Genomic DNA, 46543 nt, shown 5'->3' with positions numbered 1-46543 from the left:
TGGTTCTTGCCGCCTTTGGGTTTTTTGCGGGGGTTCGCCGGCGGACCCGGTGCCGGCGCGGGGACACTGCTGGTCTGCGCCGCCGATGTGGGCGGCGTCGTCGGCGTGGTGCTCGGCGGTGGCGGCGCGGGCGTGGTGGTGGTGACCGGCGATGACGGTGGTGCCGAGGACGGCTTGCCGACCGCAATCAGGATCGCTGCCAGCAGCAAGGTCGCGACGAGCGCCACCGCCCACCACCTGCGTCTGCCGAGGCTCGGTTGAGGCGGCGGACCCACATAGGAGTAGGTGCCGGAACTCGGAAGTGGTGCCGTCATCGCTCTCGTAGGCGGGGGAGACGTCCGCGGAGGAAGCGATACGAACGCCGGACCGGTACCGGTCAGCGCGGCACGCATCGCTGCGGCTTCTTCGAACCTCTCGGCGGGATCACGCGCCATCGACCGCTCGATCACGGCCGCAAGGCGGTGGGGAGCATCGGGTCGCAGCGACGACAGTGGCGCCGGCGAATCGTGCAGGATCGCCCGAGCCAGGGCACCGAGATTCGTCTGCGGGAACGGTCGGCGTCCGGTCAGGGCCTCGTAGCCAACCACGCCGACGGCATACAAGTCGTCTGCGGGTGTGGCCGGTTTGCCGGTCAACCGGTCTGGGCTCAGGTAAGCCATGCTGCCCAGGATCTCGCCAGTCATCGTGTGGGCCCCGCCGTTGGTCTTGGCGATTCCGAAGTCCCCCAGCTTCGCCTCCCCGGTGGCGGTGAACAACACGTTGCCCGGCTTGACGTCGCGGTGCAGCACCCCGGCGTCATGAGCGACGATCAACGCGGCGAGGATGCTGTCGAGAACGGACCGTACGAAGGCCGGCTCCAGTGGGCCTCGCGCGATGTGGTCGGCAAGCGACACGCCCGGCAGCCGCTCCATCACGATGAAGGGCAACCCCTCATGCTCGCCGACATCATGGACGACCACGATGTGCGGGCTGGTCTGTGCCGCGGCGACGCGCGCCTCAGTCTCGAACCGCACCCGATCTTGGGCCCGACCGCCTTCGGAGTGCAACAGTTTGATCGCCACCGGCCGGCCGAGCTTCAGATCGCGACCTTCGCGAACCTCCGCCATGCCACCACGACCCAGGACCGGCCCGAGTTGATAGCGACCGCACAGCGTAGCCCTCGGTTCCAATGCTGTTGAGGCACTGCCAGTTTGAAGGGGGGCGGAGCTCGGAGGATGCGTTCTCATTCTGGTCGGTGCCCCTCGTGCCGCTATCGACGGACGCATACTTGGTCCCGCGCAATTTCGCACACGTGGATTAGCCGGAATCGGAGAAATTGAAACCTGGGCGCGGGTGCATACTGTTCGAGTCGCAAGCTGACTGGAAAAGGAACACCAAAATGACACGGACAGCAGGCGGCCCGGTGGTGTCCAAGGTGCTCGCCCAAGCTCGGGGGATGCGCAACCTGGTGCAGGCCGAGGCCGCGGCATCCGAGCAGCTGCGCACCATGACCGACGCCATCGTCGACGAGATGTGGGACAGCGGGCTGATGACGTCGCTGAGTCCCCCCGAGGCCGGCGGGATCGAGCCCTCGCTGGCCGAGATGATCGAGACGTGGATCGAAATGGCTTGGCAGGACGGCTCTTTCGGTTGGATCGGAATCGCCAACCTGCCGTCCAGGTTCGCCGCCGCCACCTATCTGCCCGACGACGGGTTCGCCGAAGTGTTCACCGCCCACGACAACCACGTCACGATGGGCGGACAGTTCTTTCCCAACGGGCAGGGTGCCGTCGTCGACGGCGGCTACCGACTCACCGGGTCGTGGAGCTTCGGCTCCGGCACCGGCCACTCGCAGTACGTCGCAGCGGGCTTCTTCCCGATGGACAACGGCGAGATGCGCTGGATCAGCGAAGGCGTTCCCGACATGCAGGTGGCCGTCATCCCGCGCGAGGAGATCCAGTTCAACGACGGCTGGCATGTGCAGGGCCTCAAGGGAACCGGGTCCTACGACTACAGCGCGCAGGACGTGTTCGTGCCGGCCCGGCGCACATTCGGGCTGTTCGACCGCCAGCCGCGGCGCGGAACCTCGCCGGCAGCGCGGATGGGTCTGATGCCGGTGACTGCCGCCGGGCACGCGTCCTGGGCGCTCGGAGTCGCCAAGAGCATGCTCGACGACGTCGCCGAACTGGCCGCGACGAAGTTCCGGATGAGCGACATGGCGTCGCTGGCCAGCCGTCCGACGTTCCAGAAAGGGTTGGCACACCACGTTTCGGCGTGGCGTGCGGCCCGGCTGTTGGTTCTCGACGCGTTCGGTGCCGCCGAATCCGCCGTCGCCGCCGGTGCCGATCTGAGCCCGACCCTGCGTGCGGACATGCGCGCCGCCGCCGTCTACGCCACCGACACCGCCCGCGAGTGTGCCGAGTGGTCGCACCTGGTGGCCGGCACCAGCTCGATCCGCGAAGGGAGCCGTCTCGAACGCGCGTTCCGCGACATCTACACCGGCACCCAGCACGCGTTCATCAGCGAGAAGGTGGCCATCGACTCGGCACAGATCTGGCTGGGTGTCATCGAGGACCAGTTCGGGCTTTGAGTAGGTGGGTAAGTCGGTTAATATAGCCAACATTTCCCCCATCCCGCTGAGGTAGCCGCTTGCATGAATGACCATGACCTGGCCGCGCAACTGGCCACCCAGGCGGGCACGTTACTGCTCACCGTCCGCGAGGAGTTCGCCAGCGCCGACGCGAAGGAGCGAAAAGCCGCTGGGGACAAGCGCTCTCACGCTTTCCTGATGGACGCACTGAGCAACGAGCGCCCGGGGGACGCGGTGCTTTCGGAGGAAGGCGCCGACGACCCGGTCCGGTTGCGTTCGGAGCGGGTCTGGATCGTCGACCCGCTGGACGGCACCCGCGAATTCTCCGAGCTCGAGCGTGCCGACTGGGCGGTGCACGTCGCGCTGTGGCAGGCCGGCGAGCTGGTGGCCGGCGCCGTGGCGCTGCCGGCGCAGGGGATCACCCTGGCGACACCGAATGTCGTGTCCCCGCCGGCCGGGGCCGGGAAGCCCCGCATCGTGGTGTCGCGCACCCGCCCACCCGCGATCGCGCTGGCGGTGCGCGATGCGCTGGACGGCACGTTGGTCGAAATGGGTTCTGCCGGAGCCAAAGTGGCCTCGATCGTGCAGGGCGTGTCCGATGTCTACGTCCATGCCGGGGGACAGTTCGAATGGGACTCGGCCGCGCCGGTAGCCGTCGCCCGGGCCGCCGGCCTGCATACCTCACGCATCGACGGGTCGGCGTTGGCTTACAACCAGCCCGATCCCAAACTGCCGGACCTGGTGGTGTGCCGGCCCGAGTTGGCCGAGGCGGTACTCGCCGTCACCCGCGGCTCGTGACGCTCGTCCTGTCGACGAACCGTTCGACATACGGCGCGAACCGTCGTCTCAGCTCGTTCCTGTCCAGGCCGAGGTCCTCGGGGTGGTACTCGACCCGGCCCAGCCGGCCGCGGCGGTGCCCGGCCAGATAGTCGGCGACCGCGGTGCGTGACTCGGGGGAGGGCGCGTAGCGCGCGACGTCCCAAACGCGTTGCACCATGGCCAGATCGTCGGCCATGAACTCGTCGAAGCGGACGTCGATGGTGCGCTCGGCCGGCAACTTGTCGTGGTCGCGAAGGCATGCGCTGAGCAACTCGTCGATGCGGGTGATCCAGTAGTCGGCGACGGTGTGCACGTCGACCTGATCCACCGACATGCGCATGGTGTAGGTCATCATCGTGGCCATCGAGATCGAGACGTCGACCGGGTCGCGGTGGGTGATGACGAACGTCGCGTCGGGAAAGACGTTCAGGATCGGGACGAACTGCTCGAGATGCTGCGGCGACTTGAGCACCCAGCGCCGGTCGTAGCCGTCCTGGTGCTGCAGCACCTGCAACATCATCCGCAGAAATTGGTAGCCCGGCGTCTGATCGTTGTCGCGCAGATAATCCGACCATCTCGGCAGATGAGTGAGCGTGGTGAAGAACCCGCTGGAGAAGTCCTGAACCATCAGCCCGATGTCCTCGTGGATGTGGTCGATCGTCATCTCGTGCATCAACGTGAAATACGGCATCAACGTGTTCGAGATGTTCAGCGCGTCGCCGGTGCGCAGGCGGCGCGGCTCGATGGTGCCCTCCTCGCCCGGCGCGGGCAGCGGCTCCTGAGCCTCCCAGTACGGCAGCGACCGCAGCGCCGGATCGGCCGCGAGCAGGCTGTGCAGGTGCGTGGTACCGGTGCGTGGCAACCCCGCGATCACCAGCGGCGCCTCGATCTCGACGTCGAAGATCTCCGGGTGTCGCTTGAGGTGGTCGATGACGCGCAGCCGACCCTTGAGGAAGGTCAGCATCAATGAGAACGCGTAGGTGCGGCCGAACGCGGTGAAGTGGGGCAATTCGCCAAAGGCCTGCAGCAGCACCGCCATTCGTTCGCGGTAGTCCTGGTCGCCGAAGTCGGTCAGACCGCTCTGTGCGGACGCTTGTTCGTGCAGACCGTCCACGGTGAGTGGGCAGTACTCGGCCATGGCGGCCATGCCGTCGATGATCGCCTGCGCTTCGGGCGTGAAAGTCGGTCTGGCGAGGTCGGTGATGTGCACGACGTCGGTCACCGTCGGACCATACTCCCAGCGGTGCAGATTTTACAACATCGGCGCTGGTGTAACTTGATCGGATGGTTGCACCCGAAAGTTCGGCGGCGTGGCGCGAACTTCTCAGCGCCTTCGCTGATTTCGACAAACTCTTCCTCGAGGGCGCCAAGGCGGTACGCGGCGAGGCCGCCGTCGCCGAGGGATATCGATTTCTGGCCACCATGCTCGGGATGGCCTTCGACGTGAACGTCTTCGGGGACCCGGTGGCACCCCGTTTCGCCGATCTGTTGACGCCGTTTCGCCACGACCGTCGCTGGGGCGGTGACAACACCGACGCTTACTACAGCTATGCCGTCGTCGACCCGCGCCGCACCTACCGCGTCAGTGGCGCGCCGAACGGCAGCGCGATGTATTCGATCGCCGTCTACAACGAACCCGAGCCCGGTGCCTGGCCCAATCGCACGGTCGGCGTGCTGTGCGACCAGGACATGCCCCTGGACGCCGAAGGACGGTTCGCCTGTGTGTTGGGCCCGGCGCGGCCGCCGGGTTACGACGGGCCGTTCATCGAGCTGGGCGGCGACGCACGCGGCGTGTTGACCCGGGATTACCACCTGGATCCCGCGCGTACCCGTCGGGTGGACTGGACGATCGATGTCGTCGACCATGGCGGACAACCCGCTGTCCCACTGAAAAGCGATGCGGCAGTGGCACAGTCGTTACGGGCGGCGTTGCGCTGCGCGCAGGACATGTTCGCCATCGTGCCGCTGGTATTCCCGGGACAGAGCGAGTTCAGCAACGCCTTTGCCCCGCCCTACCGTGCCGGCGCCGCCACGCACGGCTACTCGATGCAGAATGCGGTCTACTCGTTGGGCACCTATGCTCTGGAGCCCGACGAGGCACTGGTGATCACCTCGGTTCATCCGCCGTGCCGGTTCTGGAATCTGACGCTGTGGAATCAGTACATGGCCGCGCCGGATCTGGAATACGGCCGCGGTGGGATCAACTGCGGCTCCGCGGTACCCAACAGCGACGGCACCGTCACCATCGTGATCGCCCGGCGCCAACTCGAGCATCCCAACGCGATCTCGACCAAGGACCATCCGGAAGGGCTGCTGTCGTTCCGCTGGTTTCACGCCGACGAACTGCCGGCACAGCCCGTCACCGCCGTGATGCCGACCTCCCAAGCCCCACGGACGGTCACCTAACGTTGCGCGAGCAGACGCAAAAGCCCCTCAAACGGGACGTTTTCGGGGGCTTTTGCGTCTGCTCGGCAGGGAACGGGGCGGGGTCAGCACCACCGGGCCGATCCAGTGGCGCAGCACCTTACGCAACTGCGCCGCCGAGCGCGGTGGGTCCGGGGGCGCCAGCACCATGGACTGCACCAGCCGTAGCAGGTACTCGACCAGGTCGTCGAAGTCCTTTCCCCGGTATCCCAATGTGGCCCAATCGATTCCGGTATGTTCCAGCAGAAGTCGCGACCGCTTCAGTGCCGTTCCGACGACCATCTGCCGGCTGGTCAGCTTGGCCCGTTCGGCGTCCAGGAGCATCATCAGCAACGGTTCACCGGGTAGTTGCTCGACGAGATAGGCGACCGTTTCGACGAGCAGGTCGACGGGATCGCTGATACCGGAGGCGAGGTCGGCGATCCGCCCGGTCCATCCACCCAGGGCGACTTCGCCGGCCGCCGTGACCAGGTCGTCGATCGTCGGGAAATACCGGTAGACGGTAGGTCGGGTGACGCCCAGGTCGTCAGCGATGACCGAGATGCTCGTCTGTCGTGGGCCGCGCTGCTCCAGGCTGCGGATAGCCGCGTCGACAATGCGCTTGCGCGCCTCCTCGTCGTCCGCGGGCGGCGCTCCGCCCCAACCCTTTCGGCCCACGGTGAGTAATCATACGGTGAGGGTGCGGCTGTCAAATCCGGTCAGGCGGCAACTTCGCCAGGACGCCCGAGATCGCGCCGCCGACCACGATCAGCACGACGCCGACGACGGTGTCGATGGACGCGGTCGCCAGGCCGGCGATCCCGGTCACGATGATGAACGTAGGCAGCCAGTCCAGGATCTGCAGGATCGAGGGGACCTGCGCCGGCTCTCCGTTGTCGAGTGCGGACATGGCCGAGGCGTAGTCGGGGTAGAACTCGGTGAACGCGACCGCCAAGAAGATCGCGCCAAGCTGCAGGATCCAGCCGGTCCAGAAGTTGCCCGGGTCGCCCAGCACGTAGTCGCCGACGAAGCCGACGCCCGCCGCGAACGTGAACGCGCCGACCCACACCGCCGAGATCACCTTGTTGATCTGTTTGAACAACGGGCTACCCCAATGCTCTTGCGGTGTGGTGTCTTTGGCGTAGGCCATGGTGAAGGGCTTGCGGATGAGCACGGAGAACCAGGCGAACATCGCCAGTGAGATGTTGGTGATCTCGCCGGCCCACACTTCCAGAAAGCGGATCACGTCGTGCGTGGCGAACAAGCCGACGATTGCCATCGCACCGAAGAACGCCGCGCCGAACATCTCCAGCGAGTGAATCTTGATGTTGCGGACAAGACCAATCAGCATCACCAGGACCGAGAAACCCAGCGCCGCAACGACTGCGACCTCGAAGCGGCCGGGTTGGGACAGGACCGACAACAGCGCCCAGGGCGCGATGCCGCAAAAGGGCGACTTGAGGAATCCGTCGAGCATGCTGCCGGCACTGCGGCGCTCGGACCGCTGCCGGTCGCGGTTGGCGAAGAGGACTGTCTGGGTCATGAGCTGTTCTCCAAAACGTTTCTAAACTGACATGTCGATAATGACCTATCAGTAGTGACATGTCAATACCGGATGGTTAGGATGGGCGGGTGAGCCTACGACATGCCGCGCTCGGGTTGCTGTCCCAGGAACCCGGCAGTGGGTACGACCTGCTGAAACGGTTCAAAGAGTCGATGGACAACATGTGGCCGGCAACCCAGAGCCAGCTCTACGGCGAGCTCAACAAGCTCGCCGCCGAGAAGCTGATCGAGGTCTCCGACCGCGGCCCGCGGGGCCGCAAGGAGTACGCGATCACCGATGCCGGCCGGGCCGAACTGCATCGCTGGATGTTGGCGCCGCAGGAGGATCCACCGATCCGCAACGCCGCGATGCTGCGCGTCTTTCTGCTCGGGCAGCTGCCGCCCGAACGGGCGCGGGAATATCTGGAATCCCTGCAGACCGTGGCCAGGCAGGAACACGCCCACTATCGCAAGATCCTCGACTCCTACGACTGGTCGGAAGACCACGACGCGTTCTTCGCCCGCGCCGTGCTCGAGCAGGGATTGCGCTGGACGCAACACGAGATGGACTGGGCCGAGTGGGTCATCGAGCGGCTCGACAAGCGGGCGTGAGGTGCCCGCTAGCGTTCGCGCAACGCTCGTCCCATGCGCGAGACCGCCTCAGTCAGAATGGTTTTCGAGGTGGCAAAGTTGAGGCGGACGTGTCCGGCGCCTCCGGTGCCGAACACATGTCCCGAGCTGAGCGCGACGCGGGCGTGGTCGCGAAACCAGCGGGCCGGTCCGGACAGGTCGGAGACAACTTTGATGCCGTCGCCGGCCTGGTCGTCGATGCCGAGTTCGCGGCAGTCCAGCCAAGCCAGGTAGGTCCCTTCAGGGCGCAGCAGCCGCACGCCCGGAAGGTGTTCGGCAACCAGATCGCCTAGCAACGTACGGTTTTCGTCCAAGCCGGCCAGGAGTGCATCCAGCCAGGTGCCGGCGGCGGTGAATGCTGCCGTGTGCGCGATCAAGCCCAGATGGCTGGCCCCGTGGCCGACTTCCTCGGGCATCCGGCGGAGTTCGGGGGCCGACTCGGGGCCGGCCACGGCGATGGCCGCTTTGATACCCGCGAGGTTCCAGGCCTTGGAGGCCGATGTCAGCGCCAGGGCATTCTCGGCGCCGGGCACGCTGAGATACGGGGTGAACCGCGCCCCGGACAGGATCAGCGGCGCGTGAATTTCGTCGGAGACCACCCGAATATCGAAGCGGCGAGCCAGTTCGGCGACGGTGCGCAGTTCGTCGGCGGTGTGCACCGCTCCGGTCGGGTTGTGCGGATTGCACAGCAGGTAGGCAACTTTGCCGCCGGGGCCGGCCGAGCGGCGACCACGCGCGAACGCATCCTGCAACGCGTCCAGGTTGATTCGGCCGTCGGTACCCAACGGCGCCTCGACCACCACGCGCCCGTCGTGCGCGACGAAGGCGTAAAAGGGCGCGTAGACAGGTGAATTGACGATGACGGTGTCGCCGCGGTCGGTCACCAGCCGCAGCATTTCGACGATTCCCAGCATGACGTCGGGAACGACGCGGGTCCGGCCCACCGCCATGTCCCACTGCCAGCGCTGCGCGGCGAATTCGCCGACCGCCTTGGCGTAGTCCTTGCCGTGCGGGTATCCGGTGTCGCCGGAATCGACGGCCCGATGGATGGCTTCGGCCACTGCCGGCGCCAGGTTGACATCCATCTCGGCGACCCACAACGGCAGCACATCGGCTGCGTGCGCCCGCCATTTCATACTGCTGCGCCGGCGTAGCTGGTCGAGCGTCAACTCCTCGAGGGGGTTAGCCGTCACCCGAGGATTTTAGCCCGCGCCCGTTCTCCCGCGCCCGCGCCCGTTCTTCCGCACCCGCGCCCGTTCTCCCGCGAGCAGACGCAGAATCGCACTGAAATCGCTCGATTTGTGCGATTCTGCGTCTGCTCGCGGGGAGGGTCAGCGGCATGGTGGATTGAACAAACATTAGGTTAGGGTGCGAGAGTGTTCACCCTCCGGTTCGACATGCGCGCGCCCAGTTGGGCCGGGTCGGCCGCCGACCTCTACGGCGCGGCTGTCGACATGTGCGCCTGGGCGGAGACGCGCAGAGCGGTGCTGGTCATCTTGTCCGAGCACCATGGCGCCGACGACGGCCACCTGCCGGCGCCGCTGATGTTGGCCTCGGCCATCGCTTCGCGCACCAAGCACTTGGCGATTCTGGTTGCGGCGGTACCGATCCCGATGTGGGACCCGGTCCGACTGGCCGAGGAGATCGCCGTACTGGACCTGATCAGCCGGGGACGGGTGTCCTACGCGTTGGGTGTGGGGCATCGCGCCGAAGAGTACGAGCACTTCGGCATCGACATGACGACGCGCGGCCGGGTGGCCGACGAGATCGTCAGTGTGCTCGCTCCGTTGGTGCGCGGCGAGACCGTGCAATACCGCGCCCGTCAGGTCCGGGTCACCCCGCGGTGCGCCACCGCCGACGGCCCGCTGATGCTGATCGCCGGGGGCAGCAAGGCCGCGGCCCGGCGGGCGGGTCGCCACGGGCTCGGCTTCATCTCCCAGACCGACTCGCCGGGTCTGCGGGAGTATTACGAATCCCAGTGTCGCGCAAACGGATACGAGCCGGGACCCTACCAAGGCCCGGTGCCCGGCACGCCGACCACGGTGTTCGTCGCCGACGATGTCGACAAAGCCTGGCGGGAACTGGGTCCCCACCTTCTGCACGACGCGAAGATGGCGGCGTCCTACCGGCCGCACGACGACACGGTCGCCAGCATCACCCGCGCCGACACCGTGGCTGCGCTCCGGGAAGAGGGCGGCCCGTACCGCATCCTCACCGTGCAGCAAGCCGTCGAGTACGTCGGTAGCGGACGGCCGCTGCCGTTGCATCCGCTGTGCGGTGGCGTGTCGCCGGACGTGGCGTGGCCCTACCTGGAATTCGCCGCCGCAGCGGTTCAGACGTGAAGGAGACTGCGATGCGCGTTGTCGTGTGGGCGACCGGGGGAGTGGGGTCCATTGCTATCGACGCCATCCGGCGCCGGCCGGACCTGGAATTGGTTGGCGTGTGGGTACATTCGCCGGACAAAGTCGGCAGGGACGCGGGTGAGCTGGGCGGCGGGGCGCCGCTGGGATTGGCGGCGACCGACGACGCCGACGCGCTGCTGGCCTTGCGGCCCGACTGCGTGGTCTATGCCGCCAGCGGTCCCGAGCGCGACGCCGGCGCGGTGCCCGACTACCTGCGGTTGCTGTCGGCGGGCATCAACGTGGTGTCGACGTCGTCGACCAGTCTGGTCCATCCGCCGTCCTACTTCGCGCCGGACTGGCGCGGCCAACTCGAGGCGGCCGCCCGCGCCGGCGGGGCTTCGTTCTACGTGTCTGGGATCTTTCCCGGTTTCGCCTCCGACGAGTTGGCCCTGCTGATGACCACCCAATCCAAGAGCATCCGCCGCATCACTGTCAGCGAGGTGGCGCTCAATGATCACTATCCGGTGGCCGACGTGATGATGGACGGCATGGGATTCGGCCGTCCGCTGGATTTCGAGCCGATGCTCAAGACGCCTGGTTTCATCGAAATGGCATGGAAGGCACCGCTTTACCTGATTGCCGACGGGCTGGGCGTGCAAATCGAGGAAGTGCGCGGCACGCTGGACCGCGAGCTGACCGATCGCGACATCCAGGTGGCGTTCGGCACCATCCCCGCGGGCACGTGTGGTGCGGTGCGCACCCGGGCCGCGGCGGTGGTCAACGGCCGCGAGGCCATCGTGATCGAACACGTGATCCGGATGGCGCGCGACGTCGCACCCGACTGGCCGGCTTCGGAGTTCGACGCGACCTACCGGGTCGACATCGACGGGGATCCCGACATCCACTGTGTGCTGACGCTCGGCGCGGCCGAGGGGCACGGCGCCGGACGGGCGGCGATGGCCGCCACGGCGATGCGCGTCGTCAACGCGATCCCCTATGTGGTGGCCGCGCCGCCGGGACTGCTCAGCTCGTTGGACCTACCGACGACGTTGCCGCGGCACGCTTTTGAATAGCGCGAGCAGACGCAAAAGCACCTCATTTCGGCACGAAATGAGGTGCTTTTGCGTCTGCTCGCGCAGACTCAGGCAGGGCTCAGGCCAGCTGGACCCGGCCGGTGATCAGGTCCATGATCGCCTTGCCCGGCGCATATGAACCGGTGATCGATGACATGGCGTGGCCCTGGTCGACGTTGAGCGTGATGCCGTTGATGGAGCCCGAGGCGTCGCTGTTGAGCATGATCATCGCCTTGCCGATGTCCTCGGGGGTCAGCGTCGCGGTGCCGGTGTCGTCGCGGTAGTCCTGGGCGAAGGTCAGCCACAGGTCGGCGTTCGCGCGGGCCAGCGGAGTGTCGGTGGGGCCCGGGCAGACGGCGTTGATCCGGATGCCCTTCTTCTGGAAGTGGTAGCCCTGCCAGGCGACGTAGCCGTTGATCGCCTTCTTGCTGAAGCCGTAGTGGATGATTCCCTTCGGCTCGCGCTCCTGGCACCAGTCGTGCGCCGACTTGTAGTCGGGCGTGGCCAGGAAGTCCTGCACCAGTTCCAGGTCGTTCTCCCACCCCATGCCTGCCACCGACGAGATGAAGCAGATGGCCGCGCCGCGCTGGAGCAGGTCCTTGTCGAGCAACCGTTCGATCAGGTGGCGGTGCCCGATGAAGTTCACCTGCATCAGCTTCGGGCCGTCGGCGACACCGGCGGCGGAGAACAGCGAGTGGACGGGTCCGTCAAGCTCGTCGACCGCACGGTCGATCGAGTCCTGGTCGCTGAGGTCGAGCGAGATCACCTTGTCGGTGTCGAAGTCGACGGGCGCGAAGTCCATCACCGTGACGTGTGCGCCGAGATCCTTGGCGATCTGCGCCGCGGCTGCGCCCATGCCGGTCGCACCACCGACCACCAGAACGCGCTTTCCTTCATAACCCAGTAAGTCTGACGCCGTCGTCATCTTTCCTCTTTTCGCTGGTGGTTAATGCACCGACGTTACAATATCCGGACCAGCTGTAAGTTACAAACCTGTCCCGGTTTCAGCGGTTGACCTCGATCGCGGGTCCCACGTAGCGTACGTGAGACAAATATTAGGTCGGCTAGGAGTAGCTGTGTTCACCCTGCGCTTCGACATGCGGGCTCCGGCGTTCGGAGCCGACCCGACGGCGCTGTATGCCGCCGCGCCGCAGATGTGCGCGTGGGCGGAGGGGCACGGGTGCCTGGCAGCCGTCGTGTGTGAGCACCATGGTTCCCCGGACGGTTATCTGCCGTCACCGATGCTGCTGGGTTCGGCGGTGGCGGCGTGCACCGAGCGCCTGGCGCTCAGCTTGATCCTGATCCTGCCGTTCTACGACCCGGTCCGGCTCGCTGAGGACATCGCCGTGCTCGACATTCTCAGCGCCGGCCGGGCGTCCTACATCATGGCGCTGGGATACCGCCCCGAGGAGTACGACATCTTCGGGCTGGAACTGGGTGATCGGGGTCGGCTGGCCGACGAGAAGCTGGGTCTGCTGCGCCGACTGCTGGCCGGTGAGACGGTCGTCGAAGATGGCCGGCGGATCTTCGTGACGCCTCAGCCGCTCACCAAGGGCGGTCCGGCGATGATGTGGGGCGGCGGCAGCCTGGCCGCGGCGCGCCGCGCCGGTCGCTACGGACTCGGGATGCTGGCCAACGGTAACGTCCCGGGAATGCGTGCGGCATACGAGGATTCGTGCCGCAAGCACGGACACGAGGTCGGGCCGGCCTTCTTCCCCGACCGCAACACGCCCTCGGTCACTTTCGTCGCCGACGACGTCGAGCAGGCCTGGTCGGAGCTCGGTGAGCACCTGTTGCATGACGCGCGCACTTATGCCGAATGGAATCCCGGCAACCAGACGTCCGCGGGTTTCTCGCACGTCACGACCGTGGACGAGCTGCGGGAGACGGGCACGTCGCACGTGATCATCACCGTGGACGAAGCCGTCTCGCGGGTGCGGGCCGGAAAGATGCTGACGTTGTCACCGCTGTGCGGCGGGCTCCCGCCCGAGGTGGCGTGGCCGTATCTCAAGCGCGTCGGCGAGGTCGTGCTACCGGAGGCGTCCGGGGCGCCGCCCGGCGACGGCGAGTTGCTCTCCAACAAGAACGGGTGACCCATGACCGGGGCGAGCGCCACTGAGATCTATTATGACCCTTTCGATTTCGACATCGACGACGACCCGTACCCGGTCTGGAAGCGGATGCGGGACGAGGCTCCGCTGTATCACAACGAAAAGTACGACTTCTACGCGTTGAGCCGGTACGAGGATGTCGCGCCTGAGCTGACGAACTGGGAGACCTACCGGTCGGGCCGCGGCACCACCATGGACATCATCATGAGCGGTGTCCAGGTGCCGCCGGGGGTGATCCTGTTCGAGGATCCGCCCCTGCACGACCTGCATCGCCGTTTGCTGTCAAGGGTTTTCACGCCGCGGCGGATGGAAGCGATCGAACCGCTGACCCGGGACTTCTGCGTGCGGGCGCTCGACCCGCTAATCGGGTCGGGCCGGTTCGACTTCATCGAAGACCTCGGCGCGATGGTACCGATGCGCACCATCGGCTATCTGCTGGGGATTCCCGAAGAGAATCAGGCGGCGATCCGCGACCGCGGCGGACGGGCAATCAACTTGCGCGAGGGCACCTTTCGTGCGGTCGACGCCGACCTGTTCGAGAAGAGCTACGAAGTGTTCTCCGACTACATCGACTGGCGGACCGAGCATCCGTCCGACGACCTGATGACGGCGCTGCTGAACGCCGAGATCGAAGAGAACGGTGTCACGCGACGGTTGGACCGCACCGAGGTGCTGATGTACACCAGCACGATCGCCGGCGCCGGCAACGAGACCACGACACGGCTGATCGGATTCCTGGGTCAGCTGCTCGCCGAACACCCCGAGCAGCGTCGCGAACTCGTGGCGGACCCGTCGCTGATCCCGATGGCGATCGAGGAGACCCTGCGCTACGAGGCTCCCTCACCGGTGCAGGCACGTTACGTCGCGCATGATGTCTCATGCCGCGGCACGCTGGTACCGGAAGGCTCGATCATGTTGCTGCTCAACGGGTCAGCCAATCGCGATGAGCGTAAGTTCGCCGACGGCGAGCGCTTCGACATCCACCGCGGCGCCAGCCACCTCAGCTTCGGGCACGGACTGCACTTCTGTCTTGGGTCGGCCCTGGCGCGCATGCAGGCGCGGGTGGTCTTGGAAGAGGTGATCAAACGCTGGCCGCAGTGGTCGGTGGACTACGACAACGCCGTCAAGGCGCACACCAGTAGCGTGCGCGGCTGGGCGAGCCTACCGGTTATCACCGCGTAGCTGTGTTCACCGGGGTTCTCTGTCACACGCGCCCCATCCGTCACCGCGTCGAGACAGTTGGCGCCATGCCCGCCTCAGCGCGACTTGCCCACCCATGCGCGACACCCTGTGCGCGTGACGCTTCTATGCCCTCGAAGTGGCCGCTGAATGTCATACCAATGTGTAACGGTAGCCTCATGACTCTCATCCTGAGCGGAATCGAACTGCGTTACGTACTTGCCTGGCAGCTACAGTTGCACGGGCAGGCGACTATCCCCGAGATGACGAAAGCATTGAGCCATCACGGCTTTGGCGTCACCGGCCGACCGTCGAAAGCCATCTCGGATGCTTTGCGTTGGGAAATTTCCCGAGGCCGAGTAAAGCGAATCGGTTGGGGCAAGTATGGTCCATCCGGCATTCCGCGCAGCACCCAGCACCGTATACATCAACGAGTGCTGGCGCTCCGCGGTGAGGCGGACGCGCGACGGATGCTTGAGGAGATTGGGTACACCGACCCACGCGATTCTTAGGCGGCGTGGGTCGCGGCAATGCTGGCGAATGTCGCGCTGGGGCGGGCAAGTCGCGCTGAGGTGGGCATCAGGCGAACTATCCGCGGATGTTGACCGATGTGGGGGGTGTGCTTCAGTGCCGGAACTGCTTCGAGCGGGAATGTCGCGCATGGGTGGGCAAGTCGCGCGGAGGTGGGCATACGGCCAACTGTGTTGGGACGGTGACTTATCTGGTGCATGTGACCCAACGGGCGGGCGATTGTTGACTCGGCACTCAGGTCTCTGCACGATGAACAACTGTTAGGTTTCAATCCTCAGGCTAGGAGAATGAGTGTCCTACGAAAGCACCGCGCAGCCAATCAAAATCGGCTACCTGATGGACTTTCTGCTACCCGAAGGCTTCCCGAAGACCTACTTCGAGGACTTGACCCAACCGTTCGATCTGGTGTTCAAACAAGCGGTCGAACAGGGGTTGATAGACCGGCCGATCGAGATCCTCTACCGCGAAGTGGAAGGCCTGCCGAAGGGTTCGGTCAAAGCGGTCATCGACGCCTACGGCGCGTTGTGCGACGAAGGTTGCCTGGCGATCTTCGGCCCCAGCATCGCCGACAACGCGATCCCGGCGCGGGAGGCGATCGAGGAACGTTTCAAGGTGCCCTGCATCAGTGTGACGGGATCCGATGTCGCACTTGGCGAATGGTTCTTCGCTTTTCCGATGGGCTCACACACCGACGAGCCGATCTTCTGGTCCGACCTGTTGACGAAGGCGGGCCACACCGAAGTCGGCGTACTGGTCGAGCAGTCGATAGTCGGGGAGACCTATCTGCGGAATCTTCGGGATGCGTGCAGGCGTAAGGGTATTCGGGTGGTGGCCGAAGCGTCGATAGCGCAGACGGCGCAGGACGTGACCGCCGCGGTGAACACCCTTCACGCAGCCAAGCCGCAGGCAATCGTGCACTGCGGCTTCGGGTTCGGCGTGGTCTTCGTCAATCCCGCACTCCAGGCCCTGGGCTGGGACCCGCCGCGCTACTGCGGCACCGCTTTCCAGAACGCCTGGCTCAATCCGATCATGTGGAACGCGTTCATGGGCTGGACAGGTGTGGACCAGTACGACGAGGGCAATACGGTCGGGCAGAAGTTCCTGGACGAATACCGCCAGGAGTACGGTCGCCGGCCGGAATGGTGCGTGCCGGTGGTCAACAGGGACATCGCATGCACCCTGCTGCGGGCACTCGCCGACGCACACCCGTTGAGTCCGCGCGGTGTCAAGGAGGCGCTGGAGCGGGTGAAGATGATGCCGGCGGCGTCCGGCGCACCCGGCACGCGGGTGTCGTTCGGCAACTGGACGCGTCGGGCGTGGATGGGTGCGGGTTACCTGGTGGCCCGTCGGCTCGATGCCGACGGCGTGAACTCCCACCTGATCGACCGCTTCGGGGAAGAGTAAGTCCCGCCTGCGCCTGACCGGATCAACGACGACACGTTTTGTCCGCCGTTCTCCGGGAACTCGCAGCAATCATGGACATCACCGTCACGTTCATCGGCAACGCCACCACGCTCATCCGTGCCGGCGACATCACCGTGCTCACCGATCCCAACTTTCTGCACAAGGGTCAGCACGCCTATCTCGGCTACGGCCTGGTATCCAAACGCCGCAAGGCACCCGCGCTGACGATCGACCAGCTCCCGTCCATCGACGTCGTGCTGCTGTCGCATCTGCACGGCGACCACTGGGACCGGGTGACGACGAAAGGGCTGGACCGTGAACTTCCGGTCCTGACCACCCCGGCGGCGGCGAACCGGTTGCACTCCAAAGGTTTCGAGCACGCCGCCGCATTGTCGACGTGGCAGGCGCACACGATGGTCAAGGGGGATGTCCAGCTCACCGTGACGGCGCTGCCGGGTCGTCACGCCCCGCTGTGGACGAAGCGCCTGCTCCCGCCGGTCATGGGCAGCATGCTCGAATTCGGAACAGTGGACAGCCCGACCAGGCGGCGTCTCTACATCTCCGGAGATACGCTGCTCATCGACGAACTCGGCGAGATCCCGGTCCGGTTCGACGCCATCGACGCGGGCATCCTCCACCTCGGCGGAACCCGCCTGCCCGCCGGCGCGCGATTGCCGTTCGGGTTGACCGTGACCATGGACGGGCAGCAAGGTAGCGGGCTCGTCGAACGGCTCGACCTGCCCAAGGTCATCCCGGTTCACTTCGACGACTACACGGTGTTCGCCTCACCGCTGTCCGACTTCAAGGCCGAGATGAAACGCCGCGGTCTCGACGACCGCATCCTGGAGATCGAACGCGGTCACTCGGTGTCGGTTTAGCTCGCCTGATCCACCAGCACCGCGCCCTCGGGCCGCTCGCCGAGGGTCTGCAGCTGCAGCGCGATGTCGGCGCCCTGCGCGGTCAGACGAATGATCTGCGCCAGTTCGGCGGGTGCGTCACATTGCAGGTAATGATCGGCCGTCGGGACCACCCAGTAGCGGCTCCGACCGGGCATCCCCCGCAGGTAGGTATGCCAGACATGGTTCGCGACCCGCAGCGGGGCGACAGTGTCGTGCAGGCCCCAGATCAGGGTCACGTTGACCGGCAACTGCGAAAGCGCTTCCAGCCAACGCTTCTCGTCGGCGGCCCGCTCGTGCAGGTACTGGATCGTGTCCGGCAGCACCCTAATCCCGTCGTTGTAGGCGAAACACTTTGTCAGCGCCGAGATCTCCGGATCGTCCGGCATCCGGCGCGGCATGAACGTGGTGACCCCGAGGCCGGCGGCCAACAGCTCCGGCGTCGTCTCGGCAGCAGCGGCACGACCCGACGCGGCGTCGAGGAGCGCGAGCTGAAAGGCGGTCAGATTGGACAGCGGGAGATAGATGTTGCCGTTGGTGATGATCAAATCGACAGGCAGCGCTGACTTCTCAGCGAGCAGGCCTAGCGCGATCATGCCGATGCTGCAGCCGCGGTCGTGGGTGATCATGCGGTAGTCGCTCAGTTTCCACACCTCGGTGATGGCATGCACGAGCAGTCGCGCGTCGTCGTAGAGCGAATAGACGTACGGCTCGGGTGGTTTGTCGGAGACGCCATAGCCCGGGAAATCCAGCGCGAAAATCTCGAATTCGCCGCCCAATTCCCGCGCCAGCGGAAAGTAGTCGATGCTCGACGTGGGAAAGCCGTGCACACAGACCAGCGCTGGTTTGCCCGGTGTACCGAATCGTCGCAGGAACACCGTGACCGGCTGCCGGTCGTTGGCGTCGGTGGTCGACCAGCTCAATTCGGTTCCGCCGGTGTGCCATTCCACGAAGATGTCCATCGTCGAGCCTCTCAGGTTTGCGGGAACGTCACGACGGCCAGCAGTAGCGGCAACTGGTTGCCCTTCAGTTGCGGGGTGGGCAGCATCTCCGGGCCGAGAAAGGAGCCGCTGAGGTAGTTGTCGGCATTGAACACCGCCGTCGTACTGACCTGGCCCTGGTAGCTGAAACCCTCGAGCGCGTAAGGCAATCCGTCGGCTTCGAGCAGAGACGGACCACTCATCAGCTGAAAGTGCAGATGCGGCGCATTCGAATTGCCGGTATTGCCCAGCTCGGCGATCTGCTGTCCCTTCTTGACCTTGTCGCCCGGTTTCACCAGCAGTGATCCCTGGATGAAATGGGCGTACATGGCATAGACCCCGTCGCCGATGTCCATGATGATGTGATTGCCGTCGATGTTCTCCACGGTGAGTTTCGCGGCCAACGCGGGATCGGATGACGGCAGGATGCCCGGCTTGTTGGCTTCGATGCTGTCCAGCGTCGACACCACGGTGCCGTCGGCGACCGCGTAAACCGGTGTCCCGTAGCTGATGTAGCTCTCATTCACCGTTCGGTCGCCCACGTAGAAATTGCCTTGGTCGTTCATCCGCATCCAGTCGATCGCGAAGCGCTGGCTGTTGTTGAGTTTCATGTTGACCGGCAGGATGGCGTCACGGTGCGCCCACCCCGGTTCGCAGCAGCCGTTGAAGGCGACCCAATTGTTGCCGCGCAAGGGCGAACCGATGATGCGCGGCGTCCCGGCCGAGATGTCGAACGGTGCGCCGAGGGTGTCGATGGGGCCGGATGTCTTGGCGGCGCTCGGATTACTCACGCCGGTGCCGTGCAGCCGCAGCATCACCGCTTTCGGGAAATCCGAGAGGTTGTCGAGCCGGAAGTCGACGAGCAACGACCGCGACGACTGCGGCGCGATGGTGAAGTCAGGTGCGGGCGCGGCGGGCACCAGGCGCAGCCGGTTGCAGTTGCCGTAGTTGCAGGCGGGATCGACCAGTTGATTTCCCGAATATGACGCCAACACCCTCTTGGGGTCCCGGCCGTCGACCACGTCCACCCCGGTCAGGGTGGCCGGCTCCGCCGTCGAGTTGGTGACCTGCATGTCGAACGCCAGGTGGTACTTGTCGTCGGTACCGGGAAACGCGAAGGTCGGCCGGCTGATCGGTGACACCGTCAACGGCGTGAAGGCATCCGGGACGGTGACGCCGGCCAGCGGGTCGCTGGTCGGGGGTGCGCCGCCGGCGGGCTGCTTGGGCGCCGATGCACAGCCGGCAAGCACGAAGGCGAACCCGATGGCTGCCAGCTTTACCCAGCAACGGTGCCGCTTCGCCATCTGGTGTTGCCTCCTTGGTCAGCCGTACGCTCGGCCACCGTCGGCTCCCTCGAGTCGCGGTTGCGTCACGGCACTTGAAAAGAACGGTAACGAATCTCCAACCTCTCGCCGTGTCGCGCGAAAATCAAGCCGTTGTTGTTCCAGCCACGTCTATGAGAGTCCCGGCCATGACTGACGAAACCTCGACGACGAGAGGGGGACTGTGCTCAAACGGTTGCGCGCTGTCCTCGTCGTGGTCGTCGCGGTCTGTGTGGGCGGCGGATTGGCCGTCGCAGATCCCGCCGGGGCCGCGGGCGTGACGTCGGCGACGTGCGAACAGCGAACGCTGGTGCTGACCGCCTTCCCGGCCGAGGCCGACGCCGTCTTGGCGCACACCACGCTGGACGCGAATCCCATTGCGATACATGACAATCAATATTTCTATCGCGGTTCGATCGCCGGCAAGAAGGTGTTCGTCGCCATGACCGGGATCGGCATGGTGAACGCCACCCGCGTCACCGAGACCGCGCTGAACCGGTTCACCTGCGCCTCCGGCGAGACCATCGCAGCGGTGTTGTTCTCCGGGGTCGCCGGAGGAGCCGGGCGGACCAGCATCGGCGACGTGGCCGTGCCCGCCCGGTGGAGCCTGGACAGCGGAGCGACGTTCGCCGCCGTCGATCCCGGCATGCTGGCTGCGGCGCAAGCGCTCACCGTCAACCTCAGCAGCGTCAACAACCTCGGCAATCCAATGTGCCTGTGCCGTCACGTCCCGACCGTCAAGCTGATCGATCTGAAACGGTCGCCGCAGCTGTTCGTCGGCGGCGACGGGTACAGTCATGACGCCAACAACGGCCAGGCCTTCCCGTGTGTACCCAACGGCGGCGACGTCTTCGGATGCCAACCATGCAGCCCGCCGGGGCGTTCCTTCTTCTACACCGGGAACTTTGTGCAGGCTATCGGGCCCTTCCTGACCAAAGGGTTGCTGAGCAACCTCAACATCCAGACCGCCGAGAATCCGGCCTTCGACGCGGTGGACCAGGAGACGGGCGCGGCGTTGGCGGTCGCCGCGGCGCACGGCGTCCCGTTCCTCGGCATCCGGGGCATGTCCGACGGGCCCGGTGACCCGCTGGGCCTGCCAGGCTTCCCGTTTCAGTTCTTCTTCTACAAGCAGATCGCCGCCGAGAACGCCGCCCGGGTAGTCGAGGGATTCTTGGGGACGTGGGCCGGAGCATGAAGTACTTTTGCGGCCATCGGCCTGACTAAGCGCTTCGCCCTACCCTGACGCGCCCCGCGAGGGTCCGCAAATGTACGGCAGAGCGCCCTTTTTCTGGCATTTTGCGGACTCTCGTGCACTCAGCGAACCCACCACGCCCTACTCTGTCCCGCGCTGCACAGGGCGTCCCGGCTCCGAACTCCACTCCGACCACGAACCGGGAAACAACGCGGCTTGATGGCCCGCGGCGGCCAGCGCGGCCACCAGAACGGTGGCGGTAACACCCGAGCCGCAATACGCGCCGACGAGCTCGTCCCGCCCAATTCCGCTGTCGGACAACCGTTGCGCGAGCGCCTCCTCGGAGAGAAACGCACCATCGTCGGACAGCAGAGTCATGAAGGGCAGGTTCTTCGCACCGGGGATATGGCCGGCCCGTGCGTCGGCAGGTTCGCTGTCGCCGCGGTAGCGTTCGGGGGCGCGCGCATCGAACAGCGGCAGCGCGCCCGCGCCGGCCTGCTCGGCGGTCAATGTGGGCAGGCCACCGGTATACAGATCCTCGTGTTGCACAACCACGTTCCCGGGCGCAGGATCCACCGCGCCGGCTTCGAGTCGGCCGCCCGATGCGCGCCATGCGGCCAGCCCCCCGTCTAGGATCCGCACGTCGGGCAGGCCCGCCGCGGTCAGCACCCACCACGCTCGTCCGGAGCCGGCCCGATTCCAGTCGTCGTACACCACCACCGGCACGCCCTGCCGAACCCCCCACCGCCGCAAGGCTTCCTGCACGCTACTGCCCGACGGCAGCGGGTGCCGGCCGCGCCCGTCGACGCTGTGGTCGCTGAGCTCGTCATCCAGGGACACATACACCGCGCCGGGAAGGTGGCCGTCCAGGTAGGCGGGTCGGCCGTCCGGGACGTCGAGTCGCCAACGCACATCGAGAATGCTCAGCGGTTCGCCCGACTCGACGAGGTCGGCCAGTTCGGTGGCGGTGATCAGGACGCGGTTCCGAGGTTGCACACGTTCACCTTAACGACCACTAACGCGGCCAGGCCTCCCAGCTGATCATGCTGCGCAGCGGCCCGGCGAACACCGGCCGCACCGCTGCCGAACGCCAGCGCTCCTCGACCAAAGACGCCACGGCCGCCGTCACGGCCAGCGGGTCGTCATCGATGTAGACGACGGTGACGTAGTGCGGGTCGGTACGCCACCCGCGGGGCGCCGGCTTCCACGTCGACCCGAACGTCCACGCCCCGGCGGTGCCCGGCGTGGCCAGCAGCGCCGGATAGTGTTCGGCGCGCAGCCATTCCAACCAGTGATCGGGGCGCTCGCCGGTTGGTTCTTCGACGATCAGCAGCACGCCGCGGTGCGGCCGCCACGGCACCACCTCCGCCGACACCAGGGCTTGCGGTGCCGAATGCCATTGCAGCAGGCGAAGTCCGGAGATCTGCAGCAGCGGGCGCATAGCCGGCATGCGGCCGTTCTCCCGCAGCGCCCGCCCGAGGTCGACGAAGTCGTCGACTGTCTCCGCGACGGGCTCGCCGACCAGATAGTGCACGACGTTGCCGATCTCACCCAGCGGACCATCCGACGCCAGAAGGTGGTCCCGGTCGGCGATCCAGCGCAACCCGTGCAGAATTCCCGGCAGTTGGAACTGCTCGGGCATGTGGTCCAGCAGGTGCCACCGCAGGTAGCTGCCGTCGTCACGCGGTGCTGCACCCGTGAAGCTGAAAATACCGGCCCGGACGCGGTTCACGAGACGTTCAGTTCCGCGAGCGCCTGCAGATTCTCCAGATAATGCTGCAGCGAGGTGCTGGCGAAGTTGGCGCTGACGATGGTCGCCCCATGCCCGACGGCCTCGGCGATGAGTTCGCGCGACCGCTCAGGGTCGTGGATCGGATCCAGCCTCCTGGCCGGCGCGAGGACAACGTCGAAGTCCGGGCGAATGTCGAAGCGGCTCAACCAGTCCCGCGCCTGTCGCAGACTCACCGAGAACGGTGTCCAGCCGTCGGCCAGGGTGACCGCACGGCGCAGCGACCGCAGGGTGCGCCCGCCCACCCAGATGGGGACATGATCCTGCACGGCACACGGGTCGACGAAAATGCCGCCGAACGAATAGAACTCGCCGCGGTAGGACGGCTCGCGGACCGACAGCGAGGCACGCAGGGCGCGCACCGCGTCGTCACCGCGGGCGCCACGGTCGTCGAACGGTGCACCGATCAGGTCGAATTCCTCTTTCAGCGAGCCCACGCCGACGCCCAGGATGAGCCTGCCGTTGCTGACCTTGTCCAGCGTGCCGTACCGCTTGGCGATCTCCAGCGGGTGATGGTAGGCCAGCACCAGCACGTTGGTAGCCAACCTGATTCGGCTGGTCTGGGCGGCCAGATAACCCAACGTCGGCAGCGGATCCCAATAGCGCACCCCGCGCCGTTCCTCTTCGGCGGCAGGCAGTGCGATGTGTTCGCTGCATGTCAGATGGTGATAGCCCAACCGATCCGCGGCCTCGGCGACGCGGGCGAGATCCTCGACCGACGCGGTCCGTTCCCAGTCGGCGTTCATGCCCGGGATCGTGGTGACCACCGGAGAGGAGATCGACAACTTTGCCGTCGGTGTGCTCATCGCGCTACATTCTAACAATGCTCGAATCAGTCCGGACGAGACGTCCATACGGCGAACTGGACCGCGGACAAGTGGTCTCTTCGCTGCACACGCTGGCCCGACGGGTCGGGGTGCAGCAGGTCACGATGCGCGAGCTGGCCGCCGAACTGGGGGCGGCGGTGCCGTCGGTGTACTACCACGTGCCGGGCAAACAAGCGGCCCTCGACCTGCTGGCGGAAGCGGTGCTGGCCGGCATCCCGGTGCCGCGGCAGGGGCCGTGGGACGTCAGGCTCGCCGAGTTGTATTGCACTGCAAGGGAAGCGTTGCTCGCGGTCCCGGGGATCGCCGGCATGCTGCAGACCGGCGGCGGCGGTGAGCAGGCGCGACGGCTGGACCGGCTCAGCCGCTCCCTGCTTGTCGAGGCGGGTCTCGCGAAACCGGTTGTGGCGGCGGCTCACACGGTGCTGTACACCTACCTGCTGGGGTCGGTCAGCCTGGAGGAGTCAGCGCCGGCCAAACGGCCGTCCGCCGCACGTTTCCGCGCCGGACTCGAGGTGATCATCGCCGGGATCAGGGCGTCATGACGGTTCCTCAGCTCGGCTCGGTGGTAGTCGAAAACCTGGACAGCCCAGCCGATCGCGACGCCGCCCGGGTGCTCGATCCGGACACTTTCGTCGTCGGCGCTCCGTTCGATGCGATGGCCCGGCTGCGGGCCCAGAACCCGGTGCATCCGGTGCAGTTGTCCGGGCTGCCCAGGGCGTGGCTGCTGACCCGGCACGCCGACGTGCGACTGGTCAGCCGCGACACCGACACGTTCACCAGCAGCAACGGCAACACCCTGATCCAGGTCGAGGCGGGCCCCACCTCGGCGATGCTGCCGGGCATCGACCCGCCGCGACACGTGCTCTACCGCAAGCTGATCAACCAGGGTTTCACCGCCCGCAACGTGCTGCGCCTGGAACCGCACATGCGCCGGGTGGCTCGCAACATCGTCGCCGACATCCGCGAGAAGGGCGAATTCGACGCTGTCCCAGACATTTCCGCGGAGATGTCACTACAGGTGATCGCCGACGTGCTCGGGGTGCCCGCCGAAGACCGGCTGGATGTCTTCCGGTGGAGCAATGCCATCGGAACCCTGGGCATCGAGGATCCCGACTATGCGCCCACCCCCGAGGCGCTCGGGCAAGCCGCCGCCGAGATGTTCACGTACTGCAACGATTTGGTGAAACATCGACGAAGGCACGGTCTGACCGACGACATCCTGTCGGCGCTGCTGGCCGCCGAGGTCGACGGCGAGAAACTCAACACCGAGCAGCTCAACGAGTTCTTCGTCCTGCTGGCGATCGCCGGCAACGAGACCACCCGCAACACCCTCAGCCACGGCATTCTGGCGCTGTCGCAGCACCCGGAACAGCAGGCCCTGCTCGCCCGTGACCCCGACGCTGTCAAAGCGGCGGTCGAAGAACTACTGCGATGGGCGACCCCGGTGCTCTACTTCCGCCGCACTGTGACCCGCGACGTCGAGCTCCGCGGGCAGCGCATCCCGGCCGGCGACTGGGTGCTGATGCACTATCTGTCGGCCAACCGCGACGAGGACGTGTTCGACCGGGCCGATGAATTCGACGTCACCCGAACCGATGCCGGGCATGCCGCGTTCGGCGGCGGGGGAGTGCACTTCTGCCTCGGTGCCCAGCTGGCCAGGCTCGAGCTGCGGGTGATGCTCGAAGAGCTGTATCCGAAGGTGCCCGGGCTCACCGTAACCGGCGAACCCGACCGGCTGCGGTCGTCGTTTTTCCATGGGATCAAACGACTTCCGTGCAGCACGGGATGATCAGCCGTACCGCCGAGCGTGAATCCTACGACGCAGCAGCGGCGTGTTACGCAGCCAGATTCACAGTCGCCGTAGTCAGTCCACGTCGGCCGGGCCGAGCAGTCGCACTTCCTCCAGATCCAGGGCGGCTTGCACTTCGCGCAGCACGATGTCGTCGATCAGGCGTTGGTCACGAAGCTCGGTAAGTGCTCGGCGTTTGCGCTCCAGCACGCGCAGCCGCACCGCACGGATCTGATCACCGGCTTCGGACAGACGGTTGCTGTCGTCGGAGTCGTCGCCACCGGCCTCGACCAGTAGAGCGTGCTCTTCGTACTCCTTCTGCAGGCGCGCCCGGATCTTCGGTCCGACACCGAGTTCTTCGGTGATCTCCGGTAGCGCCTCCAGCGCCGCTTGGGCGCCGCGGGTACGGGCCAGCTGCAGTTCGTCGGCGCGGGCGACGTCTTCGGGTAACCGCGCCCAGCGCACCACGGCGGGCAGGGTGCTGCCCTGAAGGAGCACGGTCACCAGAATCACGAAGGAGACGACGTAGATGATCAGGCTGCGGTTGGGGAAGGGGCCGCCGTTGAACGTTTCCAGGGGCACGGCCAGCGCCGCAGCCAGCGACACCGCTCCCCGAAATCCCGCCCAACTGGTGACGCAGCGCTGCCGGAAGTCCGGCTGCTGAATGTCGCGGTGCAAGCCCTTGTCCAGGGCGCGGCCCAGAAGCGTGGTCAATTCCACCCAGGCGAAGCGCGTCACGATCACCACGGCCGTGACCGCCAGGGCGAGATAGGTGGCGTGGCGGAGGCCGCCCCCACCGTCGACGATGGCGTGCACGTCGCCGGGAATCTGCACGCCGATGAACACCCACAGCGAGCCGTTGATCAGGAACGTCGAGATGTCCCAGAAGGCGAACGCCTGCAACCGGGATCGTGCCCGGATCACCCGCGGGCCGACATAGCTGATCACCAGCGCCGACACCAACACCGCGACCACACCGCTGCTGTCGAACTCGACGGCCAGCAGGAACGCCGCGAACGGGGTCAGCACGCTGAGGGCTCCCTCTTCGAGCGGCGCGTCGATGCGGCGACGCAGCAGCGTCACCAGGCCACCGACGATCAGTCCGGCGGCGATGCCGCCGAGATAGGAGTAGACGAATCGACCGGTCAACGCGAGCGGGCTGACCTCGTTGCCGCCGACGGCGACCGAGACGGTGACGCCGAACAGCACCAGCGCGGTGCCGTCGTTGATCAGGCTTTCCCCGCGCAATACGGTCAGCGCGCGGCGCGGCAGTTTCTTCGCCAGGCCGGCCACGGCCGCGGCGTCGGTGGGGGAGAGCACGGCGCCCAGCACCGCCGCCGCGTGTGATTCCATGCCCAGCGCACGCGCCGTCGAGGACACCGCGACCGCGGTGACGATCACCAGGCCGACGCTGGTCATCACGATCGGCCGCATGTTGGCCTTGATCTCGCGGAAGCTGGTGTTCAGGCTCTCCCAGTACAGGATCGCCGGCAGGAACAACAGCAGCACCAGTTCCCCGTCGATGTGAATGTGACCGAACCGCGGGATCAGCCCGAGCAGCGTGCCGAGGAAGATCAGCAGGACCGGGGGGCCGACGCGATAGCGCTGGCCCAGGACGGTGCCGACGACGACGGTGAATACCAGCGCGACGATGACGACAAGCGCAAACACCTGCCCATCCTTGCCTACGGCTCAGCGGCGGCTAGCTGCAGTCACAGCAGTCGCCGCAGTCGCAGCAGCAGCCGTCGCCGTCACAGCAGGAGTCGCAACAGCAATCGCACTCGCAGTCGCAGCAGCAGGCGTCGGTGCACCGGTCCCAGCAGCCGCGCTTCTTCTGCGGCTCGGGCGGCAGCTGACCGGGGGGCGGGTAGCCGCCCGGACCGTACATGCCGTATTGGTTGCCGCCGAAGTTGATGCCGTCCTGCTCGCCGTGCGGGCTTCCGTACGGGTAGTTGGCCGTCGGGACGGCGCCGGCGAACGTGCGGGAGACCGAGCGGCGCAATTCCTTGGTCAACAGCCGGCGCGGCAGCCGGCCGTCGGTGAAATCGACGTCGGCCAGGGCCAGTTCGATGCCGAGCACCGCGTCGTCGCACAGCTTGCGGACCTCGGTGACGGGAGTTCCAGTGGCGGCCAACGGATTCCACTTCCCGCGCGCCTGGTCGTCGTGGTAGTCCTCCACCGCGTCGAGCAGGTGCGCCACCCGCCCGAACAGCAGCCCGATCTCACGCAGCGGCGCCTCGTTGGTGAGGCGGCCCGCCAACACTGCGGTGTGGGCGAACGCTGCGGCCACGGCCGTCTCGGTGGGCTCCGTAACAGCCAGCAGCGAGCCGCCCGGCCCGGCCGTCTCCTCGAGTTCGACCTGCCGGTCCATCGCGGCCACCAGCACACCGGTGTCGAAGCCCAGGGTGTGGCCGGTGTCGGTGCCGCGGCGTACCCAGCTTTCGGCGATGCGCCGCGCGGCCGGTCGGATCGCCGCCACGCCGACCAGGCCGTCGCGGTCGTCGACGTGGTCGCGGACCTTCGCCGCCGCCAGCGCCAACGACACCACCGCCGCCAGGCGTACGCATTCACCGGTCGCCACGTCGGCGCGCTTCATGCCGCGCAGCGGGCACGGCCCGGCGGTGCGGCGGGTGGGCTTGGCCTCGGACTGAGCTTCCACAAGCAGCGAGACGATCAACCCGTCGTAGTTGGTCGCGATCCGCGCCGCCTGCCCGTAGTCGTCGCGCAGCGCCAGGCACAGGCCGCACAGTTGTGCTCGCCAAGCCGCAGTCAGTTCGCCGCCGAGCCGGTGACGGCAGGGCCGAATGATGCCAAACACGGATTGAAGCTACCCGACCAACTGCAGATTTGGGCAGATCTGTGGGCTCACGGCCTAGTGTTCGTCTTATGAGAATCACGCTGCTGGCATTCGCTGCCGTGCTCTTGCTGGTGGGTTGTTCGAGCCCGGGTGCGGCATCGACCAAGACCGTGGAAGTGTCCATGGACGATGTTCTGAAGCAAGGCAACATCATTCGTGAGGTCACACTTCGGACCGGCGACACGCTCACGGTGTCGCTCGGCGCCAACCACAGCACCCCGTACCGGTGGACGCCCGAGCCGAAGATCAGCGACGCCGCGGTCCTGAAGCAGGACAGTCATGAGTATTTCCGCGGCAACACCGACCGCATCGGTGCGCCCGGCACGGAGGTGTGGACGTTCACGGCGGCCAGGGCCGGGAAGACCAGCATCGTCACCAGTTACGGCCCGGTCACCGGCGATGGCGCGCCGTCGTGCACATTCACCGCGAATGTGACGGTGCAATAGCGATGACCGTCGACTTCCACTTCGACCCGATGTGCCCCTTCGCCTACCAGACTTCGCTGTGGATCCGCGAGGTCCGCGCGCAACTCGGGATCACCATCGACTGGCGGTTCTTCAGCCTGGAGGAGATCAACCGTGTCGAGGGCAAAAAGCATCCGTGGGAACGGGATTGGTCCTACGGGTGGTCGCTGATGCGGATCGGCGCTTTGTTGCGGCGCACCGGAATGGACCTACTCGATCGTTGGTATGCCGCAATCGGCCATGAGCTGCACACGCTGGGCGGCAAGCCGCACGATCCCGATGTCGCCCGACGACTGCTGGTCTCGATCGGCGCCCAAGCGTCGATTCTCGATGCGGCGCTTGCCGATTCGACGACGCACGACGAGGTGCGTACCGAACATCAGCGCGTCGTCGATGCCGGCGGGTTCGGGGTGCCGACGTTGTTTATGGACGGGCAGTGCCTGTTCGGGCCGGTGCTGGTCAATCCGCCTGTCGGACAGGATGCGGTGAAGTTGTGGGACGTGGTCACCGGCATGGCCGAGTTGCCCCACGTCTACGAATTGCAGCGGCCCAAGTCGGCCGCGGACGCCGAGCTGATCGGGCGCAGCCTGCGGCCTTATCTCGACGGGCGCGATTGGGTCAGCATCAATCGCGGCGAGGTCATTGACCTGGAGGGGCTTTCACACCATGGCGAGCGGTGAGATCTTGAGCCCGATTGCCAACGCGCCGGCCAGTTCTCGGCTGGTGTCGTAGTCAAAGATCACGTGCCCGCCCAGCACGTCGACGTCGCGTTTGGCCCGCTGCAACGGGTTGTCGAGGAAGTGCACGCTGGCGCCGGATGCTTCGAGCAGCTGGCTTATCACGGCACGCGACTCCTTGACGACGTGCGCGGCGGCCAGCCGGGCATCGGCTCGTACGGTGCGCGGAACCCGTTCTCCGGCTTGGAGAATCGCTTCGATGCGGCCGATGGTGTCGGCGGTCAGTCCGTGTAGAGCGCGCAGCCGGACCCTAGCTTCGCCCAACCTGGCCTGCGCTGCCGGTTTGTCTTTCTGCTTGCTGCCCTCGTAGGCGATGACCCGCTCCCCGAGGCGCTCGGCGAACAATTCGACGACCCGCTCGGCCGTGCCCAACGCCGGCATCGACGCCAGAAACGCGAGCGCGGGCACCATCGGCCAGCGGTAGAGCGTCGCGTCGTGCAAGACGGCTCCCGGTGCGGTGCCGCCGTAGATGTCGGTGACTTTGATCAGTCGGTGCTCGGGGACGAACACGTCGGTGATGACGATGTCATTGGATCCGGTGCCGCGCATGCCGTCGGTGTGCCAGACGTCGACGATCTGGTAGTCCTCGGCGGGCAGCAGCGCCAGGGCGGGATAGATCCCGTCGTCCGGGCCGCACAACGCGCCGACGATGGTCCAGTTCCCTTCCATCACACCGGTTGCCCACGACCAGCGCCCGGTGAGCCGGATACCCCCGTCGACCGGTGTGCCGCGCCCGGTCGGCGCCAGTGGGGATGAGGCCAGGAACGGTTGACTGGCGAAGCCGTCCTGCTGGGCTTGCTCGCCGAACAGCGCCAGCATCCAGTTGTGCAGGGTGAAGAATCCCGCGGTCCACGCGGTCGACGTGCACCCGTGCGCGAGGCGCCGGACCGGATCGAGGATCTGCTGGAAGTCGGCCTGGCGCCCGCCGTAGCGCGCCGGTTTGAGCAGGTCGAAGAGTCCTTCTTCGTTCAGTTCCTTGACGGTGTCGGCAGGTAACCGCCTTAGTTCCTCGGTCTCTTGGGCGCGGTGCCGGATCCGTTCGACGAGGTCCTCGCTGATCATGCACACACCATACCTTTTGGTATGTTCACCGGCGCAACATGAAGTCCAGGAAGTCCTCGTGGTGCAGCCACTTCTTGGGTGATGGACCGGCCAGGTGCAGCAGGCCGACACCGGCGGCGAACGTGGTGTGGGCACGCAGGTCAGCCTCGTCGTCGTCGAATCCGTACTCGCGGAACGCTTGTCGCACGGCGCTGAGGATTCGACGGTCGGAGGCGTGGACGGCGGCTGCGACGGTCTCGTCGGACCGGGCCCATTCGCGCATCGCCCGCTCCAGCGACCATTGCCGGGGCCGGACCAGCGACGCCATCATCCGGGACAGACGTTCGCGGGGCGGCAGATCGCGCGTTTCTTCGATGTCGCGACGGTCCTGGTCTTTGAGCTGCGCCCACGAGTCGATCAGCGCTTGGCGATAGGCGGCCATGTCGTCGAAGTGCCAGTAGAAGCTGCCTTTGGTGACGTTGAGGCGTGTGCACAGCCGGTCGAGTTTGAGCGCGTTGAGGCCGTCACCCGCGATGATCGCGTAGCCGGCCTGCAGCCAGTCGTCCATCGTCAACCGGGTGTTGGTAGCCACGGACCGCAGCCTACGTAGCGTCCCGGAAAAACGGGTAGCCCGGTGGGATGACTAGCTCGGATTCGCGTGTTGGTACCCGGTTTGGGCCTTACCAACTCCGCTCGCTGCTGGGTGCGGGCGGCATGGGCGACGTGTACCGGGCATACGACACCGAGCGGGATCGGATGGTCGCGTTGAAGCTGCTGCGCCGGGAGCTGGCCGACGACCCGTCCTTCCAGGAACGCTTCCGGAAGGAGTGCCGACTGGCGGCGCGGCTGCAGGAACCGCATGTCATCCCGGTGCATGACTTCGGCCAGATCGACGGCGTCCTGTTCATCGACATGCGCCTGGTCAAAGGCGGCACGCTGAAGGATCTGCTGCGTTCGCAGGGTGCCCTGGACCCGGTGCAGGCGGCGTCGATCGTGACTCAGGTGGCGTCGGCGCTGGACGCCGCGCACGCCGACGGGTTGGTGCACCGCGACGTCAAACCGGAAAACGTGTTGCTCACCGCCGACAACTTCGCCTACCTCGCGGACTTCGGGATCGCCCACATCGCCGGCGATGCGAACGTCACGGCCACCGGATCGGTGATCGGGTCGCGTCTCTACATGGCGCCCGAACGCTTCAGCGGCGACCGGGTCGGGCCGCAGACCGACGTCTACTCGCTGACGTGCGTGCTGTACGAGTGCCTCACCGGCCGGCCGCCGTTCGAGGAGTCCGAAGTGATTGCGGCACATCTGATGTCGCCGCCGCCGCGACCGAGCATCATGCGCCGCGGGATCGACCGCGCGTTCGACGGGATCGTGGCCACCGGTATGGCCAAACAACCCGCGGCACGGTTCGGTTCGGCAGGGGAGTTGGCGGCGGCGGTGCGTGCGGCGGCCGGGTCCGGTATGGCGCCCGTCGGGCCGAGCCCGCCCACACCTACCCGGCCGTTTTCGGTCCGCTACCCGAATCCGGAGGACAGTGGCTACAGCCCGTATCCTTTGGCGCCGGCTCCGGTTGTGGCTGGTCGACCCAGTCGGGTTCCCGTGCTGGTCGGGGGGTTTGCGGCGGTGATGTTGTTCGTCGCGGCGGTGCTGGCTGTGGTGCTGGCGTTCGGGAGCCGACCCGCGCGCGAGGTTGCCGAGCCCGTTTCGTCCGCGCCGACGACGCCGTCGCTGTCCCAGCCCGTCGACGGGGCCGACGGCTTGGGATTCATCGGCCACACCGCCCGCTGTGATCCGGGCAATCCGCCTGCCGCTGTGTTGCGCACCGCCCAGTCGCTCGTGGTGGTCTGTCAGAGCGGACCGCAGAGTTACTACTACCGCGGGGAGCGGATCAGCGACGGCGCCAACATCGAACTCGGCAATGCGGTGCGCACATCCGGCGGGTTCGACGTCACCAATCCGGCCAACGGTGTGCGCTACGAGGTTCGCCCACAACGACTTACGATCCTCAGCGGCAGCCACGTGGACTCCGCGGAACCCGTATTGCAGTACGCCACAGGGGTTTAACGTTTTGGGCCCTAGCACCGGGTGTCGCATCCGTCACTGCAGTCACTGGCGGAGAGCGTTTTCTCGAATGCCCGCCTCTCAGCGACAACAGGGTTTGTGGTGACTTGCGTTATGGCGTCAGTAGCGCCAAAATGGCGCCATGCCCAGCGTGCAGATCAAAGACGTCCCGGAAAGCACTCACCGAGTCCTGCGTGAACGCGCGGCGCGTGCACATCAGTCGCTTCAGGAATATCTTTTGACTCGCTTGATCGACGAGGCGAGTCGCCCCACGCTGGATGAGGTTTTTGACCGGGTGGCCAAGCACAGTGGTGGACGGGTATCGGTCAAGGCCGCCGTGGAGCACATCCGGGCCGACCGTGATCGTCGTTGATGCCAGTGTTTTGGCTGTAGCGCTGGGCGACGACGGGGATGACGGCTTGCGCTGCCGGCACCGGATAGTGGGCGAATCAATATTCGCCCCCGAACTCGTTGACCTCGAGGTGGTTTCGGTATGGCGTCGGCACGTCGGCGCCAAACTGATGACCGCGCGGCGGGCTTCCGCTGCGGTCGCAGACCTGGCGGATTTGCCGCTGCGTCGTTCCACTCATCAGCCGTTGCTGCCGCGCATCTGGGAACTGCGACACGTCGTTACACCCTACGACGCTGCGTACGTTGCGCTGGCCGAGCAGTTGGATGCACTACTGGTTACTGGTGATGCCCGCCTGTCACGTGCTTCCGGAATGCGCTGTGCGGTCGAGGTTGTAGTCGGTTGAGGCGCTCAACCCAGTCGGGCGCGGCTTACGCGAGCAATCCGCGGATGTCGTCGGCGGTAAGCGCGGAGCCGAACGCGTTACCGTCGTCGATCACGCTGGCGAAAAGTTTGGCTTTACGGGCGTTGAGGGCGACCACCTTGTCCTCGATGGTGTCGTGGGCAATGAGGCGGTACGCCATGACGTTACGGGTCTGACCGATGCGATGGGTGCGGTCGATTGCCTGGGCCTCGGTGGCCGGATTCCACCACGGGTCGAGCAGAAAGCAGTAGTCGGCCTCGGTGAGGTTCAGCCCGCACCCGCCGGCCTTCAGGCTGATCAGGAAAACCGGTACGTCTCCGTCCTTGAACTGCTGCACCACTGCTGCACGGTTGCGTGTTCGCCCGTCCAAATAGCGGTAGTTGATCCCCTCAGCGTCAAGGCGATCGCGGACCATGGCCAGAAACCGGGTGAACTGACTGAAGACGAGTGCCCGGTGGCCACCTTCGGTGACGTCGCGCAGCTGCTCGGTCAGCAGTTCGATCTTCGCGCTGGCCAGCCCCTCTTGAGCCGGGTCGACCAGCCCGGGATGCAGGGCCATCTGTCGCAACACGGTCAACGACTTGAGGATGGTGAATCGGTTGTGCTGCATGTCATCGAGCAGGCCAAGCACCTTCTGCCGCTCTCGTTGCAGTCGTTTGTTGTAAAGGGCGCGGTGCCGGGGCGGCAGCTCGACGTGCAGGATCTGCTCTTGTTTTGCCGGCAGCTCGGCAGCCACGAGCTCCTTGTTTCGGCGTTTGACCAGAGGTTTGATGCGACGACGGAACAGAGCCAACAGCTCTGGGTCCCCGGTCTTCTCGATCGGCTTGGCAAAGAAGTCGGCGAATGTCGTCGGGTTGGGGAACAGTCCAGGAGCGGTGATCGACAGCAGCGACCACAGCTCCATGAGGTTGTTCTCCAGCGGAGTTCCGGTGATCGCCAGCTTGAACGGCGCGGTCAACTTGCGAGCACACTGGTAGGTCTTGGCGTGACGGTTCTTCACGAATTGGGCCTCGTCCAAAATCAGGCCGGACCAGGCCGTCTTGGCGTAGGCGTCGAAGTCCAGTCGAAATAGCGTGTAAGAGGTGACCACAATGTGGGCGCCGGCCGCCAGTTCTTCGAGGTCGGCACCGGAGCGGCGCAGCGTGTCAGAGACAGGCACCACGGTCAGGTCGGGCGCGAACCGCGCTGCCTCGGTCGCCCAGTTCGCGACCACACTGGCCGGCGCTACCACCAGAAACGGCGCCATGTGCGGAATCTGTTGACGGACATGACAAATCAACGCCAGCGACTGGATGGTCTTGCCCAGACCCATGTCATCGGCGAGGATCCCACCGAGACCATGTGCATACAAAGTCGCCAACCAGGCGAACCCATCGGCTTGATACGGCCTGAGCGCGGCGTGCAGGCTGCTTGGCACCATCACTGGTCTCAGGCCGTTCAGCGCGCGCAGCCCCTCGGTCTGACGGCGCCACTCGTCGGCCTGGCGCGACACGACTCCGAGCTCGGCGAGTTCGTCGAACAACCCGACCTGGAATCGGCTGATCCGGGGTGGTCCGTCCTCGGCGTCGGTGAGTGCACGGGCCTCTTCGATGAGCTCGCGCAGCTTCACCAGCTCCGGTTTGTCCAGCGCGAAGTAGGCACCGCCGGGAAGCAGGAGGTGCGACTGCCCCGACGCGAGCGCGGTGAACACGCTCGCAAACGAAACCTGTTTTCCTTCGATGCTGATCGTGACACCAAGGTCGAACCAGTCCGTCTCACCGGACGTCGCGTCCGTCGTCACCGCGATGACCAGGGAGCCGCTCGCCTCTCGGTAATCCACCTGGTCGCCGAACATCTCCAGCGCGACGTCGGGTAGCTCGGCCAGCAACGGTTGAATTTCGGTGGCGAACCGCATGGTTTCGAGGCCGGACAACCTCACGCCGGTGATCAGCGTTCCTTCGGCGGTGCGCAGCCCCACTTGCTCCACCGGAGCTTCGATGCTGCAGGCGAGCATGTTCTCCGCTTCCAGATCGCGATAACCCAGGTGTTCGGATGCGCCGATCGGCACGCGAAAGTCGTTGTCGCTTATCCGGTATAACCACTCCCAGGTCAGTTCGAGCTCATGCTCAGGCTGGTAGTCGGCGCGCAGGACCAGCGTCGGCCCAATGATCTCCGGCAGTATGAACGACTCGTCCGATGACATCACCGTGGTGATCTGGCGCAATCTCGGGTAGTAGTCTGCGGCGAAGCGCGGTCCCTGGTCGGCGGGAACTATCAGGGCTTCAGCACCGAGTGCCATGCGCTGCAACGCTTCCGGTGCCGGCTTATCCAGCCGGGCAAGACACAATCCGTTGTCGTCGTATACCACGCCATGACCAGACGAGCCGATGAACGCCAGCGGCTGCCCCGTGACGCCGCCGACCCGAAGCACAGGTTCGACGGCGAGATCGCCCGTCTCGCCGACCGTGACGTCCAAGCACATCAGCGCATTCGCGGACACCGGTACATCCTGTTGAGTCCCACCCTGGATCAGCCGCACCCCGGCTTGGCGTGCCTCGTCCAGCAGCGGCCACAGCTGCGGTGATCCGAAGTGCGACAGCGAGATTGACTTCGCGTCGCTGTGGACATAGCTTCTGTACGAATAGCTGTAATAGCCAGCGGAATGCGAGATCGACGATCGATAGGTCGCATAGAGCTGTCGCAACACCCCTACCTGAGTGTCGGAATAGCCGAAGCCGCCTAGCACGTGCAGCCTTGCCCAGCTCAGATCCCCGGCCACCCAGCGGCCGCGCTTTCCCTGGCGAACGAGTCGTGCGTCCAGGGTCCGCCACGACCCGTTCGCCGTCAGGGTCAGCTCGATCGCCAGCGGCGTCCCGGTGTTGGCGTCTGTCGAAACCGCGGGCAGCAGTGCATCCAGTGAGTGTTGCCACGCCGCCTGGTTCGTACGGTGGGCACCTGGCATTGCAGCCTCCGCTACGGCGATGGCGAGTGCTGCGACGTGCTTACAGGACCGGTGTACGGGGCAACTGCAGAACCCGTATTGGACGCCCCAGATATCGGCGTCTCGCGGCCGAAGCTGCATCAAGGTTGCGTAGGTGCGGCCCTGGCTACCTCGCACACTTCCGGCAAGGTTCTGCAGCTCTGGGTCCCACGCGCAATTCAGCACCCGACCCTCATTTGCATAGGCCTGCCCGCGGGCGTAGGCAGGCTCGCCAACCAGCTTGAGCGCGCTGGCAAGGTCGATCGAGGGATACTTCCGTGACTGCATGCCCGCACGGTAACGACACGGTCTGACAAGTAGGTCGAGGCATGCCGCGTGACAGCCGGAAATGGTGCAGATGAGGTTGAAGAGGTTTTGGCCTGCGATGTGGCGATGTTATTCGTTTCCGAACACAACCCCCCGGGTTCAGGATCCCAGCCGGGTCGAAGCTCTCTTTGATACGCCGCAACAGCGCGACCTTGGCCGGATCTTCGAGCTTCACAAAGTAGGGCGTCTTGGCGCGGCCCAGCCCGTGCTCACCGGAGATCGCACCACCCAATTGCATTGCCAGCGCGAAGATGTCGGTCATCAGCTGCTTTCGCTTCGCACCGTCCTGGCACAGTATCGCCAGATGCACATTGCCGTCCCCGGCATGCCCGCACCCGGCCACCGCGGCACCGGTGGCGGCCGCGAGATCGCGTGCAACAGAGAGGAACTCGGGCATGGCACCGCGCGGCACAACGGTGTCGACGATGTCGTCGGCACCGATCGTCTTGGCCGTCCAGAACGCCCTTTCACGCGCCTCGATCAACCGGCGCGCCGCACCGCCGTCGAGCACATAGGCGTCGACCGCGCCCAAATCGGCAAGCAGTTCACCCGTCCGCTGCACATCCTCGTCCAACCGATCCGGCGTCCGGTTCTCCAGTGCCACAACCAGATACGCCTGACAACTGTCGCGGATCTGGTCGGGTATGCCCAGCTCGAGGTTCTGAGTATGGATGATCGCGGCCATCGTCATGTTGTCGATGTATTCGAGAATGTAGGGCGCCAATCCACCAGCCAACACGGCAGGCACCGCCGTCATCACCTGGGCGAGATCGGCGAAAGGAGCGAGCACGGTGGCGCTGTGGTCGAGCTTCGGATGCAGTTTGACGATCACCTCGGTTGCCAGCGCCAGCGTGCCCTCGGAGCCGACAATGAGCTGGGTCAAGTCGTAGCCGGTGGACACCTTGGCGATCTTGCCGCCGGTGCGGATGATCTCACCCGTCGGCAACACTGCCTGCAGCCCGAGGATGTTGTGCCGGGCGACCCCGTACTTGACCGCCCGCATCCCGCCGGCGTTGGTGCCGACGTTGCCGCCGACGCTCGACGACAACTCACCCGGGTACACCATGTAGCGCAGACCGGTTCCCTCGGTGGCGGCGTCCAGGTCGGTCAGCGTGACCCCGGGCTGGACGACGGCGACCTGGTTGGTGGTGTCGATCTCCAGGACCTTGTTCATCCGCTCGAACGAGATCACCAAGCCGTCGGGGTGCGGGCGTGCGGCGCCGGACAGACCGGACCCGGACCCGCGGGCCGTCACCGGGACCTTGTGCTCGGCCGCGATTTTCAGTAGTTCGGCGACTTCGTCGGCGGTGGCCGGCTTCGCGACATACAAAGGCTTGATCGGCGGTAGCGACAATTCCTCGTCGTGCGAGTAGTCCTCGGGAATCGCGTCGCCGGTCAGCAAGTTGTGGTCGCCGACGATCTGCGCCAAACGCATCGCAATGTCACCCACAGCAGGTCAATCTATCGTCCAATCGGCCCATCTGGTTGAGGACTTCCGGCCCTGACCCCACCGGCCTTCGCGGCGAATAGTGAGCCGCATGGAGCGATTGTCAGCCTTGGATGCAGCTTTCCTCGAAGTCGAAGACTCCGATCCACACGTCAGTCTGGCGATCGGCGGTGTGTCGATCATGGAAGGACCCGCACCGAGCTTCGACGAATTCGTCGCCGCCTTTTCCGAGCGGGCGCAGAGCATTCCGCGTTGCTCCCAAGTGCTGCATACACATTCACTCGACCTCGGTTCGCCCGAGTGGGTGGACGATCCGCATTTCGACATCTCCCGGCACCTGCATCACGTGGCGTTGCCGCAGCCCGGCGGCGACGAGGAACTGTTCGAGGTGATCGCCAGTGTGATGGGGCACCGGCTGGACCGCGACCGTCCGCTGTGGGACTGCTTCGTCATCGAGGGTCTGCGCGAAGACCGGTGGGCCGTGCTGACCAAGCTGCACCATTGCATCGCCGACGGCATCGCCACCACTCGCATGCTGGCCAAATTCGGCGACGACGGCGACATGGCGTCGTTCGCCACCGATATCCGCGCCGCCAAGGAACCCGAACAGCGTGGGCTCTGGCGGCCCAGCCTCAACCCGCTGAACTGGGCCCGCGGCGCATTCGGCGCGGTTGCTAGTGCCGAACATATGGCGGTGGGTGCTCTCGAGCTGACTGCCAACCTGTTCAACTCCGCGCCGCGGACGTCGTTGAGCGGACCCGTCACGGCGATGCGGCGGTTCAATGCCGCGCGGGCGCGACTGTCCGATCTGCACGAGGTGGCTCAAGCGTTCGACGTGACGCTCAACGACGTGGCGCTGGCGGCCATCACGCACGGCTACCGGCGGGTGCTGCTCGACCGCGGCGAACATCCCGCACGCAACTCGCTGCGCACGCTGGTGCCGGTCTCGGTGCGCGGCATGAATCACTTCGACATGACCGACAACCAGGTGTCGGCGATGCTGCCGCTGCTGCCGGTGGACGAGGACGACCCGGTGACACAGCTGGAGCTGGTGCACGACCGATTGACAGCGGCCAAGGGCAGCGGACAGCGCGAGGGCGGCAACGCCCTGTTCTCGGCCGCCCGGAATGTGCCGTTTGCGTTGTCGGCGTGGATGGTTCGGTTGCTGAGTCGGCTGCCGCAACGTTCCGTGGTCGCGTTGGCGACCAACGTCCCCGGTCCGCGGGCCGAGCAGAAGCTGCTCGGACGTCGGGTGCTGGAGATGTTGCCGATCCCGCCGATCGCGCTGCAATTGCGCACCGGCGTCGCGATGGTCAGCTACGCCGACAACTTCGTCTTCGGCATCACCGGTGACTACGACACCGCGCCCGACGTGTCGGCGCTGGCGGCCGGGATCGAGGAGGGTGTGGCCCGGCTGGTCGCGGCGAGCCGGCGGCTGCGGGTCAAGCGCGGGGCTGCGGTGTGAAGGTGACCGGTAGTCTGGCCAGCCCGGTCATGTTCGGGTTGCCGAGGTAGTACTGGACGTCGTCTTCGGCTACGCGCCGGTTGACCTGCGGGTCGTGGCACGCTTACATCACCCTGGCAGTCGATGCCGTCTGTGGAGTCGGGTTCGTATTTGTGGGCGAAGGTGTCGCCGGCTCGTGCCGCCTGGCTGACGGCCTGATAGCTGGACAGGAACCGAACGCCGCCGTAGTTGCGGTTGCAGGCGACCGGGCATTTGTGTCTTCGCTCGGCGCTGATGTTGAGTTCGTTGAGGTTGAAATCGTCTGAGTGGTGGTCGAAGTCGACCGTGGCGTCAGGGCGCGGTGCCATCGAAAGCCTCATCGGTCTTCAGGTCGCATGCCGGCTATTAGGCTATCTTTGCGTTATTGCGCTTGGGTGCCCGGCTTGAAGGTGGTGGACGTCATCGAGGACTGGGCGGCGGGAGCGACCATCGGCGGCATTACCATTCCGGAGCTGCCCGATCTCGCCCGCATGCGCCGGGAGAGGTATGCCCGGTTGCAGTCCGAGCTGGCGGCCCAGAAGTTGGACGGTCTGGTGCTGTTGACGTCCAGTGCGGTGGCGTATGCGACGGGTGCCGCGACGCCGGCGATGGACGGCGACCGGGCGGCGCTGTTCCGCGCGGTGGCCATCGTGGTCAAGGGTGAGCCGATGCCGCATCTGTACTCGATGTTCGGCGACGGAGTGCCCCTCGGCGTGCATCTGCATCCACCGCTGTTTCCCGACCTGGAAGACGGGATCTCGGAATTCAGTGCGGCGTTGTCGGACCATTTCTCGGCCGGCGCCCGGGTGGGGATCGACCACTTCTCGCACGCGATGATCCGTGGCTTGCAAGGTGTTTCGTGGGCAGACTCATCGGGAATCATGGGCAAGGTCAAGGTGATCAAGACGGTGGACGAGGTCGCCTGTATCCGCCAGGCGCAACGGCTCAACGAACTGGCGATGGAAGATGCGTTGCGGGCGTTGCGCGTCGGCGTGCGACAGACCGACCTGAGCGCGGTATTCCTGCGGCGAATCTTCGAGCTGGGTGGGTCGGCGGGCGGGACCGACCCGATCTGGCAGGTGATGGCCCCGTCGCTGGACTCAGGTCCTTGGACCTCCCACGGTGATCTGGCGTACCCGACCGTGACCACCGACCGGTTCCTTCGGTACGGCGACGTGATCTGGGCGCACACCGCGATCACATGGGAGGGATACGCGTCGAACTACGGTCGGACCTGGGTGGTGGGACGGGAACCGAATGCCGCTCAGCGCGGGCAGTTTCGTCGGTGGCGGTCGGTGATCGATGCTTGCCTGGATGTATTGGCGCCGGGGGTGTCTGCTCTGGAGCTTTGTCGGGCGGCTGTGGCGGCCAACGGCGGAGCGCGGCCGTGGATCTCGCACTTTTATCTGGCGCACGGGGTGGGTGTCGATAGTGCCGAAATGCCCTTGATCGGAACCGATCTCGGGGACGAGTTCGATGCGCAACTGAGTCTGCAGCCAGGCATGGTGCTGGTGCTGGAGCCGGTGATCTGGGAAGACGGTGCCAGCGGATATCGGGCGGAAGATATTGTGGCCGTGACGGATCGGGGCTGGGTGAAGCTTTCCGGTCCCGACTATGCTCCCTTCGGAAGTGTTCCATGAGTCCGGTGCCGCGTGACCCCGGGGTGCGTCTGGGGGTTTCCAGCCTCGAAGATGGCGCGCGGATCGACTTCGGCTGGCTACGTGGTGAGCGGCGGTTGAAGATTCTGGCGGGCATGGAGACTCATGATCTGGACGCGCTGATTCTGGGTCGTTCGGGCAACGTGCACTACGTGTCAGGGGCCCGGTGGCTAGGGCGGGCCGGGGTGCTGCCGTTCGCGCCGCTGGCTGTTGTGGTCAGGTCTTCTGGGCACGTGCATCTGCTGCGTTCGTGGGATGAGGGGGTGCCGCCGGAGATCGCTCGTGAGGATCTGTATCCGTTGAGCTGGAATCCGATGAAGGTGATGGAGTCGCTGATGTCGATTCCGGGGCTTCGGGAGGCGCGGCGGATCGGCACCGACGGGATGACGGCATCGTTCGTGTTGCTCGCCGGGATGGCCGGCATGTCGGATTTCCTGGACGCCGGCCCGGTGCTGGAGGCCGCTCGCAGCGTCAAGACAGCGGAAGAAATCACGTGTCTGGAAGTGGCGGCGGCTATTTCGGAATCCGCTCTGGGGGCAATGGAGGCCGCCTTGCAGCCCGGTGTTTCTGAGCGGGAGCTGCTCGGGGTCTACTACTCTGCGGTGGCGTCGCTCGGTGCTCCGGTTGCGCCTACTGAAAGTGTCTGTTTCGCAACGGCTTTGCGTGGTTCGGTCCCTTTTCGCTTCCTGGCTTCGGATCGTCCGGTGCGGGAAGGGGAGTTGGTGGTGCTGGCGCCTTCGGCCCGGTATGCGGGATACGAGGCGGGGCTGGCGTGTACGCGGATGGTCGGCGGGTCGCGGTCGGTTCGTGCTGCCGCGCTGTCTTCCTCTTGCGGATCGGGATTGGATGCGTTGGTGGCGGCGTGCCGCCCGGGTGCTACCGGTGCCTCGCTATATCGGGCTTGGGAACGGCTCGGGTTCGGAACCCCTGGTGTGTTGCTGGCACACGGGCTGGGGCTGGGAGCCGAGCCGCCGGTGATCGGGCTGGGGCGCGGACGGGATTCGGTCTTGGAGGAGGGGATGGTGTTGAGCGTGCAGTCCTGGGTGACGCAGCCTGGGGTGGGGGGCTGTCTGGAACGGGCGACCGTACTGATTTCGGCTGGCGGCCCTCAGGTTCTGTCGCGGTACGGGAGGTTGTAATGGGTTCGCAGCCAGTCGTTTTCAACCACGTCGGTCTCGTTGTTCGGGACCGTGCTGCGTCCCGGCGCTTCTACGAGGAGGTACTCGGGTTTCAATTCTGGTGGGAGATCGAACCGCCGGACGATCGGACATCTCAGCTCATCGGGTTGCCCGAACCGTTAGGGACGCACGCGACGTATCTCGTGCTCGGTTCGTTCGTGTTGGAGTTGATCGATTATTCGGCGCGTGAGGTGCACGCCGGGTCGGAGCGGACGATGGATCAGGTTGGGCTGTCTCATCTTTCGTTCTCGGTGTCGGATCTGCCTGCGGTGTTGGGTCGGGTTGCTTCGTTTGGAGGAACCGTTGTGGAGGGGTCCGTCGGGGAGGGAATGGCGATGGTGCAGGATCCGGATGGGCAGTTGTTGGAGGTGCTGGGGGATGGGTGGTTGGGGGTGCTGCCGGCGCGGCCATAGCGCACGAGTTGAAATCACTGAGGTCTTAGCAAGCTTATGTCAGCCGAGCGGAGATGGAGCCGACAGATATTTGCGCGTTCGCGGCAAATGCGCGGAATCAGCGACCGAGATGTGCGTCGGTCGGCGACAGGGCACGCTTATGACTGGGCCCTGCGGGCAGATAATTATGCGCGGAGATGAAGAGTGACTGACCTCAGCGCCGAGGCGTGCAGGAAGGCGCTTCACTTTCTGCGCCTGCGGGTGCAGCTATCAACGGTGCTTAGGCTATGCGCTCGATAGAGACTGATTCATCCTGGGTAACCTACGGCTGATGCAGGCAGAGACAAGGACACTGACCCAGTTGTTTCAGCTGGACGTACGGTATGTCATCCCGCTCTATCAGCGGCCCTACGTATGGACCGAAGAACGGCAGTGGTCGCCGCTGTGGGACGACATCGCTACCGTGGCAAACCACGTCTTGCTTGAGGGCGCAAGCGCGAAGTCACCTGTTCATTTTCTAGGTGCGATTGTCATTCAGCAAGAGGAGAATCCTCCAGGTTCCCCACAGCGGTTTCTGGTAATCGACGGGCAGCAGCGCCTGACAACCCTGCAGCTGCTGTTGGCTGCAGCAGCCCGAACCGCAGAGTTGAGCGGGTGCCCCGACGAAGGAAAGTTGATGCGGCGGCTAACCGTGAACGATCCTCTTCTGGCAAAGGATGAGGAACGTTTCAAGGTTTGGCCCACAAATGCGAACCGCGCTGCATTCGCGACAGTGATGGAATCGGACGGGGCGCCGGATGGACTAGGGAGAAGCTCGGGCAACGAAGTTAAAGAGGCCTACGAATTTTTCTGTCAACAGATTCAAGCGTGGGTGTCCGAGGACATCGATGAGGAATCGGACTTGTCTCCGAGTAAACACTTCGCGGCGCTACGCGTTAGCCTCAGCGACTTGTTGAAGCTGGTGTCAATTCGGTTGGAAGATGGTGACAGTCCGCAGGTCATCTTTGAGACACTCAACGGTCGTGGCACGCCACTTATCGCGTTAGATCTGCTGAAGAACGCAGTTTTTCTTGAGGCAGCTCGTGAACAGGTTGACACCGACGGACTCTATAACGCTCATTGGGCACCGGAACTCGATCGTGATTATTGGCGCGAAGATCGGCGAGCTGGACGTCTTTTCACGAAGAATGGCGACATGTTCCTGCAGTATTGGCTCGTAGCCGAACTGGCTGAACCCGTGCCATCGACTGAACTCTTCGACATGTTCCGCAAGCGTATTCTCCAGCCTGCGACGTGCCCGCCGATGGCCGACCTCATTCCCACACTCGCCCGCGACGCGGCCACCCTACGACAGTTCCAATCGGCTGAGGCGGGCAGTCCCGAACGTCGGTTCGTCGAGCTGCTTGAACTGCTCGACACCACGACCTTGATGCCAATTGCGCTGCTGCTATTGCGCTCTGACCAGTTATCTGCCGAGCGGCGCGCGCATGCCTACGCGATACTCGAGAGTTTCCTTGTACGAAGAATGCTCTGCGGCTGGACTACTAAGAATTACAACCGGCTAGCGGCCGCTTTGGTCGGCGAGATTAAGAAGGACATAACCCATGCGGACACTGTCCTCCAGAGCCGGCTGGCCTCGGAGACCGCCCCAGCAAACCGATGGCCGCGCGATGACGACCTTCACGCGGCCCTGCGCAACAAGGACGTGTATGGTCAGCGTCGCCAAGACCGATTGGTAATGGTGCTCTGGCGAATCGAAGAGCATCTACGCAACGTCGACAATAAGGCCGAACAAGGGCTTGCGGCCCCAAGCAAGCTCACGCTTGAGCATCTCATTCCGCAGGCGTGGGAATCGTACTGGGCGCTCGACGCCTCCCAGGATGACCCAACCGCGTGGCGAATTGCACATCTTCACAAGCTTGGCAACCTGACCCTGACCGCAGGTCCTCTCAACTCGAGCCTCTCGAACCTGCCCTGGCATGCGCCCGAAAAGCCAAAAGACAAGCGGCGCAGCCTGGTACAGCACAGCTTGCTCAAACTCAACACCAGTGTTGTCCACGACTATCCGGAGCACTTCGACGAACACGCGATCGATGAACGCGGTAAACTACTGGTCGATCTGATCACGCAACTTTGGCCTGCGCCGCCGTCTATCGTGACGGCTAATAGACCCGCATCGGATCCCCCTACCGCAGCTACGGGCGAGTCTGCTAGCCAGAACTTATCTTCGCAACCAACGGTTGCGATCAGCCGCGATGTCATTACCGCAGATCCAATGGATGTGAAGTCCCAGCTGTACTGGGACTTCTGGAAGCAGTTTCGTGACCGAGTGGCCACCGAGCACCCCGAGTGGACAGGACGAGCGGGACCCTCAAGAACTGCCAGCAATTCCTGCCTACCCGCCGGCACGACAGGGGCCATCCTTTGTTCGGTCTTTAAGCGCGACGGCTTGCGTCTTGAGCTTGCCTTCACACGTCCCGACCCCGCGGTCAACCTCGCTCGCCTCAATGCCTTGCGGGGAAATAAGGACCAGTTCGAGCAGGAACTGGGCGAGAGTGCCAAGTGGGACGAGATGCCGGGCAAGAAGGACACCCGGGTGTATGTAGTGTCGCACTTCCGAAGCATCGATGACCGCGATCAATGGCCAGCGATGATGGGTTGGCTAATCGACCGACATATGCGGTTCAAACGAGCAATTCGAGCGGTCGGAGGTTTAGAGGCGCTGGGCGAGGTCTAGCGTCGTTATGTTATGTAACTAAATGGCCCGGCACGGTGACGCTACAAGCCGTATTTTCTTAATGCCACGCCTACATACGCTGCATAGTTCCAGGCAGTTTGCATTAGGCAGCCGTGAGACCGAGCCATTAGAATGGCATGCACGCCGGCATACTAATGCAACCGCCGCGATAGGACGGCGGCAAAGGGTTGAGTTCTTCTGGTAGTTGTCGGGGCTGAGTGCCAATTCGAAGCGCATCGTCTGGCGGACTCCGAAACCCGAGAATCGCAGTGACGCTGAATATTGAGCAAAAATAGATTCTCCTGCATGAGGTTCCGGCGTCAAGTCCGGTGGCAGGCAACGAAGCCTTTGGCTAATAGACGTCCCAAGTACTAGGTCGCCTCATCTGCACAGCCCGCGAGCCGACCCTCCTTGCCCGCGCAACTAGTTGAAGCAAGACCTAGAGCAGTGCTGGATCATCGACCTGCACCCGCGATGTCGTGGCAGTCCGCTAACGTCCGATTCGTGTACCCGGGGATCTACGAATCGTTGCTCACGGTTCAGCTCGAAGACGAGCTAAATCGGCGGGAAGATCTTGTTGCCAAGTACGGCTTTGTCGACGATGCGGAGCAGGCGCTGACCATCGCGCGTCACCTTGTGCCGATCGTCGCGCGCGCCATGCAAAGAGCGCGCACTGCTGAGGACCGCGTCGAAATTGTTCGACGAATCTTGGAGGTCCTGCCCGACGCAGAAGTTGAGGAGGAGGCGCTGCGTCAGGTCGAGCCCGGCAAGATTATGCGGCTCGACGAGGTAGCGGAGTCGAGTGCTCTGGGTAGTACTCGTTTGCCGCGGCCAGCTACTCCGTTTTCGGACGCTGCACTCATGACGAATGCACGTAACGAACCGACCTTGGCCGCGGAACTTCGTGCCGAACTCGCAAGCGCCGACCAGGTCGATCTGCTTTGCGCTTTCATCAAATGGCAAGGTCTCCGTTTACTTGAGGACCAACTGAACGAACTGCGCCAACGCGATATCCCGTTGCGTGTGAT

General features: G+C 65.2%; 40 protein-coding genes and 3 pseudogenes. 25 read left to right on the top strand and 18 right to left on the bottom strand.

Annotated elements, in window-relative coordinates; genetic code table 11:
• The coding region (locus AC5Y4D_RS24295; protein ID WP_500038416.1) for a serine/threonine-protein kinase at nucleotides 1–1106 on the bottom strand (1106 nt) is incomplete at its 3' end.
• 272 nt (nucleotides 1107–1378) lie between these two features.
• Here AC5Y4D_RS24295 and AC5Y4D_RS24290 point away from each other — a divergent pair.
• Nucleotides 1379–2569 (top strand): acyl-CoA dehydrogenase family protein, encoded by a 1191-nt coding sequence (locus AC5Y4D_RS24290; protein WP_500038415.1) that lies wholly within the window; start codon nucleotides 1379–1381, stop codon nucleotides 2567–2569.
• A gap of 63 nt (nucleotides 2570–2632) precedes the next feature.
• Entirely contained in the window at nucleotides 2633–3367 is a 735-nt protein-coding gene (locus AC5Y4D_RS24285) for a 3'(2'),5'-bisphosphate nucleotidase CysQ (RefSeq protein WP_500038414.1), read from the top strand.
• On the opposite strand, the gene AC5Y4D_RS24280 is transcribed toward AC5Y4D_RS24285, so the two are convergent.
• Entirely contained in the window at nucleotides 3351–4610 is a 1260-nt protein-coding gene (locus AC5Y4D_RS24280; protein WP_500038413.1) for a sulfotransferase family protein, read from the bottom strand. The genes AC5Y4D_RS24285 and AC5Y4D_RS24280 overlap by 17 nt on opposite strands.
• 62 nt (nucleotides 4611–4672) lie before the next feature.
• Here AC5Y4D_RS24280 and AC5Y4D_RS24275 point away from each other — a divergent pair, with 62 nt between their 5' ends.
• Nucleotides 4673–5794: a DUF1214 domain-containing protein gene (locus AC5Y4D_RS24275; RefSeq protein WP_500038412.1), complete on the top strand. Its 1122-nt coding sequence runs from the start codon at nucleotides 4673–4675 to the stop codon at nucleotides 5792–5794.
• Nucleotides 5795–5821: 27 nt separating this feature from the next.
• Here AC5Y4D_RS24275 and AC5Y4D_RS24270 read toward each other — a convergent pair whose 3' ends face one another.
• Complete coding sequence (locus AC5Y4D_RS24270) at nucleotides 5822–6469, bottom strand: TetR/AcrR family transcriptional regulator (RefSeq protein WP_499990460.1); 648 nt, start codon at nucleotides 6467–6469, stop codon at nucleotides 5822–5824.
• A gap of 31 nt (nucleotides 6470–6500) precedes the next feature.
• Nucleotides 6501–7268, bottom strand: coding sequence for a DUF3159 domain-containing protein (locus AC5Y4D_RS24265; protein ID WP_499990486.1), 768 nt, complete (start codon nucleotides 7266–7268; stop codon nucleotides 6501–6503).
• 155 nt (nucleotides 7269–7423) lie between these two features.
• Here AC5Y4D_RS24265 and AC5Y4D_RS24260 point away from each other — a divergent pair, with 155 nt between their 5' ends.
• Nucleotides 7424–7945, top strand: a complete 522-nt coding sequence (locus AC5Y4D_RS24260) for a PadR family transcriptional regulator (RefSeq protein ID WP_499990459.1) — start codon at nucleotides 7424–7426, stop codon at nucleotides 7943–7945.
• A gap of 8 nt (nucleotides 7946–7953) precedes the next feature.
• Here the strand turns inward: AC5Y4D_RS24260 and AC5Y4D_RS24255 are convergent, their stop codons facing one another.
• Entirely contained in the window at nucleotides 7954–9156 is a 1203-nt protein-coding gene (locus tag AC5Y4D_RS24255) for a MalY/PatB family protein (protein WP_499990458.1), read from the bottom strand.
• 183 nt (nucleotides 9157–9339) lie between these two features.
• Here AC5Y4D_RS24255 and AC5Y4D_RS24250 point away from each other — a divergent pair, with 183 nt between their 5' ends.
• Both AC5Y4D_RS24250 and AC5Y4D_RS24245 read left to right on the top strand, forming a co-directional pair.
• Nucleotides 9340–10305, top strand: a complete 966-nt coding sequence (locus AC5Y4D_RS24250; protein WP_499946056.1) for an LLM class flavin-dependent oxidoreductase — start codon at nucleotides 9340–9342, stop codon at nucleotides 10303–10305.
• 11 nt (nucleotides 10306–10316) lie between these two features.
• Complete coding sequence (locus AC5Y4D_RS24245) at nucleotides 10317–11378, top strand: NAD(P)H-dependent amine dehydrogenase family protein (RefSeq protein WP_499990457.1); 1062 nt, start codon at nucleotides 10317–10319, stop codon at nucleotides 11376–11378.
• A gap of 79 nt (nucleotides 11379–11457) precedes the next feature.
• Here AC5Y4D_RS24245 and AC5Y4D_RS24240 read toward each other — a convergent pair whose 3' ends face one another.
• Nucleotides 11458–12303, bottom strand: coding sequence for an SDR family oxidoreductase (locus AC5Y4D_RS24240; RefSeq protein ID WP_499946058.1), 846 nt, complete (start codon nucleotides 12301–12303; stop codon nucleotides 11458–11460).
• A 151-nt stretch (nucleotides 12304–12454) separates the two neighbouring features.
• Here AC5Y4D_RS24240 and AC5Y4D_RS24235 point away from each other — a divergent pair, with 151 nt between their 5' ends.
• From AC5Y4D_RS24235 to AC5Y4D_RS24215, 5 genes are all read left to right on the top strand, one after another.
• The gene (locus tag AC5Y4D_RS24235) at nucleotides 12455–13471 is read left to right on the top strand and encodes an LLM class flavin-dependent oxidoreductase (protein WP_499990454.1); all 1017 of its coding nucleotides are present in this window, start codon (nucleotides 12455–12457) and stop codon (nucleotides 13469–13471) included.
• Between the two features lie 3 nt (nucleotides 13472–13474).
• Nucleotides 13475–14671, top strand: coding sequence for a cytochrome P450 (locus tag AC5Y4D_RS24230; RefSeq protein WP_499990452.1), 1197 nt, complete (start codon nucleotides 13475–13477; stop codon nucleotides 14669–14671).
• A 158-nt stretch (nucleotides 14672–14829) separates the two neighbouring features.
• On the top strand, nucleotides 14830–15180 hold the full coding sequence (locus AC5Y4D_RS24225) for a hypothetical protein (RefSeq protein WP_499946097.1): 351 nt from the start codon (nucleotides 14830–14832) through the stop codon (nucleotides 15178–15180).
• Nucleotides 15181–15490: 310 nt separating this feature from the next.
• Entirely contained in the window at nucleotides 15491–16603 is a 1113-nt protein-coding gene (locus AC5Y4D_RS24220; protein WP_499990451.1) for an ABC transporter substrate-binding protein, read from the top strand.
• A 71-nt stretch (nucleotides 16604–16674) separates the two neighbouring features.
• On the top strand, nucleotides 16675–17481 hold the full coding sequence (locus AC5Y4D_RS24215; protein ID WP_499990450.1) for an MBL fold metallo-hydrolase: 807 nt from the start codon (nucleotides 16675–16677) through the stop codon (nucleotides 17479–17481).
• Here the strand turns inward: AC5Y4D_RS24215 and AC5Y4D_RS24210 are convergent.
• A complete protein-coding gene (locus AC5Y4D_RS24210) occupies nucleotides 17478–18461 on the bottom strand; it encodes an alpha/beta fold hydrolase (protein WP_499990448.1) in 984 nt (327 codons plus the stop codon). The two genes, AC5Y4D_RS24215 and AC5Y4D_RS24210, sit on opposite strands and share 4 nt — an antisense overlap.
• Nucleotides 18462–18472: 11 nt before the next feature.
• Nucleotides 18473–19783: a M23 family metallopeptidase gene (locus AC5Y4D_RS24205; RefSeq protein WP_500038411.1), complete on the bottom strand. Its 1311-nt coding sequence runs from the start codon at nucleotides 19781–19783 to the stop codon at nucleotides 18473–18475.
• Between the two features lie 202 nt (nucleotides 19784–19985).
• On the opposite strand from AC5Y4D_RS24205, the gene AC5Y4D_RS24200 reads away from it, so the two are divergent.
• Nucleotides 19986–20996 (top strand): phosphorylase family protein, encoded by a 1011-nt coding sequence (locus tag AC5Y4D_RS24200; RefSeq protein WP_500038410.1) that lies wholly within the window; start codon nucleotides 19986–19988, stop codon nucleotides 20994–20996.
• A gap of 138 nt (nucleotides 20997–21134) precedes the next feature.
• On the opposite strand, the gene AC5Y4D_RS24195 is transcribed toward AC5Y4D_RS24200, so the two are convergent.
• From AC5Y4D_RS24195 to AC5Y4D_RS24185, 3 genes are read right to left on the bottom strand one after another with little or no spacing between them, the layout of a single operon-like run.
• The gene (locus AC5Y4D_RS24195; protein ID WP_500038409.1) at nucleotides 21135–21989 is read right to left on the bottom strand and encodes a sulfurtransferase; all 855 of its coding nucleotides are present in this window, start codon (nucleotides 21987–21989) and stop codon (nucleotides 21135–21137) included.
• Nucleotides 21990–22008: 19 nt separating this feature from the next.
• Complete coding sequence (locus AC5Y4D_RS24190) at nucleotides 22009–22725, bottom strand: hypothetical protein (protein WP_500038408.1); 717 nt, start codon at nucleotides 22723–22725, stop codon at nucleotides 22009–22011.
• A complete protein-coding gene (locus AC5Y4D_RS24185; RefSeq protein ID WP_500038407.1) occupies nucleotides 22722–23588 on the bottom strand; it encodes an LLM class F420-dependent oxidoreductase in 867 nt (288 codons plus the stop codon). Before AC5Y4D_RS24185 ends, AC5Y4D_RS24190 begins: the two co-directional genes overlap by 4 nt.
• A gap of 17 nt (nucleotides 23589–23605) precedes the next feature.
• On the opposite strand from AC5Y4D_RS24185, the gene AC5Y4D_RS24180 reads away from it, so the two are divergent.
• Both AC5Y4D_RS24180 and AC5Y4D_RS24175 read left to right on the top strand, forming a co-directional pair.
• Complete coding sequence (locus AC5Y4D_RS24180; protein ID WP_500038406.1) at nucleotides 23606–24151, top strand: TetR/AcrR family transcriptional regulator; 546 nt, start codon at nucleotides 23606–23608, stop codon at nucleotides 24149–24151.
• Nucleotides 24148–25398, top strand: a complete 1251-nt coding sequence (locus AC5Y4D_RS24175; RefSeq protein ID WP_500038405.1) for a cytochrome P450 — start codon at nucleotides 24148–24150, stop codon at nucleotides 25396–25398. Before AC5Y4D_RS24180 ends, AC5Y4D_RS24175 begins: the two co-directional genes overlap by 4 nt.
• 75 nt (nucleotides 25399–25473) lie before the next feature.
• On the opposite strand, the gene AC5Y4D_RS24170 is transcribed toward AC5Y4D_RS24175, so the two are convergent.
• Nucleotides 25474–27069, bottom strand: a complete 1596-nt coding sequence (locus tag AC5Y4D_RS24170; protein ID WP_500038404.1) for a Na+/H+ antiporter — start codon at nucleotides 27067–27069, stop codon at nucleotides 25474–25476.
• 31 nt (nucleotides 27070–27100) lie between these two features.
• On the bottom strand, nucleotides 27101–28216 hold the full coding sequence (locus AC5Y4D_RS24165; protein WP_500038403.1) for a DUF5685 family protein: 1116 nt from the start codon (nucleotides 28214–28216) through the stop codon (nucleotides 27101–27103).
• Between the two features lie 68 nt (nucleotides 28217–28284).
• Between AC5Y4D_RS24165 and AC5Y4D_RS24160 the strand changes: the two genes are divergently transcribed.
• On the top strand, nucleotides 28285–28701 hold the full coding sequence (locus AC5Y4D_RS24160) for a protease inhibitor I42 family protein (RefSeq protein ID WP_500038402.1): 417 nt from the start codon (nucleotides 28285–28287) through the stop codon (nucleotides 28699–28701).
• Between the two features lie 2 nt (nucleotides 28702–28703).
• A complete protein-coding gene (locus AC5Y4D_RS24155; protein ID WP_500038401.1) occupies nucleotides 28704–29399 on the top strand; it encodes a mycothiol-dependent nitroreductase Rv2466c family protein in 696 nt (231 codons plus the stop codon).
• Here the strand turns inward: AC5Y4D_RS24155 and AC5Y4D_RS24150 are convergent.
• Nucleotides 29379–30518: an acyl-CoA dehydrogenase family protein gene (locus tag AC5Y4D_RS24150; protein ID WP_500038400.1), complete on the bottom strand. Its 1140-nt coding sequence runs from the start codon at nucleotides 30516–30518 to the stop codon at nucleotides 29379–29381. The genes AC5Y4D_RS24155 and AC5Y4D_RS24150 overlap by 21 nt on opposite strands.
• A gap of 25 nt (nucleotides 30519–30543) precedes the next feature.
• Complete coding sequence (locus AC5Y4D_RS24145; protein ID WP_499946098.1) at nucleotides 30544–31065, bottom strand: TetR/AcrR family transcriptional regulator; 522 nt, start codon at nucleotides 31063–31065, stop codon at nucleotides 30544–30546.
• 71 nt (nucleotides 31066–31136) lie between these two features.
• Here AC5Y4D_RS24145 and AC5Y4D_RS24140 point away from each other — a divergent pair, with 71 nt between their 5' ends.
• The 3 genes from AC5Y4D_RS24140 to AC5Y4D_RS24130 all read left to right on the top strand — a co-directional run bounded on the left by AC5Y4D_RS24140 (nucleotide 31137) and on the right by AC5Y4D_RS24130 (nucleotide 33316).
• Entirely contained in the window at nucleotides 31137–32564 is a 1428-nt protein-coding gene (locus tag AC5Y4D_RS24140; protein ID WP_500038399.1) for a serine/threonine-protein kinase, read from the top strand.
• A gap of 139 nt (nucleotides 32565–32703) precedes the next feature.
• Nucleotides 32704–32934: a FitA-like ribbon-helix-helix domain-containing protein gene (locus tag AC5Y4D_RS24135; RefSeq protein ID WP_500038398.1), complete on the top strand. Its 231-nt coding sequence runs from the start codon at nucleotides 32704–32706 to the stop codon at nucleotides 32932–32934.
• Complete coding sequence (locus AC5Y4D_RS24130; RefSeq protein WP_500038397.1) at nucleotides 32840–33316, top strand: type II toxin-antitoxin system VapC family toxin; 477 nt, start codon at nucleotides 32840–32842, stop codon at nucleotides 33314–33316. The genes AC5Y4D_RS24135 and AC5Y4D_RS24130 overlap by 95 nt, the downstream gene beginning before the upstream one ends.
• 25 nt (nucleotides 33317–33341) lie before the next feature.
• Here AC5Y4D_RS24130 and AC5Y4D_RS24125 read toward each other — a convergent pair whose 3' ends face one another.
• Complete coding sequence (locus AC5Y4D_RS24125; protein WP_500038396.1) at nucleotides 33342–36581, bottom strand: DEAD/DEAH box helicase; 3240 nt, start codon at nucleotides 36579–36581, stop codon at nucleotides 33342–33344.
• A 108-nt stretch (nucleotides 36582–36689) separates the two neighbouring features.
• Nucleotides 36690–38055: pseudogene (locus AC5Y4D_RS24120) on the bottom strand (FAD-binding oxidoreductase).
• Between the two features lie 103 nt (nucleotides 38056–38158).
• Between AC5Y4D_RS24120 and AC5Y4D_RS24115 the strand changes: the two are divergent.
• On the top strand, nucleotides 38159–39532 hold the full coding sequence (locus tag AC5Y4D_RS24115; RefSeq protein ID WP_499990432.1) for a WS/DGAT/MGAT family O-acyltransferase: 1374 nt from the start codon (nucleotides 38159–38161) through the stop codon (nucleotides 39530–39532).
• Nucleotides 39533–39606: 74 nt separating this feature from the next.
• On the opposite strand, the pseudogene AC5Y4D_RS24110 reads toward AC5Y4D_RS24115, so the two are convergent.
• Nucleotides 39607–39891 (bottom strand): annotated as a pseudogene (locus tag AC5Y4D_RS24110) (cytochrome P450); the annotation flags it as partial.
• A 54-nt stretch (nucleotides 39892–39945) separates the two neighbouring features.
• Here AC5Y4D_RS24110 and AC5Y4D_RS24105 point away from each other — a divergent pair.
• The 5 genes and pseudogenes from AC5Y4D_RS24105 to AC5Y4D_RS24085 all read left to right on the top strand — a co-directional run.
• Nucleotides 39946–41190: a M24 family metallopeptidase gene (locus tag AC5Y4D_RS24105; RefSeq protein ID WP_500038395.1), complete on the top strand. Its 1245-nt coding sequence runs from the start codon at nucleotides 39946–39948 to the stop codon at nucleotides 41188–41190.
• Nucleotides 41187–42347 carry a M24 family metallopeptidase gene (locus AC5Y4D_RS24100; protein WP_500038394.1) on the top strand — a complete coding sequence of 387 codons (1161 nt, stop codon included), beginning with the start codon at nucleotides 41187–41189 and terminating at the stop codon, nucleotides 42345–42347. Before AC5Y4D_RS24105 ends, AC5Y4D_RS24100 begins: the two co-directional genes overlap by 4 nt.
• Nucleotides 42347–42799 carry a VOC family protein gene (locus tag AC5Y4D_RS24095; RefSeq protein WP_500038393.1) on the top strand — a complete coding sequence of 151 codons (453 nt, stop codon included), beginning with the start codon at nucleotides 42347–42349 and terminating at the stop codon, nucleotides 42797–42799. Before AC5Y4D_RS24100 ends, AC5Y4D_RS24095 begins: the two co-directional genes overlap by 1 nt.
• A 310-nt stretch (nucleotides 42800–43109) precedes the next feature.
• Nucleotides 43110–45515: a DUF4268 domain-containing protein gene (locus AC5Y4D_RS24090; RefSeq protein WP_500038392.1), complete on the top strand. Its 2406-nt coding sequence runs from the start codon at nucleotides 43110–43112 to the stop codon at nucleotides 45513–45515.
• 504 nt (nucleotides 45516–46019) lie between these two features.
• Nucleotides 46020–46543 (top strand): annotated as a pseudogene (locus AC5Y4D_RS24085) (DUF3427 domain-containing protein); the annotation flags it as partial.

The sequence above is a fragment of the Mycobacterium sp. NGS67 genome (assembly GCF_059812185.1).
Note: the sequence above shows the minus strand (reverse complement) of the source record. Positions and strands in the feature narration are given on the sequence as shown.

What these genes read in the sequence shown, in the direction of transcription:
- AC5Y4D_RS24290 (WP_500038415.1), top strand. Translation starts at nt 1,379, where the DNA reads ATGACACGGACAGCAGGCGGCCCGGTGGTGTCCAAGGTGCTCGCCCAA.
- AC5Y4D_RS24285 (WP_500038414.1), top strand. Translation starts at nt 2,633, where the DNA reads ATGAATGACCATGACCTGGCCGCGCAACTGGCCACCCAGGCGGGCACG.
- AC5Y4D_RS24275 (WP_500038412.1), top strand. Translation starts at nt 4,673, where the DNA reads ATGGTTGCACCCGAAAGTTCGGCGGCGTGGCGCGAACTTCTCAGCGCC.
- AC5Y4D_RS24265 (WP_499990486.1), bottom strand. Translation starts at nt 7,268, where the DNA reads ATGCTCGACGGATTCCTCAAGTCGCCCTTTTGCGGCATCGCGCCCTGG.
- AC5Y4D_RS24245 (WP_499990457.1), top strand. Translation starts at nt 10,317, where the DNA reads ATGCGCGTTGTCGTGTGGGCGACCGGGGGAGTGGGGTCCATTGCTATC.
- AC5Y4D_RS24240 (WP_499946058.1), bottom strand. Translation starts at nt 12,303, where the DNA reads ATGACGACGGCGTCAGACTTACTGGGTTATGAAGGAAAGCGCGTTCTG.
- AC5Y4D_RS24230 (WP_499990452.1), top strand. Translation starts at nt 13,475, where the DNA reads ATGACCGGGGCGAGCGCCACTGAGATCTATTATGACCCTTTCGATTTC.
- AC5Y4D_RS24225 (WP_499946097.1), top strand. Translation starts at nt 14,830, where the DNA reads ATGTGTAACGGTAGCCTCATGACTCTCATCCTGAGCGGAATCGAACTG.
- AC5Y4D_RS24215 (WP_499990450.1), top strand. Translation starts at nt 16,675, where the DNA reads ATGGACATCACCGTCACGTTCATCGGCAACGCCACCACGCTCATCCGT.
- AC5Y4D_RS24210 (WP_499990448.1), bottom strand. Translation starts at nt 18,461, where the DNA reads ATGGACATCTTCGTGGAATGGCACACCGGCGGAACCGAATTGAGCTGG.
- AC5Y4D_RS24205 (WP_500038411.1), bottom strand. Translation starts at nt 19,783, where the DNA reads ATGGCGAAGCGGCACCGTTGCTGGGTAAAGCTGGCAGCCATCGGGTTC.
- AC5Y4D_RS24185 (WP_500038407.1), bottom strand. Translation starts at nt 23,588, where the DNA reads ATGAGCACACCGACGGCAAAGTTGTCGATCTCCTCTCCGGTGGTCACC.
- AC5Y4D_RS24180 (WP_500038406.1), top strand. Translation starts at nt 23,606, where the DNA reads ATGCTCGAATCAGTCCGGACGAGACGTCCATACGGCGAACTGGACCGC.
- AC5Y4D_RS24175 (WP_500038405.1), top strand. Translation starts at nt 24,148, where the DNA reads ATGACGGTTCCTCAGCTCGGCTCGGTGGTAGTCGAAAACCTGGACAGC.
- AC5Y4D_RS24160 (WP_500038402.1), top strand. Translation starts at nt 28,285, where the DNA reads ATGAGAATCACGCTGCTGGCATTCGCTGCCGTGCTCTTGCTGGTGGGT.
- AC5Y4D_RS24155 (WP_500038401.1), top strand. Translation starts at nt 28,704, where the DNA reads ATGACCGTCGACTTCCACTTCGACCCGATGTGCCCCTTCGCCTACCAG.
- AC5Y4D_RS24150 (WP_500038400.1), bottom strand. Translation starts at nt 30,518, where the DNA reads ATGATCAGCGAGGACCTCGTCGAACGGATCCGGCACCGCGCCCAAGAG.
- AC5Y4D_RS24145 (WP_499946098.1), bottom strand. Translation starts at nt 31,065, where the DNA reads ATGGACGACTGGCTGCAGGCCGGCTACGCGATCATCGCGGGTGACGGC.
- AC5Y4D_RS24140 (WP_500038399.1), top strand. Translation starts at nt 31,137, where the DNA reads ATGACTAGCTCGGATTCGCGTGTTGGTACCCGGTTTGGGCCTTACCAA.
- AC5Y4D_RS24135 (WP_500038398.1), top strand. Translation starts at nt 32,704, where the DNA reads ATGCCCAGCGTGCAGATCAAAGACGTCCCGGAAAGCACTCACCGAGTC.
- AC5Y4D_RS24130 (WP_500038397.1), top strand. Translation starts at nt 32,840, where the DNA reads ATGAGGTTTTTGACCGGGTGGCCAAGCACAGTGGTGGACGGGTATCGG.
- AC5Y4D_RS24125 (WP_500038396.1), bottom strand. Translation starts at nt 36,581, where the DNA reads ATGCAGTCACGGAAGTATCCCTCGATCGACCTTGCCAGCGCGCTCAAG.
- AC5Y4D_RS24115 (WP_499990432.1), top strand. Translation starts at nt 38,159, where the DNA reads ATGGAGCGATTGTCAGCCTTGGATGCAGCTTTCCTCGAAGTCGAAGAC.
- AC5Y4D_RS24100 (WP_500038394.1), top strand. Translation starts at nt 41,187, where the DNA reads ATGAGTCCGGTGCCGCGTGACCCCGGGGTGCGTCTGGGGGTTTCCAGC.
- AC5Y4D_RS24095 (WP_500038393.1), top strand. Translation starts at nt 42,347, where the DNA reads ATGGGTTCGCAGCCAGTCGTTTTCAACCACGTCGGTCTCGTTGTTCGG.
- AC5Y4D_RS24090 (WP_500038392.1), top strand. Translation starts at nt 43,110, where the DNA reads ATGCAGGCAGAGACAAGGACACTGACCCAGTTGTTTCAGCTGGACGTA.